Here is a 57,671-nt window from a genome sequence, read left to right as displayed (position 1 = left end):
TCCGCTGAAGCTTTTCGAAGCGGTACACCAGAGTATTTCTGTGTACATAAAGCTGTCTGGAGGTTTCTGAGAGATTCAGGTTGTTTTCAAAGAAGGTACGGATAGTGATGAGTGTTTCTTCGTCAATAGAATCCAGTGTTTCCTTATGAAATATCTCATCAATAAACATTTCGCAGATGGAAACAGGAAGCTGGTAGATCAGCCGGCCGATTCCCAGCTGATTATAGCCAAAGACATTTTTTTCTGCATAGAAAATCTTACCTACTTCCAGGGCAGTATGAGCCTCCTTGTAGGTATCAGGCAGTCTGGAAATATCCTCTGCAATATTGCTGTAAGCAACCCAGGCAGAGGTCATAGCTTCTGTATTCAGCATATCCACAAGCATACAGGCAATAGAGTCCAGATCGTCATAGTTTTCTGTAGATTGGAGTTCACGGACAATGATAATTCCGGAATCATCAATGGCTGTAATAAAATCCCTGGTTCTGGCAGAAAAAATATTCCGAATGGTTGCCAGTGCATTTTCGTCTTTACTTTGCTTGGTTTCCACAAGAAAAACTGCACGACGGACAGATGTGGCAATATGAAGTTTTTTAGCACGATTAAAAGCATCCATCTCGGAATAGGTACCTAAAAGGAGGTTCTGCATAAAGGTGTTCTTGTCATTTTTTTCAGCGTAGGCAGTAAAGAGACTGTGAATCTGGCATACAGCCAGTTCTCCGATGGTAGAAGTAGCTTCTCCTTTGCCCCAGACAATAAGCAGATAGGAGTCGGTCTGGATTTCTGTGAGTTTATAGAGACAGCAGCTGGTATTGGAAACGCAGAGGGCGTTGCTCTGGCGAAATTCATCCAGTTTCTTTTGGGCAGGCAGTTTTTTGTCGCAGGTGGAGACAAAGACATTATTTTCTGAATCTATCAGGCAGAAATCCAGCTGGCTGATATTTTTCCAGTCAGTGAGACATTTCTGCAAAATCTGTTGTATTTTCATTGAACTGGTCCTTTCTCATATTATGAGGTACATTATAACACAAAAACCCGAGGATTTCTCCTCGGGTTTTTAAAAAGATTCCTAAAATTAGTTGCAGATTGTAAGTTCTGTTTCTTTGTCGAAGAAATGAGCTTTCTCCATATCAAATGCGAATTTGATCGGGTCACCGGTTTTTGCTGTTGTACGAGGATCAACTCGTGCTGTAACCTGAGTTCCGTCAACATCAAAGTATAAGAATACTTCAGCACCCAGAAGCTCGTAAACCTTAACTACAGAGCTCATTGGAGCACTTGGAGAAGCTTCGATAAACATCTGAGAATCATGAATATCTTCTGGACGGATACCAAGAACAACTGTCTTGCCTACATAACCGTTATCTTTAAGAATTTTAGCTTTTCCAGTAGGAACAAGCAACTCATGCTCGCCAACTTTAGCAATGATATTTCCGCCTTTTTCAGAGATTGCTGCGTCAAGGAAGTTCATCTGCGGTGATCCCATGAATCCTGCAACGAATAAGTTGCCTGGTTTCTGATACAGGTTCTGAGGTGTATCTACCTGCTGAACAACACCGTCTTTCATAACAACGATTCTGGTACCAAGAGTCATAGCCTCTGTCTGGTCATGTGTTACATAGATGATTGTAGCACCCAGTCTCTGGTGGATCTTGGAAATTTCGATACGCATCTGTACACGAAGTTTAGCATCCAGGTTGGAAAGAGGCTCATCCATAAGGAATACCTTAGGATTACGTACGATAGCACGTCCCATAGCAACACGCTGTCTCTGACCACCGGAAAGAGCCTTCGGTTTACGATCAAGAAGTTTTTCAAGGTCAAGGATTCTTGCAGCTTCACGAACTGCTTTGTCGATCTGGTCTTTCGGAACTTTACGAAGTTTAAGTCCGAATGCCATGTTATCATATACTGTCATATGAGGATACAGAGCGTAGTTCTGGAATACCATTGCGATATCACGGTCTTTAGGCTCTACATCGTTCATAACTTTGTCACCGATCTTTAATGTACCGCCGGAAATTTCTTCCAGACCAGCAACCATACGAAGTGTAGTAGATTTACCACATCCTGAAGGTCCTACGAAAATGATGAATTCTTTATCTTCGATCTCCAGATTGAAATCTTTAACTGCCTGGAAACCATTTGGGTAAGTTTTGTTAATGTGCTGTAATGATAAGCTTGCCATAATTATTCTTCCTCCAAAATTATCTTATATTATTTTTGCTGATTGATTACTCGCTTTTTTCATCTGTAGACAGTATAACGAAAAGGAGGGGGGATGGCTAGGGAAGAATCGTACAAAGATTTGTTGGGTTTCTTGTCAATCTGACGAAAAGCTGGAATGGACATCCGGGGATTACGTCAAACTGTCAAAAGACATGAGAAAAACGCAGGACAAAATGACGAAATTCTGTCTGCGTTTCTCAAAATTGGAGTTAAAATATGAAGGATCTGGTGAGAGAACACGAATATTGTGCTAAAGTTACAGGGTACCCAGAGAAAGCAAATCCTCAGGAAGCATTTTTTGCAAATTCTGTGTTGACCAGTTCTGCATACGATGTACGTTCTTTCAGTTCACCTGCGTCTTCCAGGATATCCTGCAGAAGCTCAAATCCTTCCTGTCCAAACACCAGATTTTCTTTCCAGGTGTCCTGATCGTAATAGCGTTTTACAATGGCTGTGATGGTATCCAGATCTGTTTCCGGGAACTGAGGCTCGATGATTTCTGCGATTTCCTCAGGAGTGTGGTTCTGGACAAAATCCATACCTTTTTGCAGAGCATTGGTAAATTTCTGCATGATATCAGGATTCTTTTTCATATAGCTGGTTTTGGCACTATAGGAGGTGTATGGCACATAGCCGGAGTCAACACCCAGGGATGCCACAACATATCCGGCACCCTGCTTTTCAAGAGCAGTAGCAGAGGGTTCAAACTCCACAGTAAAGTCTGCTGAATTATTTCCTGTAAAAGCAGCCGCAGTGGAGCCAAAGTCAATACTCTGGTCAATAGACAGATCTTTCTGAGGGTCAAGTCCATTCTGCTTCAGAATATACTCAAATACCATTTCCGGCATGCCACCCTTGCGGCCTCCAAGAACTTTTTTGTTTTTCAGATTTTCCCATTTAAAATCCGGCATTTCTTCTCTTGCCACAAGGAAATTTCCGGCCCGCTGGGTAAGCTGTGCAAAGTTTACAACAGGATCGGTAGCTCCTTCCTGATAGGCATAAATAGATGCTTCTGCGCCCATAAATCCGATATCTGCCTCACCGGATATGACTGCGGTCATAGTTTTATCGGCTCCAAAACCAGTTACAAGGGTCAGATCAAGCCCCTCATCTTTAAAATACCCTTTTTCAATTGCTACATACTGCGGAGCATAGAAAATAGAATGTGCCACTTCATTTAAGGTAACCTTTGTAAGCGTCTTATCATCCGGACTGTCCTTTTTCTTTGCAAATACTGTTACCGGCAGAGCTGTCACAGCAAGTATAACCGCAGTTGTCAGCGCGATCCATTTTTTATTTTTCATACAGATACTCCTTTACAAACTTATGCTGTTAAGATATGCAGGAGGCAGAGGAACCGTTCATATATATCAGTCAAATAGATGTTTTACATTTTTATATAAAAAACATCAAACTTTGTTGACAAGCCCCAAGACATTTGATAAACTTTGTCAAGTAACTTAATATTCCATGAGGGAGTAGTTAGCGCGAAAGTGTGGTTTGTCAACATTCTGATTATATTAGAGAGTATAATCTGGCAAATCTTAAATAATGAGACTCATGTATATCGATTAACAGCTTATGTATGATACACTGGCTGGTAATTGATATACATGAGTCTTTTTTATACCACAGAAAATTGCTATGTAATGTTTCTATAGTATAAAGGCTTTCCGGGCAGAATAGCAGGATTCTTTTACGGCTGTTGGGTATACTCGTAATGGCGGATATTTCGGCTGACAATACTGTTATGGAGAATAAAAGGAGAAAACATATGGAAAAATTCATTAACAACGCCCCATTTGCCCTTGTGCTTGTATTTCTTGTAATAGGTTTTGTGCTTCTTATTAAAGGTGCAGACTTTTTCGTAGAGGGAAGTTCAAGTGTAGCAAAGAGACTGCATGTTCCGTCTATCATTATCGGACTTACCATTGTTGCAATGGGAACATCACTTCCGGAGACTGCAGTCAGTGTATCAGCTTCACTTACTGGCAATAATGAGCTTGCAGTAAGTAATGTAGTCGGCTCCAATATATTCAACCTGATGGTTGTTATTGGTGTATGTGCAATGATCGCCACAGTAAATGTTGCAAAAGAAACAATAAAGAGAGATATTCCATTTTCTCTTATCTGTGCAGGACTTTTATTGTTTTTGGGAATTGCAGGATTTGGCGATAAAGCAGGCATGATACTTGGACATCTTGACGGTGTAATATTCCTTGGCGCCTTTGCAGGCTATATTTCTTATATGATCAAGGTTGCATTAAAGGCAAGTAAGGAAGGCAGGAAGGTTGAGATTGAAGGCGCTTCAGAGGAGGAAATCAGGCTGATTTCCGTGCCGCTCAGTATTCTGTTTATTATTGGCGGTGCGGCTGCAATCGCAGTTGGCGGAGATATTACTGTAGATGCGGCATCAAGGATAGCAAGTGACCTTGGAATGAGCCAGACACTTATCGGGCTTACGATTGTTTCAATAGGAACATCACTTCCGGAGCTTGTGACTTCAATAGTTGCAGCCAGAAAGAACGAAGTTGATATGGCGCTTGGCAATGCAATCGGTTCCAATGTATTTAATATACTTATGGTACTTGGCATTGCATCAGCAATTAGTCCCGTCAGCCTGATCACTGAGAATATTATTGATCTGTGTGTACTTATTGTATTTACAGTCTGTGTATGGATATTTGCAGGAACCAAAAAGAAAATTGGAAAAATCGAAGGATTTGCTATGGTTGCACTTTATGCGATATATGCGGTTTACATTGTAATAAGATAAAGGAGATATCAGAAAATGATATTGTTTTTTAAGATATTTTTTACTGAATTTATAGCAGAGATGGGAGATAAAACCCAGCTTATGCTTATTGCTCTTACTTCTAAACACAAGTTAAAAGATATTATACTGGGAACTGCAGCAGCAATCCTTGTACTTAATGGAATGGCCGTTCTTGCAGGTGGGCTGGTCAGTGAATTTATTCCTGGCTGGCTTATTAAAACAGCAGCAGCACTTGCATTTCTTTATTTTGCTGCATCAACAATTGCAGGAGATGAGGATGATGAAGAGGAAGAGGGTGGCAAATCAAAGATTAAGTTTGCCCCTCTTGCAGTTTTCTGTACATTTTTCCTGGCAGAACTTGGAGACAAGACACAGCTGACTGCTATTACATTTGGTGTAAATGAAGGTATGGAGGCAGCCTTTGTTGTATGGATCGCATGTTCGCTGGGACTTTTTGCAGCGGACATTCTTGGAATGTTAGTCGGTTATCTTTTAAAGAGCAAAACTCCGGATGGACTGCTTAATACAATTGCATTTATCATATTCTTTGTTTTCGGTGTATATACACTTTACCAGGCACTTAAGCTTATCAGTGCAGATGTCTGTCCAATCCCGGTATGGCAGGTGCTTATGGTTGTGACTATTGTTTTTGTTGCTTTATGTGGCTGCTTTTTTGTGAAAAAAAAGAAAAAAATCAAATAAATTTGTCATGCATAGAAATATGTGTTAAAATAATCACCGAAACTGGTTCGAAACCCTCCCAGTATAAAAAACTAGGCAAAGTAAAAAATATTGCGGTCGCTTATGAGTTATCATAAGCGGACTGTTTGCTGATGCTTTTGTTTATTGAGGGATAAACAAAAGTATTTTTTTTGCTTTGACAGAAAGGAATTAAATGAAAAAAAGAAAAGTAATTATTGATTGTGATCCGGGGATTGATGACAGTCTTGCGATTATGCTTGCACTGAAATCACCGGAGATCGAAGTGATCGGAATCACCATTGTGTGTGGAAATTCACCGGTGGAGATGGGCTTTGGAAATGCAAAGAAAATCCTGAAGCAGATGAATCGTCTGGACGTTCCCGTGTACATTGGGGAAAGCAATCCCTTAAGGCGGGATTACGTGAATGCTCTGGATACTCACGGAGAAGACGGGCTTGGCGAAAGCTTTCTGCCGGAAGTAACCGGTTATCAGCAGCAGATCAGTGCTGTGGATTTTCTTGCTGATGTATTGAAAAAAGAGAAAGTATCCATAATCGAACTGGCACCTATGACCAATCTTGCCAGACTGATCCAGAAGGATAAAGAAGCATTTTCCTGTATTGAGGAGATTGTTTCCATGGGCGGCAGCTTTAAAAGTCATGGAAACTGTTCACCTGTTGCAGAATACAATTACTGGTGTGACCCGGACGGCGCTTCCCTGGTGTATGAGACACTCCATCAGAATGGTCAGAAAATCCATATGGTGGGACTGGATGTGACGAGAAAGATTGTACTCACGCCTGATCTGCTGGAGTATATGTGCCGTCTGAACAAGGAAACAGGGGAATTTGTAAAGAAGATTACGAAATTCTATTATGATTTCCACTGGGAATGGGAGCATATCATTGGCTGCGTGATCAATGATCCCCTGGCAGTGGCATATTTTATCAATCCGGAACTTTGTAAAGGCTTTGATTCCTATGTACAGATTGAAACAGAGGGGATTTCTCTTGGACAGTCTGTTGTGGATTCTATGAATTTCTACCGGAAAGCATCAAATGCAAGGGTGCTGACTGAGGTAGATGTGTATGGATTCTTTCAGATGTTTCTTTCAAGGATTCTTGATCAGGAACCGGGAAAACTGGATATTTTACAAGATTTAATACGAGGAGATTTAAAATGAAAACTGAAAAAATAAGTGTACAGAAGATCTGTATGATCGCTTTTGCTATCTGCATTAATTTTGTGGGAGGACAGATTGCTTTATTTCTGAAACTTCCTATTTATCTGGACAGTATTGGAACTGTATTTGTGGCTGCTGTTCTGGGACCCTTTTATGGAATGCTTCCTAATCTGCTCAGCGGCCTGCTGATGGGAATGACTGTAGATATTTATTCCCTGTATTATGCACCGGTAGGAATTCTTCTTGGTTTTGTGACAGGTCTGGTGTACAGAAAATTCCAGCCGAAAAAGTGGCAGATATTTCCGGCTGCTCTTGTGATCACACTTCCATCTACCATAATCAGTTCCTGTATTACGGCGTTTTTATTTGGAGGAATCACTTCTTCCGGATCCACCGTTCTTGTACAGCTTCTGGCAAAAACACCTCTTGGAATGGTAGGAAGCTGCTTTGTGGTTCAGTTTATCACAGATTATATTGACAGGGTTCTGTGTATTGCAGTAGCAGCAGTTCTTATTACAGCGCTGCGTAAAAGTATGAAGGAGAATTTTGCCTGATGAAAGTTCTGATCACAGGCACAGCATCCGGGATCGGGAAAGGCTGTGCAGAATTTTTCCTGAAAGAAAATCATGAAGTCTATGGATTTGATAAAAATATATCCTCGATCCAACATCCGAAATATACTCATTTCTGTCTGGATATCAGAGACAAAAGCTCTTATCCGGAAATCGGACCGGTAGATATTCTGATCAATAATGCAGGGGTTCAGAATGACGATGATATTGATGTAAATCTGAAAGGGACGATTTCTGTTACAGAACATTACGGCATTCATCCTAATATTTATTCTGTTATTATGATCGGATCAGCAAGCGGGCATACAGGTTCTGAATTTCCGGAGTATGCAGCAAGTAAAGGAGGAGTCCTTGCCTATACGAAAAATGTGGCCATGAGGATAGCTCCGTATCAGGCTACATGCAACAGTCTGGATTTCGGTGGGGTAATGACTGAACTGAACCGGCCGGTGATGGAGGATGAAAAGCTCTGGGATCAGATCATGGAGCTTACACCTCTGAAACGATGGATGTCTGTGGAAGAGGCAGCAGAGTGGATTTACTTTATGGCGGTAAAAAACCGTTTCTGTACAGGCCAGAACATTCTCATTGACGGTCTGGAGGCCGGAAACTGTAATTTTATCTGGCCATAGAGTGGGTCTGAAAAATTATCTAAAAAATCATTCCTGCAATCTGCTGTTATTTTGTGCCTGAATATGATAAAATGAAAAAATAATGATAAAGAAATTTCAAAGATAGAGAAAGTATTTAACTGGAGGCGCAAAAATTATGGATATCAAAGAACAGATTCATGGATTAACAGAGGAGATGCTTACCAATCTGGGAAGGCTGGTTGCCATTGATTCTCAGCTTGGCACTCCCGCAGAGGGGAAACCTTTTGGAGAAGGACCTGCCAAAGCATTAGAGGAAGGTCTTAAGATTGCACAGGAGCTTGGATTTAAGACAGTCAATCTGGACAATTACTGTGGTTACGCAGAGATGGGCGAGGGTGATGAGATTGTTGGTATTGCCGGACATCTGGATATCGTACCTGTAGGCGGGGACTGGAGTTATGATCCTTTTAAATTGACACGCGAGGGTGATTATGTTTACGGTCGTGGAACAACAGATGATAAGGGACCTGTTCTGGAAGCTCTTTATGCAATGAAGCTTCTCCGCGATTCAGGTGTGAAGCTGAACAAGAGAGTACGTCTCATTATGGGATGTAACGAGGAAACAGGTTCCAAATGTATGGAACATTATAATGAAGTGGCAGAAGAATTATCCTGTGGCTTTACCCCGGATGCCAGTTTTCCGTGTATTCATGGCGAAAAGGGACTTCTGCAGATGATGGCTTATTCCAAGAACACGAAAATCATCTCTGCAGATGGTGGTTTTGTCTTTAACGCAGTATGTGATTCCTCCACAATAGTTGTTCCTGCCGAAGAGGGACTGAAGGAGAGACTGGAAGCTGTACTTGCAGAGACAAAGCTTCAGGAATATAAGTTAACAGAGGAAAATGGACAGATCAGTATTTATGCAAAGGGAGTTCCGGCACATGCCAGCACTCCGACTCTTGGCGTCAATGCAATAGGTGTTACTTTTGAATGTCTCGAGAAAGCAGGATTTAAGGACGATTTTGTGGAATTCTATAATACACATATCGGCACATCCTGCGATGGTGAAGGCATTGGACTGAAATTTGCAGATGAGTATGGCGAACTTACTCTTTGCAACGGTATGATCAAAACAGAGAATGATGTGATCTCCTGTACAATTGATATCAGAGTACCTGTAACACTGAAATCAGATGAAGTCCGCAGGATGTGTGAGAACAGACTTGAGGATGAGAATGGACGTATAGAGATTCTGGGAATTGGTGATGCCTTATTCTTCCCAAGAGAATCCCCACTGGTAAATGCTTTATACAAAGCTTATACAGATGTAACAGGCGATACAGAGAACAAGCCGATGGTGATCGGCGGTGGAACTTATGCAAAATCTCTTAAGAATATCATTGCATTTGGACCTGAGAAACCTGGAATCGATTATCGTATCCATAGTGCAGATGAATTTATCCTCGTATCCGGCATGGAAGAGGCAGTTCTGGTTTATATGGAAGCAATCAAGAATCTTCTGGCAATCTGATGAAAAATGATAGAGCAGTTATTAAATGGAGAGCAGAACATGAAGTCAGCAGTATTTTTCCCTGGTATCGGGTATCATTGTGACAAGCCGCTTTTATATTATTCACGAAAGCTGGCGCAGGAATGTGGCTATGAAGAAACAATTGCATTAAGCTATACTTATGATGGCGGAAATATCCGGGGAAATGAAGAAAAAATGCAGCAGGCATTCGAAAGCCTTTATGAACAGGCAGAGAAAAGTCTTTCTGCCATTGACTTTGACAAATATGATGAAATATTATTTGTCGCAAAAAGTGTAGGCACGATCATAGCATCCGCATATGCAGAGAAACACAGCATCAGATGTCGGCAGATACTATATACACCATTGAAATACACATATAATTTTGTTCATAGAGATGCCATTGCCTTTATCGGAACTTCAGATCCATGGAGTATTGTTTCTGAAGTACAGGCTCTTTCACAAAAACAGCAGGTGCCAATGTATACTTATGAAAATGCAAACCATTCACTGGAAACAACAGATACACTGGAAAATCTGAAAATTCTCCAGGATGTTATGGGGAAAACTAAAGGATTTTTGAAGCGGAAATAAGAAAAAGCATATAATCATATTGAGTAGATGCGTGCAGAGAAGTGTCAAGAAACTATTTCTTGACACTTCTTTTTGCTCCATGCTATACTCGATTACACAAACTGTTCTGTGTGAAAGTGGTTTCCATAATGTCTCTTTGAAGGTGGTGATATTAATATGAATTTTAAAGATCAGATACAGCAGATTTTTGGAACAACAGATATTCATGAACTGAAGCAGATATCCAGAGATGCCGACAATTACAGATGCTTGAATGCTGATATGAATAACAGCAGTATTTCTGAAAAGAAGAAAAATACCGGAAGAAAAAATTCGTTTACAGAAGAACAGCTGGCACATATTTTGGCATTGCAGAACCGAGGAGAAAAAATTACAGATATTGCCAGACAGTACCATGTTTCCCGCCAGACGATTTACAGTCAGATAAAGCGAGCCTATAATTTTTCTGATGATCCGGATGTGAAAATGCGCATGAATTTTATGAATCATGATGATCTGTGTACAACGATAGATATTGATTTCAGGCATGAAAAAATCAAGATTAAAAACTACACAGATCAGATTATTTTCCGGGCATTTGGAGTTGTAACTGATCCGGATTGGGCTGATTTTGAATATTTTCTGGAAGAACGCTGTTTTCCCAGAACACGCGATCACAGGAAAGATATTCTGAGAGAGATGGGGCTTCCATTTTATGATCCATTGTTAATTGTTGAAAAAACACAGGGTCGCATGTCAGATGATCATCAATGGATTATGATTCTGAAAAAGGAGGGTTGATCAAAAATGGAAATTCGCAATTTTGATGCATATTCTCCCTTGCATAAGAGCGGTCATACTTCCAAGGGAGATCAGCTTAAATGGAAAATTGATGACAGGTGGTATAAGGCTGATTATATGGGATATGAAGGTTTATCTGAAGTTCTTGTATCTGACCTTTTGCAGAAGAGTACTTGTCCTTTTCCTTTTGTTGAGTATGAATCAGCTGTAATTGAGTATAATGGGAAAATATTTCAGGGCTGTTCCAGTTTGGATTTTCTGAAAGCAGATCAGATTCTGATTCCGCTGGAAAAATTGTATCGTCGATATACAGGTGAAAGTCTGGCAGTAAAGCTCTCAGATTTTGCAGATGTTTCGGAACGCATTCAGTACCTGGTAACTCAGGTGGAAGAAATTACAAAAATAGATAATTTTGGAGCGTATCTGACGGCAATGCTGGAAATAGATGCATTTTTCATGAATGAGGACAGACATACCAACAATATTGCGGTCATTTATAATGAAAAGACACAGAAATATGAACTGAGTCCTTTTTTCGATCAGGGACTTTGTATGTTTGCCGACATAAATCAGGATTATCCTATTGATCAGTCATTGGAATATTGTCTGGAAAAAATTGAGGCGAAGCCATTTAGCTCTGATTTCGATATACAGTTGGATGCAGCAGAAGAACTGTATGGCATTCAGATTGGTTTCCAATTTACCTTTAGAGATATTCAGATATACTTACAGAAGAATTCGGAAAATTATCCCAGGGAAGTAATAAGACGTGTGGAGCAGCTGTTAAGAGGGCAGATGCGTAAATATGGGTATCTGATGAAAAAATGATATTACAGAGAGTGTATGAAGTTACAGGCAGGTAAAGGATAAAAAAGTCACTTACCTGCCTTTTCTGGTAAATTTTTGTAACAGCTGTGAGTCGGAGACTGTCAAATCAGTCAATGATACTATACTGCATCATTTCATAATGTAATCTGCATCCTTCCGTAATCTCAAAGGGCAGAAGTGCCCGTGCAACGAGCTTCAGTTCTTCTTCAGGCAGATCTGTTCTGCGAAGATGTGCATAGTCACCATCAATAGATTCTACAATATAATCACAAACTAACATAAAAATCCTCCATTTTACATTTTGCGTAACGCAATGATCATATCTATAGAATACCACAGAGAAAACGGGTATCACAAGTGCCTTCAGATTATATAGACATAAAAAGAGGGCAGTGTTATAATTTTTCCTAAAGAAAATGCATATGGGAGGTATCACAATGTCTAAAGTTGTAAAACTTTCATCCGTAATGGAACGGGAAGAAAAATTAAAGAAAATCTATGAAGGTCTGGAAGAGATAAAAGATCAGCTGACAGCACTGATTGATGAGTATGAAGAAGAGGAGACACATACAGGAAAAGCAGATGAACTGATCGAAGCCCTGGATGCTCTTGAGGATGCTTCGGAAACCATAGAGGATGTGCTGGAAAATTAATGAAGGAGAAAGCATATTTTCACCTGCCCGGGCTGTTTGAGTTTTATGAGCTGTACCGGATGTTCCTGCCTTTATTCCGGGAACACAGGGAATATTTTTACGACTGGTGTGAAATTGGCTCCATATATGGTGCTCCGGCAGACTGTATCTGGGGTGGAGGCAGGGCTGGCTTCGGAGAGAATGACCCGGAGGAGGTTCTTGAACTGATGCAGGAATATGGGATTTCTGCCCGACTGACTTTCAGCAATTCCCTGCTTCTCCAGGAGCACCTTTCAGACAGAAAATGCAATGCACTGTGCCGGTTGTTTGAGAGAAACAGAGAACCGCGAAACGGCGTGATCATTTATTCAGAACTGCTTTTGAAATATCTTAAGGAGCAGTATCCGGGACTCTATTTTGTTTCCTCCACTACCAAGGTTCTGACAGATTTTACACAGTTTGAAGAAGAAATCCGGAGAAAAGATTTCCGTTATGTTGTGCCGGATTTCCGGCTAAACAAGGCTTTTGATAAGTTAAATACATTGTCTCAGGCTGAGAAGGACAAGGTAGAATTTCTCTGCAATGAATGCTGTTGGGCTGGCTGCAGGGACAGAAAAGCCTGCTATGAAACGGTCAGCCGTAAAAATCTGGGCGAAAACTGCCCGGAGCATCACTGCAAGGCACCGGACGGGTCGAGGGGCTATCTTTTTTCAAAGGCTATGGAGAATCCGGGATTTATTAGAATCAATGATATCCGGGATATCTATCTGCCAATGGGATTTTCAAATTTTAAAATAGAAGGAAGAGGACTCGGAAGTGCTCTGATACTGGAATTTCTGCTCTATTACATGACCAGACCGGAATACCAGATACATGTCAGAGAAAAAATCTATCTGGACAGTATGCTGGATCTATTTTGAGAGAATTATACCACCGCATTGTGTTAATATATGACAATGCGGTGGTTTTTCTGTCCGAAAAAGTATGTAGATACCTGAACTCGGTTGCCGCAGCAGTGAAGTTTTCAAAATTATCCCGGAAACAGTTGACATAGCATACAGGTTTCTATATTATATAGATAACCGATATATAGATAATCTATACAATAGGAGGCGAATACTATGGCTATTGAAAAATCACTGGTTTCCGGGAGTATGACAATGCTTATACTGAAATTGCTGTCAGAAAAGGACATGTATGGATATGAGATGATCGATACCCTGCGGCAGAAATCTCAGAACGTGTTTGAACTGAAAGCAGGAACTCTGTATCCGTTACTGCACAGTCTGGAGGATAAGGGATTTCTGACAGTATACGAACAGGAGGCAACTGGAAAGACCAGAAAGTATTACAGCCTGACCAGACAGGGAAGGGGATTTCTGGAAAAGAAAGTAGAAGAATGGAAAGAGTATTCTGCAGCAGTGAGCAATGTGCTTGTAATGGAGGTGTGATCTATGGACGAATATCTGAAAACATTACTGGAACAGATTCGCTGTAAGAAAGCGCGGCCCTATGTAAAACAGGAATTTCAGGATCATATAGAAGATCAGATCGAGGCAAATATGCAGGCAGGCATGGATCGTGAACAGGCAGAGAGGGAAGCTGTCCGGGATATGGGAGATCCTGTGGAAACAGGAATCTCTCTTGACAGTGTCCACAGGCCTCAGGTTGCATGGAAACTTCTGGGGATAATCGTTCTTATCAGCATTGCAGGCGTTTTGATACATGCAGGGATTGCCGGAAAAATCAGTGAGAACGCTGCGGCCGGTTCGGACAGATATGTGTTCCATGTTGTGATCGGACTTGCAGTTATGATGATTTTATATCTTCTGGATTACACTGTACTGGCAAGATTTTCGAAAATAATTGCTGTCATTTTACTGTTTGCCTGTCTGGTTACATTGTTGGGTGGCTATCAGTTAAATGGGGCAAGATACTTCATTGTACTGCCGGGAGGAAGAGGAATATCCATGCAGACTCTGATGCTGTTTTATGTTCCCATATATGGAGCAATTTTGTATAAATATCATGGATGGGGATATAAGGGCTTGATGAGAGCAATCATATGGATGATTGCACCTGTTATATTGGTCTGTGCCATGCCTGCGCTTATGACGGCTTGTATGATGCTGGTATCTATGCTGGTTATGCTGACAATCGCAATTCAAAAGAACTGGTTCACTGTGAGAAAAAAGAGGACCATGTGCGGAATCTGGGCTGGTTTTCTGGCTATGCCTGTGGCAACTTTTGGGCTCAGGTATCTGAGAAGCAGCCTGACAGAATATCAGATCGTACGTTTACAGGCTGTTTTTTCAGGTGGTGGAGAAGAGGATTATTTTACCGGAATGCTACATTCATTCTGGCAGCAAAATAAATGGATAGGGAAAAGTGAATCAGATGTAATGGGAAATCTGGGTATATTTCCACAATCAGTAACATTTCTTCCCTTTTTATCAGCAGGAGGAAGCTGCATTATAGTTTCCTATGGACTGATGGGGATTGTACTGAGTACATACAGATATAAAAATATCTATCCACGGCATCTGAAAATAGGTTTCAAATTCGATAAAACTAAAGCAAGAAAAGCTCTGTATGTCTCAAAAATGTCCATGTGTATATTGACAGGAGGCACTGTTGTTGTTATGTGCGTTGCCATATATTGGGATTTGTGTAAGAGTTATATGAATATTCCGTTTAAAATTATAACCATTGTACTGATATTGCTTCTGGTTGGAAATATGAGAAAGATTGTGCAGCACAATGAAATGAACAGATAGAAAATGTAAAAAAATGTATTAAGAAAAATACCGCCATATTGATTGTGATAAGTCAATATGGCGGTATCTTTATCCGTTAACTATTTGGAGTAATTGACTGACGGTATAATTTCCGGAATACTTCATCTGCATTTTTGTCTTTCAGATAAATCGGTTAGGTACTCCCGTATTCGTTAAGTATAGTCCTCATTCGTGCCTTGAAAATGTCTTCGGCTGTTCTTTTGTCTTTTATCATTTGTAAGGATTTACGTTTGTCCTCCTTTATATGCTCATTTTACCAGAATATACTTCATTTCTCCAGTCGAAATTGTGAAAAGACAGGTTGACTTTTCGACAGTATATTGTTTACTCTGAAAAAAGAAAATTATTTTTATTAAAACTGCAACTTTACCATTCAAAATCCGTCTTATCTTATGAAGACAAAATAAAAGAAACGTGAGGTGAAAAAAGTGGAAGATACAGTAATTATCAATCTGTATTTTGACAGATCGGAAAAAGCCATACAGGCGACCGAAGAAAAGTATAGCAGGTACTGCTTCAGTATTGCCTGGAATGTTCTGTATGATAAGGAAGACTCCGATGAATGCGTCAATGATACATGGCTAGCCACATGGAACTCCATACCACCCAGAAAACCGGCAATTCTATCTGTTTTTCTTGGAAAAATAACCCGAAACCTGGCAATTGACTGTTTTCGCAGGAAAAAAGCTGCAAAACGGTCAACAGAGCACATATTAGAATTATGCAAAGAACTGGAAGAGATAGAGGATGTAACAGCATATTCTTTGAATGATGAAATTCAGAGAAAAGAGATTCTGGAAATTCTTGAAAAATTTCTGGAATCCCTGAAAAAAGGTGACTGTGACATTTTTATACGACGCTACTGGTATATGGACAGCATCAGCGAAATTTCAGCCCGTCATGGAATTTCAGAAAGCAGAATCAAATCCAGCCTCTATCGAAGCAGAAAAAAACTATGGGAAAGGGTGAAGCATTTATATGGAAAAAGGATTTAAAACATTAGAACTGATCGGTGATCTGGATGATAAATACATATATGAAGCTTCTAAACCATGGAAAAAACAGCACCGCTTTTCACGGATGCAGAGAAAGTGGAAAATAGCAGCAGCCGGAATCATACTGCTTATCACTGCAGGATGTACACTGAAGTATCAGGAAGATGTAAAAGCAGCATTACAGAGAGTGACCTCCTGGATCGGACAGGCACTGGGAATTGAGAACGGTGACACCGATTCTTATACAAATGTTGTAGGAAAAAGCATCTCAAGAGATGGAATCACCATAACATTGAATGAGATTGTAATGGACAGCAAAAATCTATGGATTGCATATTCCGACAGTGAAGACTTAAACGACAAGAATCACACCGGAAAAGAACAAACGAAAAAAGACCTGACCTCTCAGGACACAGACTCAGATACACAGAATACAATAGAGGACAAAATCTTATTTACAGAAGTACGAATTAATGGTCAGGAAATCCATCAGGGTCTGGGGCAAAGAACAGTCAATAACAATGCTTTGTCAGAAAATCCAATAACAGTAGAAGACTTTACAATTGGAGAAGAAATCAACACAGAGGGAACTGTAAACATAGAGTTCAAAGTATGGTCGATCGCAATGTCTGATGCCGAAACATGGGAAAACATCCAGAAAATACAGGCCAATACACAACCTTATACATTTAAACTCACAACATCAAAAGAAGAGCTGGAGAAAAACACCGTAGATATAAATCTGGATCAGAACATTAAATTCGATTCCAACATTCTCAACCTTACAGAATTCAGATGGAATCCATTCGAAAGTACAATTTACGGAACATATGATGGAACAGTGTATATTGACAGTGACTATTATCTGATTGGAACAGACGATCAGGGAAACAAAATCTGCTATCAGGAGACAGGAAGAAATGGCGAAGAAACTGCATTCCAACAAACCATAGACCCTGAATTCACCGTCTACAAAGAAATCTCTCCGGAAGCAAAATTAATCACATTACAATTATATGAAGTAAAAAACGATACAGCCCACCAGGTATTCGAAGAAAAAACAGATAAAGATTCCTCAGATGATGTCTACGAAGAATCTGCAGGCTATGTATATAATGAGGGAGAAAGCCCCACAGATGACGCAATACTAATAGGAGACAAGTTTACAGTACAGATAAGATGAAAATGAAGAAGACATATTATTTAAACAAAGATGTTCTGCCGACAATCCCGGTACCACATGATTGTATAATTAAAAAAATCCGTATAGAGCACAAATGGCTAATATTTACCTTTGACAATGATACATCCTATTATGATTCTGTCAGAAAACTTAGCCCAAACATCAGGAATTTGATTTTGAAATATCATCTAAGTAATCCAGAAGACTTTTCTGTATATAAGTGTAGTAAAACTTTAAAACGAATCTTAAATAAAGAATGCTATATACGCCAGAATACCAGGAAAATTACAAAATTACCCCGCAAACGTCTGGAATATTTGTACCATAATGTAGGATACTGTTCGATTATAACTAAGTTGCATTCAGATGCTCCTGTTATGATAGATGCAGGGGTTGATTATCTGGTATATGAGTGGATAGAATAGTATGACTAATGAAGTAAAATATATATCTTTGTAGACGTTACATCTTCGAAACGTTATACTATTTCCATAAACTAATCGAGGTGATCCCAAAATGAAAAACAAAATCCTGGTAATCGAAGATGACAGAGCAATTTCCGAATTATTATGTATGAACCTAACCATAGCTGGATACGAAACAGTAGCCGCCTACGACGGAATAGAAGCCCAGCGCCTATTGCTATGGAATGAAGATGCAGACCTTGCAGTTGTCGATATTATGCTTCCCGGCAAAGATGGCTTTGCTCTGATGGAAGATTTCCGCGCAAAGAATCTCCCGGTGATCTACCTTACTGCAAAAGATGACGTAGCATCCAAAGTAAAAGGCCTGAAACTCGGTGCAGAAGATTATATGGTAAAGCCTTTCGAAATGTTGGAACTTCTTGTACGGATTGAAAAAATCCTTGAAAGAACCGGCCGTGCAAAGAGAATTCTCACAATCAAAAATATTCAGGCAGATCTCCAGAGCCATCAGATTCTGAAAGATGGGATTCCCGTAAACCTGAAACCACTGGAATACGATCTCTTTATCCTGCTCTTACAGAACAAAAACATCGCACTTGGAAGAGAAGAACTATTAAAACGTGTCTGGGGCGAAGAATATCTGGGAGAGAGCAGAACTGTAGACGTGCATATCGGCCAGCTCCGCAAGAAACTGGAGTTGTACGATGAAATAAAAACAATCCCAAAACTTGGCTATCGACTGGAGGACTAACCGCTATGAAGTTGTGGAAACGGACAGTAGCACTTATGCTGATAACACTTTTGTGCTCTCTGATACCGGTCGGTGTCCTGAGCCTGTATGTCACAGGAAAAAGAAGCCTGAATAATGCTGCTGAAACCTATGGACGACAGCTTGCAAATGGAAAAAATCTCCTGGAACAATTCTGGGACAACAGTAAATATGAGCAGATGTCAGAAACAGGAAAAAAATCTTATCTGGAATTCCAGTTTCTGAGATGCTGCGGTGAGAAAATGCTCCTCATTAATTCCGAAAGTAAAGAAGCCGTAGTAAACCGCACAGATTATGAGATTGTCAGCATGGATAATCTCGGTTTAAACAACAAAACGGATTCCTATGAGTACAAAATCCAGAAACTGAATCACAAATACTTACTTTTACAGCATACGCTGCTTACAAATCCAGAGGGTTACGAAATACTTTCAGTCCGTGATGTTACTTCTATGTTTACGGAACTGAGACAGACGGCAGCCTGGTTCCTGGGAATCTATCTGGCAGTATTTTGCATTGCTGGTCTGTTTATCTATCTAATGATGAAGCGGACCGTACAGCAAATGGAAAAACTGCAGGAAGTAGCCGGAAAACAGGAAATGCTTATGGGAGCACTTGCCCACGAAATGAAAACACCACTTACTTCTATTATCGGATATTCAGACACCCTGCGTCATGTAAAATTAAACGATGAACAAAAAGACCGCGCCCTGGAACATATAAGCCGCGAGGGAAAAAGACTTGAAAAACTTTCCGGAAAAATGCTCCAGATGCTGGGACTCCATCAGAATGATTCAATAAAAATGGAGTTACACACGATAGGAGAACTGCTAGAACATGTAGTTCAGCTGGAGGCAGAACCAGCAGCGCAGAGACAGATACAATTACAGACAGAGTACGAAGATTTTTTCCTGAAAATGGATGATGAATTAATGGAAAGTCTTCTTGTAAATCTGATAGATAACGCTCTCCGTGCTACAGAAGCAGGAGGTCGTATTACCGTAAAAGCATATAAAGAATCGGGTAGGAAAATTCTGGAAGTTGCAGACAACGGTCGGGGAATCCCACAGGAAGAACTGGGAAAAATTACGGAAGCTTTTTACATGGTAGACAAATCCAGAAGCCGCCAGGAGGGCGGAGCAGGACTTGGACTTGCGTTATGTGTAAAAATCGCAGAAGTTCATGGAGGCAGACTGGACATCACAAGCCAGCTTGGAACAGGAACGAAAGTAAGAGTAATATTTGATAAAAAAAGATAAGGATTTAACCTGATCAAACAAATATTCTGCTTCAATTATGAATAACTGACCGATCCAGACGTATTCACTCGTTATTACATGGACAATATTAAACAGATGAAATTTACAACTTGTTTACATCTTGATGAATACATTAGAAGTACAGTATGGTACTCTTTTCTTATAAGAAGAGGGTACCTTTTTTAACTAAACTGCGAAGCAGATGATTTTATCCGCTTGACTGAATCAGGAATGTAAAGAATGCGGATAATTTTATCTGACTGACCAAATTAAGCAGCAAAGAAAATATTTTATCTGCTCAGCTACATATGCGAAAGGAGGAGAAAGAAATGAAGAAAATAAAAATATTTGTGGGAGCTCTTTTATGTATGAATCTTTTAACAATATCAGGATGTGACAAGGTCGTTCATTCTGCCGTTGTAGAAGAAAAGGATAAGACTGTTGTAAAGACAGAGGAAAACAAAGAGAAAGAAACAGTTCAGAAAACAGTCGCTGAACAGGTTCAGGCTCCGGAAACCTATCAGACAACCATTCAGTCGGATTTAAGATCCTCAGAGCGAACAGATCAGGAAAATCCTATGAAATTTACCTTGACAGCCGATGCACCGGTGGAAGTGCCGGATGTGGATGCCATATGTCTGAAAAATGTAAAAAAAGCGACAATTTCTGAAGAAGAGCCACAGAAAGTACTGGATACTTTTGCCAAAGGGCAATTGTTGAAACAAGACTATGATGGATTGGCAGAAACATATGAGGTGGATGGACTGACGTACCAGTATACAGGTACATTCCCCGATTTAGAAGCATTTAGTTTTTGGGAAAAATATGCTGCGTTTGATGATGTGAACGAAGAAAATATGTCTCAGGATGAGAAAAAACAAAGAGCAGAACGATTTCAGAATTATATAAAAGCAGGAAATCAGAATATGACTGATGACGGCGCAGAAAATTATGTAAAGGATATTGTTTCTGGAGAATGGCACCTGTTTGACAGTGCATCAAAAGAACTCACAGAAGAAAACTGCACTTTGGAAAAGACCTCTTTTTTCTTTGAAAGAATGGTCGATGGTGTACCTGTTAATTATATACGGAATTCTTATCTGCCATATGATGAATTATCCCGTCCCTGGATAGATGAAGACGATAATTTTCATGAAGCGCAGTGCGATGTGTGGGATAATGAATCGCTGACAATGATTTTCTGCAGCGGAACACTTCAGAGTTTCCAACACAGTGATCCAATTGAGGTATCAGATGCTTCAGATGAAGCATTGTTTCTTCTGCCATTTGATGAAGTCAAAGATATTTTTGAAAATACGATTACCATGCAGATTATGACAGAACAGGAATACCATCTGCCGGCAGTAGATGGCATAAGTTTCTGTCGTTATCCATCTGTTGATGCACAGAGTGTTGAGATGACAATAACTAAAGTTCAACTGGGATATATGCGTGTGCGGGAGGGTAACAGCAGTACAGAGGGAAGTCTGATTCCGGTATGGGATTTCTATGGAACCTGGAATTCCCAGGAACCGGCCTATGCAGATGGCGGTGATGAAATGGTTATAGACAGCGTTACTATGGATCGCATCGGTGTACCACTTCTCACAATTGATGCACGAGATGGCAGTGTCGTACAAAGAGTACAGAATGGACCATCATCAGGTACATTTCCTGGTGGTGTTGGAGAGTGCGAATAAAACGAATAAATAAGAAATGACATCTCCTTATGGCATGAGATAAAAAATATCGCCACATTGCCTTATAATGGGACAATGTGGCGTACACTTTATCAGTTAGTTGTTTATAGCAATTCCATAGAATGATTAGAATATAGAATATTTTCTGGTTTTGCTATAATTTTGTTTATATTTTCAAAAATCCTGTTCATGTACAACCAAAACAAGTCAAAAGTATAATAAGGGAAACCACTGAAATCAGGTTTCCGTAATGGACATTTCTGTGATGGCAGAAATGTCTTTTACATATAACGGCAGATTTTAAAGTAGTTAGCGTAAAAGTTCATAACGTAATGAATGTAGGATACAAATTTTTTCATTTGGTTTTCCTCCTTTTCTTTATCTTACAGGCACATTATAGTATAGGAAAGAGAAGATTACCTGCCAAATGAAAGGAAAAAGTAGACAAAACTTGCAGGAGATTAAATAGTATGTTTCCGGTATATGAAGAAAAAAAGGAAAATCTGCATTTGAGGTTAATGGCATCTGGACATGCTTCTCCTCATCTGCACAATTCAATTGAGTTTATTTATGTGACAGAAGGTACGCTGGAACTGGGAATGGGGCAGGAATTATTTCATATGGAGACAGGGGATTTTGCAGTTATATTTCCGGATGTGATTCATCATTACCAGGTCTTTTCAGATGGAGTGAATAAGGCATGTTATCTTTGGGCACAGCCATCTCTTGGAGAACAGTTTGCTGCTACAATGCAGAATTTTTGTCCGGTGAATCCGGTGATAAAGAAGAAAGAAGTATCACCGGACATTGTAAATGCGATTCACTGTCTGAGGGAAAACAAGAAACAGAAAAAGAGAGATGCAGTCGTTGAGCAGGCGTATGTACAGATTTTACTGGCCAGAAGTATTCCCTGTTTTAGTTTAACAGAGAAAGAGAATGTGGAGAGCAATGACATCATTTATCAGACGGTATCCTACATTGCCAAGCATTATAAGGAAGATATTTCTCTGGAAACAATGGCCAGAAATCTGGGAATCAGCAAATACGCACTGTCCAGAGTATTTTCGGGAACTTTTCATCGTAATTTTAAGCAGTATTTGAATGAGCAAAGATTAAACTATGTCTGTGTACACCTGGAATGTACGGATAAAAGCATTACAGATATTTGTCTGGATGCAGGATTTGAAAGCCAGAGAACCTTTAACAGGGTTTTCCGTGAAAGATATAAAGTAACTCCGAGAGAGTACAGGAATCTTTACAGGGAACAATATAGAGTTCAGCCTCAGGATAGTAATATGTGAAATATAAAGGTAAATCACAGGGGATAAAATATCCGATTACCTCATATCAGAGAAATATATGCAATATGCACAAAAATCACAGTATAAAACTGTCTATATTTATTATTGCGCAAATATTGCGTAAAGAGAAAGTTAAAAACTCTTTAATTTTGTGCATATTTTGTCTCATTCGGTTTATATAGTTTCGATTTCTTTTATTTTATAATAATCACCGAACAAAGGCGAAAACCGCCTGAACGGAGAAATCGGTATAAACTATGAGAGGAAGTAGAAAATGGAAGAAAAAAAGTACTTAAAATGGTATAACAAAGTCGGATATGGCTCGGGTGATGTGGCAGGTAATGTTGTTTATGCATTCTTATCCTCCTTTGTAATGCTGTATTTGACCAATACGGTTGGATTGAATGCAGGTATCGTCGGAACCCTGATCGCATTGTCAAAGTTATTTGATGGTGTAACAGATATTTTCTTTGGTTCCATGATTGATAAGACGCACACAAGAATGGGAAAGGCAAAACCATGGATGCTTTATGGCTATATCGGATGCGCCGTAACCCTGATCGGTATCTTTGCAATCCCGGAAAGTCTTGGAAAAACAGCACAGTATGCATGGTTCTTTATTGCATATTCCTTACTGAACGCAGTTTTCTATACAGCAAACAACATCGCATATTCAGCGCTGACAGCACTGATCACAAAGAACAGCAAAGAACGTGTGGAAATGGGATCTTACCGTTTCATCTTTGCATTCTCTACCAGTCTTCTGATCCAGTCTGTTACAATTAAATTTGTAGAGATCATGGGTGGCGGAGCAGCAGGATGGAGAACTGTAGCCATCATTTACGCGATCATCGGTCTGGTCGTTAATACAATTTCCGCATTATCTGTTAAAGAACTTCCGGAAGAAGAATTAAATGACGGTGTGGATAATTCCGCAGATGAGAAATACTCTCTTGTTGAAGCAGCAAAACTGCTGTTTGCAAATAAATATTACATTATGATCTGTGTTACTTATATTCTTCAGCAGATTTACTCAGCTATGCTGAATATGGGTATTTACTATATGATGTATGTTCTGTTAAATGAAAACTTATTCCCTGTATTCTCATGGGCGATCAACATTCCACTGATCATTGCTCTTCTGATCACACCATCACTGGTGGCAAAATGGCAGGGATTATATAAGTTAAATGTTACCGGCTATGCGATCGGAACTATTGGAAGAGGACTTGTAATCGTTGCCGCATATATGCACAGTGTTCCGCTTATGCTGGCGTTTACAGCAGTTGCAGCTTTTGGTATGGGACCATGGCAGGGAGACATGAATGCGGTAATTGCCAATTGTTCTGAATATACATACCTTACAAAAGGCAAACGTGTAGATGGAACGATGTATTCCTGCACATCTCTTGGCATCAAGCTTGGAGGCGGACTTGGAACAGCTATCACAGGATGGCTTCTGGCATTCAGTAAATTTGATCAGAATCTGACAACACAGCCAGCTTCCTGTATTAGCATGCTTCATATTATGTATCTCTGGGTACCGTTTGCTATCTGCATCATTATCACATTTATCATGTCAAGAATGAATGTAGAGAAAGCAAACAAAGAGCTGGTATCCGGAAGAAGATTAAACGGATAATAAATAAAAATTATATAAAGACTAAAAAGATGATTCCCCTCCGTTTTGATAAAAACAGAGGGGAATTATTAAATAGAGATAAATGGGAATTTTGTACTATAACAATGCCGGAAAATATTGTTATAAGAAAGTAATAAATGGGGTGAGCAAATGCCAAACAGGAGAAGAGAAGCCAAATTCAAATATTGTCAGATCCCGGATGGGGCGGATTTGCTGGCAGTGCTGGGAAGTGCAGGGATCAAAACATATGGTCTGGATGAGGTGAGAAGAACCGTTCTGCCAAATCATTTTCATAATTTACTGGAGATTGGAATCTGCAGAAGGGGAAGAGGAACGGTAGTATTTAATAATGACAGAAGATTTTATACAGAGAATTCAGTGATCATTATTCCTGCAAATTTTCCTCATAATATTATTAATGCGGAGGGAGAGAAAAGCTTCTGGGAATTCATTTATGTTGATACCATGGAATTTTTATTAAGCGCAAAATTCAGAAAAAGAGATGCTCAGCGTTTCCAGAACCGTATTGAAAGCGGCCCGATCAAAAGGCAGAAGGAAGAAGTCCCGCTGCTTGTGCGTGAACTTGACTGTCTTATGGATCAGATCAGAATACAGGATTATGGGTACAGAAATTGTGTAAAAGGACTTCTATTTACGGTGCTTATGGAAATCGTGAAAATTAATTCGGATGAATTTGTAAATGAGAAGCGTCAGGACACAATGGAATATGTAAATGATGATAAGTCCGGAAAGCTACAGCTTGCACTTTCATTTGTAGAGGAACATTTTGCGGAAGACATCAAGATATCTGATATTGCGGAAGCAACATTCATCAGTGAAAGCTATCTTAGAAGGTTATTTTCCGAAAAATATAATATGACTCCCGTTCAGTATGTAAATTATATCCGGATACAGGAAGCCTGTAAGCTGTTAAAAAATACAAAATTTAATATCAGTGAAGCGGCACAAAAAGTAGGATTCAATAATATGTCTACATTTATAACAAATTTCAGAAAAGTAAAAAACCAGACACCCGGACAGTGGATAAAAAATATGCATAAAAGCATAGAAGAAAATACATATAAACAGTAAATCGGAGAAAAAAGCAAAAGATGTGAGCAAAAACTGAAAATAGATTTGCACAAGAGAATGAAATATTTACTTATTGTAGCGAAAACAATAACTTTTTGAACAAGAAATTAGGCATAATTTATACAAGTTGAATCGGTTTAACAGAGAAAAATGTACATAATAACCAAAAAATAATGCGCAAAATATAGGAGGAATGAGAGTGAAGAAGCGAACAAAAATTATTGCTCTTCTTATGGCAACTATCGTAGGCAGCAGTCTTTTAGCTGGATGTGGAGCAGGAACGGATACAAAATCAGACAGTACTTCTGATACAGAGAAATCAGACAGTGCAGAGAAGACATCTTCAGATGGTGATGACCAGACTCTGACTGTATGGGCATGGGACCAGTCATTCAATATTTACGCAATGAAAGAGGCAGAGAAGATCTATCAGAAAGATCATCCGGATTTCAAGCTTAATATTGTAGAAACTCCATGGGATGACATGCAGACTCAGCTGGGAACAATTGTTGGCTCAGGAAATTATTCTCAGCTTCCTGATATCTGTCTGATGCAGGATTTTGCATTTCAGAAATATGTAACTACTTATCCGGATCTGTATCAGGATATTACAGATTCAGGAATTGATCTTTCACAGTTTGCCGAGAGTAAACTGGCAGCATCTACAATTGATGGAAAGAATTATGGAGTTCCATTTGATAATGGTGCTGAGGTTGCATGTTACAGAACAGATATTCTTGACCAGGCAGGTTATACACTGGATGATCTGACGGATATCGACTGGAACAAATTTATTGAAATCGGATCTGATGTTTATGAAAAAACAGGTTACTCCTTACTTTCTGTTCAGGCAGGAAGTTCAGACCTGATCTATCAGATGATGCAGTCAGCAGGATTTGGAACATGGAAAGACGACGGTACTCCTGATATTGCCGGAAACGAACATATTAAACAGTGCATTGAGATTTATCAGGAAATGGTCGAAGCTCATGTCCTTGCAGTTGTAAACAGCTGGGATGAATATGTAGCAACCTTTACAAGTGGAAAGACAGCAGGCGTTATCAATGGATGCTGGATCCTTGCATCTATCCAGACAGCAGAAGACCAGTCCGGAAACTGGGGACTGACAGATATGCCGGCAATTCCGGATGCGGAAACTGCTACCAACTATTCAAATCAGGGTGGTTCCACATGGGCGATCACTACAAACTGCAAAAATACAGAACTTGCAGAAGATTTCCTTGCAAAAACATTTGCGGGAAGTGTAGAACTGTATGACACCATTCTTCCAAGCTCCGGAGCACTTGCTACATGGCTCCCGGCAAGTGAGAGTGAAGTTTACAGTGAGCCGCAGGAATTCTTCGGCGGACAGGCAATTTACAAACAGATTTCCGACTTTGCTTCCAAGACACCAACTGTAGATCTGGGCGTATATTACACTGAGGCAAATCAGGCACTTGCTACAGCAGTGGCAAATGTATCCGGCGGATCAGACATTGATTCTGAACTGAAGACAGCACAGGATACAGTAGAATTTAATATGGGACAGTAATTCAGACAGAGAGATGCTCCTGTATAAAAAGTGCATGAGCATCTCTTTCCATATCATCTTTCCCATAACAATTTTTCTGATCATATAAGTGTGAAAGAATATCGTAATGAAAGCTGGTGTAAATCTATGAATAAAAAGAAAGGTCTCAGTATGAGACAGAAACAGAATGCAACCGGATGGTTATTCCTGGTTCCTGCGATCATACTGATCTGCGGATTCAGTATCTATCCGATGATCAGTGCCCTGATCACTTCTTTCAAAACAGGAACCGGTACAAACATGACATTTACCGGACTTACAAACTACATAAGATGTTTCAAAGATGATGTATTTATCCAGTCACTGAAGAACTGCTTTTTCTATCTGATCATTCAGGTTCCGGTCATGCTGATCCTGGCATTGGCTCTGGCATCTATCCTGAATAATCCGAAGATCAAAGCAAGAGGATTTTTCAGAACAGCAATTTTCCTCCCATGTGCAACTTCTCTGGTTGCATATGCGATCATTTTCCGTTCTTTATTTGCAACAGACGGATTTATTAACACCATTGCTGTAAAACTTGGAATTCTTGACAGCGCATATAATTTCCTGGCAAACCCATTAAGTGCAAAGATCGTTATCATTATTGCGCTGGTATGGAGATGGACAGGATATAATATGGTATTCTATCTGGCAGGACTTCAGAATATTGAATATTCTGTTTATGAAGCAGCCAAGATTGACGGCGCTTCTGCAATCCAGACTTTCTTTAAGATCACAGTACCTTTACTGAAACCTACAATCCTGATGACTGCCATCATGTCCACAAATGGTACACTGCAGTTATTCGATGAATCTATGAACCTGACACACGGCGGTCCTGGAAATGCTTCCATTACCATGTCTCATTATATTTATAATATGTCATTCAAGGGCGTACCGAATTTCGGATACACTTCAGCAATGTCATTTATTATCCTGATCATGGTGGCAATCCTGGCACTTGTACAGATGAAAGTAGGTGATGATCGTGAATAATAAAGTAAAAATGACTCTTATGTATATTTTCCTCGGAATCTGTACAGTAATTTCTGTATTCCCGTTATTATGGATGATCATTGCAGCAACAAACAAGAGCGTGGATGTTATCGCAGGTAAGCTTACTTTCGGTTCTTACCTGATGGAGAACTACAGAAATCTGATCAGTCAGCAGCCATTGTGGGGAAACTTCCTCAATTCCTGTAAATATACGATTCTTGTAACTGCTTTCTCCCTGATTGTAAGCTCTCTGGCAGGTTATGCTTTTGAGATTTACCGTGACAAGGCAAAAGAGAAAATGTATGCCATCGTATTGATGTCCATGATGATTCCGTTTGTTGCACTGATGGTACCGTTATTCAGAATGTATTCCCGTCTGGGACTCTTAAATACAGCAGTAGGCTTTATGCTTCCGTCTCTGGCAACACCGCTTCTGATCATGATGTTCAGAACTAATGCCAAAGCATTTCCGGTAGACATTATCGAAGCTGCACGTATTGACGGTCTTAGCGAATTTGGAATTTTCTTCCGCATGTATATCCCATCCATGAAATCCATTTTTGCGGCAGCTGGTGTAGTTACATTTATGAATGCATGGAATAACTACTTATGGGCGAAGGTAATCATGTCTGATAATACAACTCAGACAATGCCTATGCTGATCTCCAACCTGACATCAGGATATGTGACTGACTACGGTATGGTTATGCTGTCAGTTCTTATCACGACAATTCCGACAGCGATCGTATTCTTCTTACTGCAGAAGAACTTCGTAGAAGGTATTACAGGATCAGTAAAATAAGACAGACGAGAGGATGCACATACATGGATAATAAAGTAAATATCAGCCAGGTGGCCAAGGATGTAGGTGTATCAGTTTCGACAGTTTCGAGAGCTTTGTCCGGCAAAGGGCGGATCTCAGAATCTACAAGAGAGAAAATCAACAGCTATCTTTCAGAAAAGCAGCTAATTCCTAACACAAGGGAAAAACGTTATACAGACATTGTTACGAAGATGATATCTGTGGTGTTACCCGGAGAAGAAAACTTTGCCTCTATGCCATATTTTTTAAACATTTTGCTGAGTGTATATGATTATTTTTCCATCCGTGGCTACCAGGTAAATCTGATCAAGGTGACACCAACAGATATTTCCAATCTGACACATGCGGTGGAAGAACATGTCATGGATGGCGTGATCCTTACACGTATGGTGGAAAACAACGACGAGATTGTTTATCTGAAGCAGGCCGGTGTTCCATTTGTAGTAATCGGACCTTATGATGATCCATCTGTACTTCAGGTGGATACAGATAATGAAGCTGCATGCTGTGATATTACGAATGTACTGCTTCAGAAAGGTCTGGACAAAATGGCAGTTATGTGTGCGAAACAGGAACATTACATTAACAGAAAGAGATTTCAGGGAATATTGAAAGCCTACATGGAAAGTTACATGTTGCTTGACCGCAGATATGTTTTTTATGATACAGAATTCGAGAATATAGCGGAAATGGCGATAGAGAAGGTGCTGGCATCTGATGTAAACTGTATTCTGTGTATGGATGACAATATCTGTTTGGTGATCTTAAGAATTCTGCGCAAAAAGGGAATTCCGGTTCCTGAAAGAATAAAAGTGGCTTCTCTTCATAACAGTAATCTGCTGGATGAATGGTATCCACCTGTCAGCTGTGTTCACTTTGATGTGGATGAGCTTGGAAAAGAGGCAAGCAGGATTTTGTATGTATATCTTACAGAAAATAAGAGACTGCCGAAATCTATATTAGGCTATGAACTGCAAATGAAGGCTTCTACAAATTAGCCGGTAAAAATATAAACCGGATGTAAAAAAAGGCTTATTTGCCGGATAGAAAAAACGATGTCAGATCCCAAGAGGTGTTCATGATCTGACATCGTTTTTCCATATAAGTATATTTATGTTAAGGAGGTTTTTATGGAGTTTAAAACAGACATGCTGCTTCATGGCGGCGACTATAATCCGGAACAGTGGTTAAAGAGACCTGATATTCTTGAAAAAGATATAGAAATGCTTTCAGAATCAGGATGCAATGTGGTAAGCCTTGGGATTTTTTCCTGGGCAACACTGGAACCGGAAGAGGGAGTTTTTAACTTTGGATGGCTGCAGGAGATTATTGATAAGCTTTATAAAAGAGGAATTTACACAATTCTGGCAACTCCGTCAGGTGCGAGACCGAAATGGATGGCAGATAAATATCCTGAGGTTCTCCGTGTAGATGAAACACGACACAGAAATCTCTTCGGGTTCAGACATAATCACTGTTATACATCTCCTGTATACAGAGAAAAAGTACATATCATAAACAAAAAGCTGGCAGAAGAAGTGGCCGTACATCCGGGCGTAATTTTATGGCATATTTCTAATGAATACGGCGGAGAGTGCCATTGCCCGCTCTGCCAGGATGCATTCCGCAAATGGCTGAAAGAAAAATACCAGACGATCGAAAATCTGAATGATCAGTGGTGCACTACATTCTGGAGCCACAACTATAACAGCTTTGATCAGATTGAGAGTCCGTCAAGGATCGGAGAAACTCAGCTTCATGCATTAAATCTGGACTGGAAACGATTTGTTACCCATCAGACTGCGGATTTCCTCCATCATGAAATTCAGGCAGTGAGGGATGGTGGAAGCAATCTTCCTACAACAGCAAATCTCATGTATCATTATAAAGGGCTGGACTATTTTAAGATTGCAAAAGAAATTGATGTCGTTTCCTGGGATACTTACCCTACATGGCATAAAGAAGATGCGATCGACACAGCTGATGATAATGGATTGTATCATGATCTGATGCGGTCTCTGAAGGGAAAACCATTTATCCAGATGGAATCCTGCCCGGCAGCTACTAACTGGCAGGGTGTAAGTAAACTGAAGAAGCCGGGAGTTCTCTTTGCACAGTCTATGGAAGCAATCGCACATGGAAGTGAGGGGGCGCTTTATTTCCAGATCCGTCAGAGCCGTGGAGCTTCTGAGAAGTTCCATGGAGCAGTGATCGATCATTATGGCGGAAAAGATACAAGAGTATTTAAAGAGGTTTCTGAAACCGGAGAAGCCCTGAAAAAGATAAAAGAACTGGCCGGAACGATCGTAAACAGTAAAGCAGCGATCATCTATGACTGGGACAGCCAGTGGGCAATGGAAGACAGTCAGGGACCGAGAAACAAAGGACTTCACTATATGGAAGCGCTGAGAAAATTTTACAGAGGTTTCCGCAGACAGGGACTGAATGTAGATCTGATAGATATGACCTGTGATCTGGACAAATATAAGATACTGGCACTGCCTATGGTATATATGTTTAAAAAGGGATTTGCAGAGAAAGTCCGTGCTTTTGTGGAAAATGGCGGTTATCTGATCACAAGTTACTGGTCAGGAATCGTGGATGATACAGACAGATGTTATCTGGAGGGAACGCCTCACGGACTGATGGATGTACTGGGGATCAGAAGTACAGAGCTTGATGCTCTTTACGACTGGGAAGAAAACAGACTGATTCCTGTACAGAATAATGAACTTGGACTGGACAGAACCTATACCTGTAAATATCTGTGTGATCTTGTGGAACTTCGCGGCGCACGTTCACTGATGACTTATGGAGAGGACTTCTATAAAGGATATTCCTGCCTGACAGTCAATGAGTACGGAAAAGGAAAAGCATGGTATGTAGCTGCTGACGCTGAAAGAGATTTCTATGATGATTTCATTGGAAAAGTAGTTGCTGACAGTGGTATTTCCTGCGGAGTAAAAGGAGAAATCCCGGATACACTGGAAATTACAGTAAGAGAAAATGACGATGCAAAATATTATATTTATCAGAACTTCGGAACAGATGCAGTTGAGCTTCCATTGCCGGAGGGAGAGATAGAATGGGTTTACGGCAGCGGAGAAGAACGACTGAAAGTTTATGGACTTGCGGTTGCAAAGATAAAAATAGTTTAACTAAATAAACTGCGGAGCAGTTATTTGGTGTAGAGCCACGTAGCGAAGCGGATGATTTTATCCGCTTGACAATTGCAGCTAACAAAATGTTATATAAATAAATGAAAAAAGGTGACAGCTGAATGGATTTTCAGACGGTCACCTTTTCGGTTAAAAAGATCATTAGAAGTACTAATATAGTCAAATGGAGAAATATTCGTTTCACTGTCTGTTCATAACCAAATGACAGACATGAAATTCTATTTAGAATGAATTTCTTCATTGATCAACAGCTGCTTACGAAACTGTGAGGGAGAAACTCCAAACTGTTTTTTGAAAAAACGACTGAAATAAAGAGGATTCTCATATCCTACCAGATTGGAAATCTCTGAAATATTATAATTAGTTGTTTCCAGCAGAGATTTGGCATTGGTGGTTCGCAAAAGCTGGACATACTGAGCCGGCGTAGTATTTGTATATTGCTTGAAATTCTGGATAAACCAGCTGACGCTGATATTGTGGGAAGCAGCATAATCTTCAATACTCACAGGTTTATTATAATGTGTCCGAAAATATTCCACAGCCTGAGCCATGTCATCCATGATCATTGGATTCTTTTTTCTCGGTTTGGTAAGAAACTGGCGGTGAATCAGAATAAAAAGCTGACGCAGATAATTGACCAGTAATTCTTCATAGTCTTCCTGCTTAAGCTGCAGTTCCTGAATCATGTTTTGATATAGTTGTTTATATTCCATAGAAATACCAGAGCAGATTACATGCACATCATCTGCAATCCCGTATTTACGCAGGATATTCTTTACATTATTTCCTGTGAAATGAACCCAGTACACTTCCGGATGCTCCGCTCCATAATAATAGTAGCGCTGTTCTTCTTTCGGACGGTACAGTACCATGTTTCCGGCAGATACGACCTGCTCTTTTCCATTAAAATAGAAGTGAGCTTTACCGGAAGCAATGTATAAAAGCTGATAATCTACACGCCCGCGGGGACGGTGAGTGGGAAGTTTTTTTACTGTATAGAGACGGTAAGTACCGCAGCTTCCGACAAATAGAGAATGCTTTTTATCTTTAAAATCAACACGGGACTGATGCCAGTATGCGGAGTTTGTGTACATAGGAAAACCTCCTGTAAAATTCGAATCTGATATTTAAAATTATATCATTTTGTGCATGTTTTGTCGAATAGAGTTTATATGTTTTCCGGCTCCCAAATACTATAATAACAGTATTCACGGGGTGAATGGAAAACTTTGATCCGGGCGTGAAAATATAAGGGATTTCACGCAGAATATAATGAGAAAAAGTATTGGGAGGAAGCCACATGATTGTACCAAAATATTACGAAAACCTGAACGTGTTACATGAGAACACTATGCCATATCGTGCATATTATATGCCGGCATCAAAAGAGATGGGACCGCTGGTCCATGACAGAGAAAAATCAGACAGAATGCAACTTCTGAATGACGTATGGAAATTCAAATTCTACAAGAGCATTTACGACCTGCAGAATAAATTCTATGAAGATGGAGCTGACACAGACAATTTTGACCGGATTCCGGTACCAGGTATCTGGCAGAATTTCGGCTATGACAGTCATCAGTATACCAATGTCCGTTATCCAATTCCACTGGACCCGCCATATGTACCGCAGGAGAACCCATGCGGAGCGTATGTTTACGAATTCCAATATCATAAAGATGCAGATGCACCGGAAGCATTTCTGAATTTCGAGGGTGTAGATTCCTGCTTCTATGTGTGGATGAACGGCTTCTTTGTGGGTTACAGCCAGGTATCCCATGCGACAAGCGAGTTTGATGTAACTGCCTATATGCGTGAGGGAACAAACAAACTGGCAGTGTTGGTTCTGAAATGGTGTGATGGAACTTATCTGGAAGACCAGGACAAGTTCAGAATGACAGGAATCTTCCGTGACGTATATATTCTGAAAAGACCAGAATACGTTCTGTATGATTATTTCATCAAAACAGAACCACAGGAAAACAGCGCCAAAATTGAAATCCAGGCATCCTTTATGGGAGAAAAATGCATCGCAGATGACACAGAGATCCTGCTTCGCGATATGTCTGGAAATCTGGTAGACACAGAGAAATTCACTCCTGCAGAATGCAGTGACGGATATAATTACAAAGCAGAATTTGTCCTCAGTGATCCGCAGCTTTGGACACCTGAAAAACCATATCTGTATGAAATCGTATTTGTATCAGAGCAGGAAGTAATCACTGACCGCGTCGGTATCCGTGAGATTCACCGCAATGGAAGTGTAATCTATGTAAACGGCACAAAGATTAAATTCAATGGTGTAAACAGACATGACTCTGACCCGGTAACAGGTTCAGTGATCAACATTGACAAGATAAATAAAGACCTGACAATGATGAAACAGCATAACTTTAATGCAGTCCGCAGCAGCCATTATCCGAACTCTCCGTATTTCTATCAGTTATGTGATGAATATGGATTCTTTGTGATTGCAGAAGCAGACAATGAGAGTCATGGAACACAGACACAGTATCTGCAGAATTCAGAATGGGACAATGTAGTGGAGCACTGGAACAAACGAATTTCCAACAATCCGGATTTCATTCCGGCCACTCTGGATCGTACAAAACTTTGCGTATGCAGAGAGAAGAACCGTCCATCTATCGTGATCTGGTCAATGGGAAATGAATGCGGATACGGATGCACCTTTGAAGAAGCACTGAAGTGGACAAAGGATTATGACCCGACTCGTCTGACTACTTATGAGAGCGCCTTTTATAAGAGCACAGACAGAGAGTATGATTATTCCAATATTGATATTGTAGGCAGAATGTATCCTGCATTTGAAGAAATCGAAGACTATATGGAAAAAACTCCGGACAAACCTCTGTTACTGGTAGAATACTGCCACGCTATGGGAAATGGTCCTGGAGATTTAGAGGACTATTTTAAATATATTCAGAAATATGATTCTCTCTGTGGTGGATTTGTATGGGAGTGGTGCGATCACGCCATTTACAAAGGAGATGCAGAAAACGGAAAGCCAATCTACTTCTACGGCGGTGATCATGGAGAAGAAATCCATGACGGCAACTTCTGTATGGATGGTCTGGTATACCCGGACAGAACACCGCATACCGGACTGAAAGAGTACAAGAATGTATATCGTCCTGCAAGAGTCGTATCCTATGATCAGGGATCAGGAAAAACTGTACTTCACAACTATATGAATTACATAGACTTACAAGATTATCTGTATCTGACCTATGAAGTAAGCTGCGACGGAAAGAATGTACAGATAGGAGAAATACAGCTGAAAGAGAGTATACCTGCCGGAGAAGAGGGAAAAGTGATTATTCCAGCCCAGACACCAGATGCCGGAAAATGCTACCTTAAAATCAACTACCATCTGAAAGATGAAACAGCACTTCAGGAAAAAGACCAGGATCTGGGATTTGATGAAATCCTGTTGACAAACAAAGATGGAAGAAATCAGACTGTTGCAAACTTGTTTGCAGGTAAGATGCAGAGTAATGATGATTCTGAAAATGCTGGCGGTGCTGACGGAGATAGTGAAACAGGCAGAAACGCCACAGAAAATGAATCTATAGACAGAAGCACTACAGAAATCGAGGATACAGACAAATATCTGAAAATCACTGGCAAGAAGCAGGGCTATGTATATGTATTCAATAAACTGACCGGCCTGTTTGAGAAAATGTATGCAGGAAATAAGCAGCTTTTCACACAGCCAATGGAATTAAACATCTGGCGGGCACCGACAGACAATGACCGAAAGATTAAACTGGAATGGATGAATGCACACTACGACCAGAGCTATGCAAGAGCATACAAAACGACTTATGAATTGGCAGAGGGAACAGTCCTGATTCACAGTGTGATTGGCCTGATGGCACCTACCGTCCAGAAAATCCTTGAAGTAAAAGCAGATTGGCAGATCACTCCTGACGGAGCAGTGTCAGTAAAAATGCAGGTAGAAAGAGACCTGGAATTCCCAATGCTTCCAAGATTTGGGCTTCGCCTGTTCCTGGACAAAGAGTTCACAGACGTTACCTATTCCGGAATCGGACCTGCAGAGAGTTACGTTGATAAAAGACAGGCAGGATACCATGGAGTATTCCAGACAGCAGTTGAGGAAATGCATGAAGACTATCTTCGTCCACAGGAAAACGGAAGCCATACAGACTGTGATTATGTAAAACTTTCCAACAAAGATCAGAGCATCTACGCAGTCAGTGACCTGACATTCTCATTCAATGCATCTGTCTATACACAGGAAGAACTCACAAACAAAGCACACAGCTATGAACTTGAGAACTGCGGCAGCACAGTATTATGCCTGGACTATGCACAGAACGGTATCGGCTCTAACAGCTGCGGCCCGGAACTCTCAAAGAAATACCGCCTGGATCAGGAGAACTTTGAGTTTGATATGAAATTGGTTTTTCAGAAAAAATAAATCTATCAGATAAGACTGGAATATATACTGACTTTTATACCGCACATCAAAAGCTAAGTGGAAAACCTGACGATTGATGTGCGGTATTTTAACTGAAGACTTCGAAGCTATTTGGTTATGAGCAAGTATCGAAGCGGATGATTTTATCGCGTTTGATTGCGCGGATTAAGAAATATAGATTTATTAGATTTGAAAAAGTCAATATCTGTATCATGTAAATCAATACAAGAATCGTCTTTCAGACAGGTTTCGAATATAATTAGCCATGCAGCAGAAATAGAAGTATTTATCAGACATTCTGCCGCTTAAGAGAATTGTATTCACCAGGATTGCAGCCGAACTGCTTGCGGAATGCGTGAGCAAATCGGCTTGCATTACTGAAACCTGTCATGTCTGCGATCTGGATCATAGAGTACTGACTGCTCTGTACCAGTGACAGACTCTGGTTGACACGGTATTCTTCCAGATATCCGGTAACTGTCTTGCCAGTCATTTTCTTAAACAGACGGCAGCAGACCTCTCTGGACAGATGAACCTGATCAGCCAGTTCCTGCAGAGAAACTACAGACTCAAAATGTGTATTAAGATAATTCAACATTTGCTCCAATCGTTCCAGTTCAAGTTGGTTAGACGGAATGAATTTTGTGAATTCTTTCTGATGTTCACAAAGAATCAGACTGTACACTTCACAGAGAAGACCTTTGATCTTCAGTTCATAACAATAGGACTTCTGATCAAAGATTTCCTCAACTTCATTGAGTCTCTGTAACACGCTTTTAGTACATTCGTTTTCTTCATTCAGCAGAATACAGGGAACCGCAGAATTCTGCAGAAAAGGCCGAAAACAGTTGCGTTCCACATCACTTCCGAATTCGCCATATATGAAATCCGGACGTGCCAGGAAAGTGCTGTATCGCGCATGACTGTTATTGGGCGAATGGCAGCTGTGCGGTACATTTCGGTTCAGTACAAGAGCTTCCCCAGGTCTGACAGTATAGCTTTTCTGGTAAACCTGATAAATCGCTGCCCCTTCTCTGGGAACGCTGATCTCCAGGTCGTTATGCCAGTGAATAGGAACACTTTTCCCCTCAAAAGCCCAGAGGTCATCATGATTTACGGTCATGGGAAAGCCGGCAGTTCCATGTTCACAAAGTTCTCGGTTGGTGTCATCCACCAGAATTTTACGCATAGCCATTTTACAATTCTCCGATTCTGATTTAAAAGTAATAAATTTATTATAGCGTTAGACACATTAACGCGCAAGGAGGAGTAAACATGGCAAGATCAAAAGAGATGGATCTGACTACAGGCAATCCGTTCCGGTCACTGCTGAAATTTGCGATTCCTGTAATTCTGGGAAATCTGTTTCAGCTTTTTTATACACTGGCGGACTCTGTGATCGTAGGAAAAATGCTGGGAGCAGACTCCCTGGCAGCAGTAGGTTCCACCAGTATTATTATTTATTTTGTATTCTGTTTTATCAATGGATTCACAGGTGGATTTGGTATCTGTCTGGGACAGAAATGCGGGGCAAAGGATGAAAAAGGAATGCGCAAGAGCGTTGCGGTTTCCACACTTCTGAGTATTGCGTTTACAGTAGTGCTGACACTGATCTGCTGTCTGCTTTCTCATCAGATTCTGCGCTGGATGCAGATTCCTGCTGATATTTCCGGTGAAGCATATGACTATATGTTTGTAGTTTTGCTTGGCACAGGTGCTACCGTTTTTTATAATATGATCTCAAATATGCTCCGCGCATTGGGAGACAGTAAAACACCATTGTATTTCCTGGTATTTTCATCTGTATTAAATATTTTTCTTGATATTCTGTTTATTGTACCGTTTCATATGGGGGTGGCTGGTGCTGCATGGGCGACTATTCTGTCACAGTTCCTTTCCGCAGTGCTGAGTCTGGTTGTAGGACTGAAGAATTTTCCGATTCTGCATCTGCACAGAGAAGATTTTACAGATTTAAAAGACACGGCAGTCCTGCACCTGAAGACCGGATTTCCTATGGGATTCCAGATGTCTGTCATGTGTATCGGACAGCTTGCCATGCAGGCAGTGGTAAACTCACTGGGTACTGCAGCAGTTGCAGGATATACCGCAGCATCGAAAGCAGATCAGCTTTCTGTACTGGTAAACAATGCAATGATGACCGCAATTTCCAACTATGTGGCTCAGAATTTTGGTGCAGGCAGATGGGACCGTATCCGTCAGGGTGTGCGTGCCTGTCTGATTCAGACAGAAGCATTTAACCTGATCATGTGTATTGGAATTCTGCTGCTGAGACATCCGATCGTAAGAATGTTTCTCTCAGATCCCACAAAAGAAATCTATCACTATTCAGATATGTATCTGACGATCGTAGCTCCCTTTTACTTTGTGCTTGGACTGCTGGCAGTATACCGTACATCCATCCAGAGCATGCAGAATGGCAAAGCACCTTTTGCTGCATGTATGATTGAACTGGTTATGCGAATCGCTGCAACAGTAGGTCTTTCCGGAATTATCGGATATACATCTGTATGTATTGCCAGTCCAATGGCGTGGATCGGAGCCTGTGCACTTCTGATTCCGGTTTATTATAAGATGATGAAAACATCGAAGACACCAGAAAAATAGAAATGTGTCAGAGGTTTCCCTGACTTAAACGGCTGTTATGATATTTGCCAGAGTTTGTAACATCTTCTCCGAACCATGCAGGCGGAGTATACTTGAGTGCCTGCTCTTCAGAAGAAAATTCCACTTCCGCGAGGAAAAGTCCTTCATATGGTGTATCAAATACATCCAGTTCGATAGTAAGCCCATTTTTTTCCGGGATAAGATAGCGGGTTTTGGAGATGAGGATTCCGTCAGCTTTTGGACGCATGTGTTCATAGGATTCTTTTGTAAGTGGAAGGTTGTACTCTTCACGGGTCATGAGACCTTTGGACTTGTAGGTGAGATAGTAATTATTATCCTCTTTGCGGATCCGGACTACCGGTGCGGTGGATAAATAGCCTTGTTCTAGCCTGTGATGTGGATAAGAGTCAAGATTTTTGGGCAGATTTTCCTTGGATATTAAAAATTTACGTTCGATTTCCATGAGAAATGTTCCTCCTTAAATATGAAATGGCGGTACAGTTTTATGATTATGATAACACCTATGATGAGTATGAGACAAGAAAAATATGTGTGATATTGAGAAAATAGAACTTATGTGTTACTATATAAAAAACATTTTAACAAAATGCGTATATACACGTAATGGAGGCCGCATTATGACAATTGATAAGAAGTTGGAAGGAACAAAACTGGAAATTACTTTGGAGGGAAGACTGGATACCATCACAGCCCCCACATTAGAGGGAGAGTTAAAACAATTTCTGGATGGGATTACAGAGTTAGTCTTTGATTTTGGAAAGCTGGAATACATATCTTCAGCAGGACTGCGTGTTCTTCTTGCAGCTCAGAAGATTATGAACAAGCAGGGAAGCATGATCATAAAAAATGTAAATGATGTGATAAATGATGTATTTGAAGTGACTGGCTTTTCAGATATCCTGACGATAGAATAGAATAAAAATATGGCTTTGTGGAATAGCTTCGCAAAGCCATATTTTTATTATAAAGAATGAATATAACCAACAACTTTATGAATATTATGTTGGAATATTTGAAAAATGGAGATATAATATTTGTAAGTGCGTAGCTGTAAATATTTCTCACGATCATAGCTGGAGATTATGCACTGATATTCAGAGGAGACCGTATGAAATCAGATACAAAAAAATATTATAAAATACCACAGAAAATGCTGGAAAGCTTCCTTGCGCGTGGTTATCAGGAACTTAGAGTGGAGGATCAGAGCCTGTTTGATCCGTATTATGACAGTATGAATGAACACTGGTCAGCCAACACCAGCTTTTTGAATTTGATCGGATGGAGGGATTCCTATCCCACCTATTTTAAAATAGCAGAAGGGCTTTTAATCAATATTACATATTTGAATACAGAAGGGTATCCGGTAGCTGTTCCGTTTGTAGGAAACTATACGGAGGAAAAGATAAAGAAAGCTATGCAGATCCTGAAGGAAGATTTTGCGGAATTTGATGCACAGCTGATCATTATGGATGTGGTTCCATGGATGCTTCCTTATTATGAAGCCAGCGGCATTCAGTTTGAAATAGAGGATAACCGTGATTATATGGATTATACCTTTACGCCTGAGCAGTTTCTGGCAGGTATGGATACGCAGGATGACCGTTACCGTTATAATTATTTCAAACGCAGATTTGCATATGAGACAGAAGAGATAACCCCTTTCCATCGGGAGGAGATCCGGGGATTTATGGAAAGGGAATGGTGTGGGGAGAAAACTTGTGAGGAGTGCCACTGTGGCTGCCTGCTCCGGGTGATCGACAATCTGGTTCCTGTTTTTGACAAAATCAGGATCAATGGAATCCTTGTACGGGTAGAGGAAAAAATGGCAGGACTTTGTATTGTGAGCTGTCGTAACGGACTTGGAGTATATCAGTATAAAAATGCAGTTAACCGGATCAAGGGAATTAATGAGTATTTGCTGAGGGAAAGCTTTGAACGATATCTGCAGTCTGCAGATACGATCAATTACACAGAAGATATGGGAGTTGAAAATCTGCGTTATTATAAAGAGCATATGGCACCTGCCCATACCCTGTTATCAAAACTTACATTAACAGAAAGAGGTTAAGGTGCATGGAACATAAGAGAAAAAAACAGTGGATTCTAATAATTGTGCTGCTTTTGACAGTATGTTCTGTGCTTGCAGTGTATGCAGGCAGGGAATGGATGTTTACCAATCCTTTTAAACTTTATACATTTTCAGCAGTGTCCTATGCATCCGGAGATGGGGATGGATGTACTTATGTGACTGATGATTCCAACAGGAAAATATTGAAAATATCTGCTGACGGAAGGCTTTTATGGCAGACATGTGCCTCTGATAAAAGTTTTCTGAGTGCCGAGCGGGTTGTGGCAGACGGAGACGGAAATGTATATCTTCATGATGTCCGTATTGAGCAGGGCGTTCAGATTGCCAGGGAAGGAATCGTCAAACTGTCATCAAAGGGAAAATATATATCAACGGTTGCTTCTGTAGAAGCAGAGAAAGGCAGTATAAGGCGCAACATTGTGGGAATGGTACCCACAGAGCATGGTGTGATCTACATGCAAAAGGAAGATGACAGTATTCTGGTCAGCAATACAGAGCAGGGAAGCTCAAAGGCTTTTTCTGTTGCTGATGCGCAGGACAGGATTTTGTGCTGTGCTTATGACAGAGACAGTGATAGCCTGTTTTATGTGACTTATGATGGTAAAATTTATAAATATACAGACAGCGGACAGGATGAACTGCTCTATGACAGTGATACAGTTGACGGAAGTATTCCGCAGGAAATCAGTTACTCAGATGGAGTGCTTTATTCAGCCGATATAGGCCTCAGGGATATTATACGGATATTCTGTGATGTCGAAAATACCGGAAGTACAGACAGACTTACTGTGGAAGAGCCTTTGAAGGAAAGAGAGATCGCATATCATGTGAGTGCACCGGGAATCTTGGTTTCTTCCACCAATTATTCTGTTATATTGTGGAACGGAGAGGATTATGAACAGTTCTGGGACGTTCCGTTATCAGGAAAACTGCAGGTATGGAACTGCCTGTTGTGGGCTGCCTGTGCAGTGATTGTCGCTGCTGCTTTGCTTTTTGCGGTGACTTTGTTAAAGATACTGGTAAAAAAATTCAGCTTTTATGCAAAGATTACCATGGCAGTCATAGGGATTATTGTGGGAGTTGCGGTTCTGTTTATTGGCACCTTGTTTCCGCAGTTTCAAAGTCTGCTGGTCGATGAAACCTATACAAGAGAGAAATTTGCCGCATCAGCAGTAACAAACAGACTTCCTGCAGATGCATTTCAGAGGCTGGAAAAGCCTTCTGATTTTATGAATGAGGATTACAGACAGGTCCGGCAGGTGGTACGGGATGTATTTTTTTCAGATTCTGACAGTTCACAGGATTTGTACTGTGTGCTTTATAAAGTAAAAGACGGAACTGTTACCCTGGTTTATACCCTGGAGGATATTTGTGTGGCTTATCCTTATGACTGGGAATATGAAGGCACAGATCTTCAGCAGGTTATGGAGCAGGGGGCTACAAAAACCTATGCTACAAATTCAAGCTCCGGAAGCTTTGTATTTATCCATAGTCCCATCCGGGATAAAAGCGGAGATATTATTGGGATTATAGAAGTCGGAACAGATATGAACAGTCTGACAGAGAAAAGCAGAGAGATCCAGGTGTCTCTGATCATCAATCTGATCGCAATTATGGTAGTATTTTTCATGCTTACCTTTGAGGTGATTTATTTTATAAAGGGAAGGCAGGAACTGAAAAGACGAAAACAGGAGGAAAACAATAGCAGACTTCCTGTGGAAATTTTCAGATTTATTGTATTTCTTGTTTTCTTTTTTACAAATCTGACCTGTGCGATTCTTCCCATCTATGCAATGAAGATTTCTGAGAAGATGTCAGTACAGGGATTATCACCGGCCATGCTTGCAGCAGTTCCTATATCTGCAGAGGTGTTATCCGGCGCCATTTTCTCAGCATTTGGAGGAAAGGTAATACATAAGCTTGGGGCAAAGAGATCTGTTTTTGTAAGTTCTATACTACTTACAGCAGGACTTGGATTGCGAGTGGTTCCCAATATATGGCTGCTTACGTTAAGCTCCCTGCTTCTTGGAGCAGGCTGGGGAGTATTGCTTTTACTTGTCAATCTTATGATCGTGGAGCTTCCTGATGAGGAGAAGAACAGAGCCTATGCCTATTACAGTGTATCCTCCCTGAGCGGTGCAAACTGTGCAGTTGTGTTTGGTGGCTTCCTTCTGCAATGGATGTCCTATACAGCGTTGTTTGCTGTCACTGCAGTACTCAGTGTGTTGCTGTTTCTGGTAGCAAATAAGTATATGAGTAAATATACTTCAGATAACGAAGAGAAAAACTGCGAAACAGAAGACACGCATATGAATATTGTTCAGTTTATCTTTCGTCCAAGGATTATTAGTTTTTTCCTGCTGATGATGATTCCGCTTCTGATCTGTGGATATTTCCTGAATTATATGTTCCCTATTGTTGGTTCTGAATGGGGACTTTCGGAAACCTATATTGGATATACCTATCTTTTAAACGGAATTTTTGTACTGATCCTGGGAACTCCTCTCACGGAATTCTTTTCCAACAGAGGATGGAAGCATTTGGGGCTTGCAGCAGCTGCGTTTATTTATGCAGCAGCTTTTCTGGAGGTGGCAATGCTTCAGAATATACCATCTCTTCTGATCGCACTGGCATTGATCGGAGTTGCAGACAGCTTTGGGATTCCATTACTTACCAGTTATTTTACAGATCTGAAGGATGTAGAACGATTTGGATATGACAGAGGACTTGGGGTTTACAGCCTGTTTGAGAACGGTGCACAGTCTCTGGGTTCCTTTGTGTTTGGCTATGTGCTGGTCCTTGGTGTAGGCAGAGGTCTTATCTTTGTGCTGATCCTTGTGAATGTGCTTTCAGCAGCTTTCCTGATCAGCACCACATTTGCAGCACACAGAGACAAAAAAGGAGGTCAAAGAGCATGGAAAAAAGACGAAAGCTGAATGTTGAACTGATTAAATTTCTCATCGGTTCTATGTTGGTGGTTGGGGTTTTAATGCTTCTTGGAAGTTCTCTTGTGAATAACAGACAGTATAGAAAACTCTATAATGACAAAGCGCTTGAAATCGCGAAGACGGTATCAGATCAGGTAAATGGGGATTTTATCGAAGAACTGTGTAAAGAGATAGATACAGAGGAATTTGAACAGATCCAGGAAAAAGCAGTAGCAGCTGATGATGAACAGCCGATCATAGACTGGCTTAAAGCGAAAGGCATGTATCAGAATTATGAGAGGATAAATGAATATCTTCATTCTATACAGGCAGATATGAATATTGAATATCTGTATATTCAGATGATCCAGGATCATTCCAGTGTGTATCTGTTTGATCCTTCGTCAGGCTATCTGACTCTTGGCTATAAGGAAGAGCTTTCGGAAAGATTTGATAAACTGAAAGGAAACGAACGCCTGGAGCCTACTGTGAGCAGAACAGAATTTGGATGGCTGTCATCTGCCGGAGAGCCGGTACTTTCATCTGACGGAGAAAAATGTGCAGTTGCCTTTGTAGATATTGACATGACAGAGATTGTCAGAAATACCATTCGTTTTACTGTACTGATGGTATGTCTTTGCATTCTGATCATCCTGGCTGCCGGTATGGGCATATCCAGAAAAATCAAAAAGAGAATATCCAGGCCTATTGAACTGCTTACGGAAGCAACACACAAATTTGGCAATGGCGAGGAAGGGTATGATGAGAACAACATCGTAGATCTTGATATTCATACCAGAGATGAGATAGAAGAACTTTATCACGCAACCCAATCCATGCAGAAAAGCATTATTAATTATATGGATAACCTTACCCGGGTGACTGCTGAGAAAGAGCGTATTGGAGCAGAGTTGAATGTGGCAACACAGATCCAGGCTTCTATGCTTCCCTGTATATTCCCTGCATTTCCTGACAGAGACGAGATGGATATTTATGCGACCATGACACCGGCAAAGGAAGTTGGCGGAGATTTTTATGATTTCTTTATGATTGATGACAGACATATGGCAATTGTTATGGCTGATGTTTCCGGCAAGGGAGTTCCGGCAGCCCTTTTCATGGTTATCGGCAAAACCCTGATCAAGGATCATACACAGCCAGGCAGAGACCTGGGAGAGGTCTTTACAGAGGTCAATAATATTCTGTGTGAATCCAATGAAAACGGAATGTTTATTACAGCCTTTGAGGGTGTGCTGGATCTTGTGACCGGTGAATTCAGGTATGTAAACGCCGGACATGAAATGCCATTTGTTTACCGCAGGGAAACCAATACCTATGAAGCCTACAAAATACGTGCTGGTTTCGTCCTTGCAGGGATAGAGGACATCGTATATAAGGAACAAAAGCTTCAGCTGAATATCGGAGACAAAATATTCCAGTATACAGATGGAGTGACAGAGGCAACGGATAAGGACAGAAAGCTGTACGGAATGGACAGACTGGATCATGTTCTGAACCAGCAGTGCTTAAGCAGTAATCCGGAAGAAACCCTGAAGCTTGTAAAGGCGGATATTGACGCTTTTGTAGGAGACAATGACCAGTTTGATGATATTACAATGCTGTGTCTTGAGTATACAAAGAAAATGGGGGACTAGCCAATGAAGGAAATAACTGTTGATGTTGTTGCCGCAAACATAGATAAGGTAACAGAATTTGCAGATGATATTCTGGACAGCTATGGTTGTCCTGTAAAAGTCAGAATGCAGATAGATATCGCGATTGATGAGATTCTCAGCAATATTGCATATTATGCCTATGGTGAGCAGGGAGGAAAGGTGACTGTAGGATTTCAGATCCAGGATAATCCGAAAATGGTCTGTGTAACATTTTCAGATAAGGGAATTCCCTATAATCCACTGGAAAAAGAAGATCCTGATATCAGTCTGACCGCAGAAAAACGGGAAATTGGCGGTCTTGGCATTTATATGGTTAAAAAAAGTATGGATGAAATGTCTTATTGCTATTCTGATGGGAAGAATATACTTGTTATAAAAAAGAATTTATAGTATATGCTTGATAAAATGATGAACAGGAGGAAATGATTATGAGCAAAAAGGTTTATATTTTTCTGGCAGATGGTTTTGAGGATATTGAGGGGCTTACAGTTGTGGATCTGCTGCGTCGTGCAGGAGTAGATATTCGTACGGTTTCTATAAAAAACACAAAAGAGGTGCAGACTGCCCATGGTATTTGTCTTCTGACAGATGAGGTATTCGGAGAAGTGGATTTTTCAGATGCAGATATGCTGGTGCTTCCGGGAGGTATGCCGGGGACAAAGTATTTGGCAGGCTATAAGCCACTTACAGAACTGCTTACAGAGTTTTACGATGATGGCAGGAAAATTGCGGCAATCTGTGCCGCTCCCAGCGTTTTCTCAGGGCTTGGTTTCCTAAAAGGCAGAAGGGCAACTGCTTATCCTTCATTTATGGATGTGATTGAGAGAGACGGAGCAATGACCAGTACAGATAGTGTAGTGGTTGACGGGAATGTTACTACAAGCCGTGGACTGGGGACTGCCGTGGACTTTGCACTTTCTATTATCACTCAGCTGGAGGGAAAAGAAAAAGCACAGGAAATTGCAGAATCTGTAGTATACAGAGCATAGAAGATATACCGGAAAAAGAAAAAAGATGGATAAAACCGCGATTTTTATGTAAAAAACACTAGCACTTTTTATTTTTTTGTGATATACTGCTACAATGACTGTAAATATATAGATGAGTATAAGGAGTTCTCCCGCTTCTGCAATAGTGGGAGCGGAACCTGAACTTAAATATATAGAAAATAGAGCTGCCAGGCAGCGAATAGTGTCAAAAATTAAAATGATATAACCTGAAAATTAAGGAGGAACATGTAACATGAGTTTACAGGTGGAGAAAATGGAGAAAAACATGGCGAAACTTACCATTGAAGTTTCCGCTGAAGATGTAGAAAAGGCTATGCAGAGCGCATATCAGAAAGCCAAAGGAAGAATTTCTATCCCAGGCTTCCGTAAAGGTAAAGCTCCGAGAAAGATGATTGAGCAGATGTATGGAAAGGGAGTTTTCCTGGAAGATGCTGTCAACGCTCTGATTCCTGAGCATTACAGCAAAGCTTTAGGAGAATGCGAACTTGAAATCGTTTCTCAGCCAAAAATCGATCTGGTACAGACAGAGCCTGGTAAGGCACTGATCTTCACCGCAGAAGTAGCTGTTAAGCCAGAAGTAACTTTAGGTGAGTACAAAGGTGTAGAAGTACCGAAGTCTGAAATTGAAGTAACAGACGAGGAAGTAGAGGCAGAAGTTAAAAAGGAACAGGAGAAAAACTCCAGAACTATCAATGTTGAAGATCGTGCAGCTCAGTTAAACGATATTGTGACAATTGATTTCGAAGGTTCTGTAGACGGAGTACCTTTTGATGGCGGACAGGCTACAGAATATCCTCTGACACTTGGATCCAACACATTCATCCCTGGATTCGAAGATCAGCTGGTTGGCGCTAAAGTTGGCGATGACGTAGATGTAAAAGTTACATTCCCTGAAGAATATCAGGCAAAAGAACTTGCAGGAAAAGAAGCAATCTTCAAATGTGCAGTTAAGAAAATCGAAGCAAAAGAACTTCCTGAGCTTGATGATGATTTTGCAAAAGACGTTTCTGAGTTTGATACACTTGCTGAGTACAAAGAGCATGTTAAGACAAACCTGGTAGAAAAGAAAGAAAACGAAGCAAAACATGCAAAAGAAGATGCAGCAGTTGATAAGATCATCGAGAATGCACAGATGGATATTCCTGAAGCAATGCTTGAGACACAGTGCCGTCAGATGCTTGATGATTTCAGCAGAAGAATGCAGTCTCAGGGTCTTTCCATGGATCAGTACTTCCAGTTCACAGGCATGACAGCTGAGAAAATGATGGAAGATATGAAACCACAGGCATTAAAGAGAATCCAGACAAGACTGGTTCTGGAAAAAGTTGCAGAAGTTGAGAACATTCAGCCTACAGAGGAAGAAGTAAATGAAGAGATTTCCAAGATGGCTGAAGCTTATAAAATGGAAGCAGACAAGTTAAAAGAATTACTGGGAGAGCGCGAGCTTGAGCAGATGAAGAAAGATATGGCTGTACAGAAAGCAGTTACTCTGGTAGCGGACGCTGCAAAGGAAGTTTAATTCAGCCAAAATGGAGGCGTTTATATGAGTTTAGTACCTTATGTCATTGAGCAGACAAGCAGGGGCGAGAGAAGCTACGACATTTATTCAAGGCTTCTGAAAGACAGAATCATTTTTCTTGGCGAAGAAGTAAATGATGTGAGTGCAGGACTGATCGTATCACAGCTTCTTTTCCTGGAAGCAGAGGATCCCGGAAAGGACATCCAACTTTACATCAACAGCCCGGGTGGTTCCGTAACAGCAGGTATGGCTATCTATGATACCATGCAGTATATCAAATGTGATGTTTCCACTATTTGTCTGGGAATGGCTGCCAGCATGGGAGCTTTTCTCCTGGCAGGGGGTGCAAAGGGTAAGAGATTTGCTCTTCCGCATTCTACGATCATGATTCATCAGCCGTCAGGCGGTGCACAGGGTCAGGCAACAGAGATCCAGATCGTAGCAGATCATATCGCACAGACCAAGAGAACTTTAAATGAATTATTGGCTGCAAATACCGGTCAGCCGATAGAAGTTGTTGAGCGTGATACAGACCGGGACAACTATATGACTGCCGAAGAGGCTAAGGCATATGGACTGATTGATGGTGTAGTCATGCATAAATAATGCGAAAGATAAGACTCCTGTGAATCGTCACAGGAGTCTTTTTAGAGTTATTGTATAGAAAGGATAATAAAATCCATGGCGGAAAAGATAAGAGAAGGAAAAATAAGATGCTCTTTTTGCCAGAAAACGGAAGATCAGGTGAGAAAGCTGATCGCAGGTCCGGACGGCAAGACGTTTATCTGTGATGAGTGTATCGGTATCTGTTCAGAAATCATGGAAGAGGAACTGAATTATGAGGATGAGGCTCTGGAGGCAGGGATTAATCTGCTGAAGCCGGAGGAAATCCATGCAATTCTGGATGACTATGTAATTGGACAGGACGAGGCTAAGAAAGCACTTTCTGTAGCTGTATACAATCATTATAAAAGAATTACTGCTGCAGCTTCCTCTGATGTGGAGCTTCAAAAAAGTAATATTCTGATGCTGGGACCTACCGGATCAGGAAAAACACTTCTGGCACAGACTCTGGCAAGACTGTTAAATGTACCTTTTGCTATTGCAGATGCCACAACTCTTACTGAGGCTGGTTATGTGGGTGAAGATGTGGAAAATATTCTGCTGAAGATCATTCAGGCTGCAGATTATGATATCGAACGTGCACAGTATGGAATTATTTATATTGATGAGATCGATAAGATTACCAGAAAATCTGAGAATGCATCTATTACCAGAGATGTTTCAGGTGAGGGCGTACAGCAGGCACTTCTGAAGATACTGGAAGGAACAGTTGCCAGTGTACCGCCTCAGGGTGGACGTAAGCATCCTCATCAGGAGTTTATCCAGATTGATACTACAAATATTCTGTTTATCTGTGGCGGTGCCTTTGACGGAATTGAAAAAATTATTGAATCCAGACAGGATACCAAATCTATTGGATTTGGTGCAGATGTTTCTGTCAAGGAAGAGAGAAATGTAGGAGAAATCCTGAAGGATGTTATGCCTGAAGACTTTATCAAATTCGGACTGATTCCGGAATTTATCGGACGTGTTCCGGTGGTAGTTACACTGGATGCACTGGATGAAAAAGCACTGATCAGCATTTTGAAGGAGCCGAAGAATTCTCTGACGAAACAGTACCATAAGTTGTTTGAACTGGATGGTGTGGAACTGGATTTCCAGGATGATGCGCTGGAACTGGTGGCAAAGAAATCTCTGGAACGAAAGACAGGTGCCAGAGGACTTCGGGCTATCATGGAAGGATCTCTGATGGATCTGATGTACAAGATTCCTTCTGATGATACAATCCGCAAATGTACAATTACAAAAGACGTAGTAGAAGGTACCGGTGAACCGGAAATCGTCTACGGGGAAGCTCCTGCACCGGCCAAGAAGACCAATAGCAGAAGAACAGCCCGTACACGCCAGAAGGGTAAACCGGAGACAGCCTGATGGAAGGGACTAGATAATAAATGACGAATCAAAATGCGATATTGCCAGCTATTGCCTTACGGGGAACTACAATTCTTCCGGGAATGATTGTTCATTTTGATGTGAGCAGAGAACGTTCAAAGAAAGCAATTGAGGCGGCAATGCTTCATGATCAGAAAATATTTCTGGTGACACAGATAGATCCGGAAGTAGAAAATCCGGATGTGTCAGGAGTTTACCGGGTAGGTACGATTGGCTATATCAAGCAGGTAGTGAAGCTTCCCCAGGATATTCTGAGAGTTCTGGTGGAGGGCACAGGCAGGGCAGTTCTGGAGGATTTTCAGCAGGATTTCCCTTATCTCACAGGTGTGATATCACCTGTGAAAGAGGAGGAGACCTTGTTACCGGATACAGTGACAGAGGCAATGTACCGAAGTCTGAAAGAACTGTTTCACAGATACTGCATGGAAAATGGAAAAATCAGCAAAGAGCTGATTTCGCAGATCCTGAATATTGAAAGCCTGGAAGAACTGATCGAACAGATTGCTGTGAATATTCCTTTATCCTATCAGAACAAACAGAAGATTCTGGAAGCCTTGACTCTGGAAGAGCGCTATGAGGTTCTGGGAGGAATTCTGGGCAGTGAGATTGAGGTCATGCAGATCGGCAGAGATCTTCAGAAAAAGGTGAAAGCCAGAATTGATAAAAATCAGAGAGAATATATTCTGAGAGAACAGCTGAAACTGATCCGTGAGGAACTGGGAGAGGATAATTCTGCAGATGTTGCAGATGAATTCAAAAAGAAGCTTCAGGAGCTTTCTGCCAGTGATGAAGTGAAGGAAAAGATCAGCAAAGAAATTGAACGTTTCAAAACTACAAATAACAATGTGTCCGAGAATTCGGTGCTCAGGGGATATATTGAGACTTTGCTGTCCCTTCCCTGGGACAACAGATCCGAAGATTCTGAGGATCTGAAGGAAGCATGGGAAATACTGGAGAGAGAGCATTATGGTTTAAAGGATGTAAAGGAACGTATTATGGAGTTCCTTTCTGTCCGTAAACTGACACATAAGGGTAAAAGTCCTATCCTTTGTCTGGTAGGGCCTCCTGGAACAGGTAAGACATCGGTTGCCAAATCTGTGGCTGAGGCTTTGCATAAAAAATATGTACGGATCTGCCTGGGCGGTGTTCGGGACGAGGCAGAAATCCGTGGCCACAGAAAAACTTATGTGGGAGCAATGCCGGGAAGAATCACAGTCGCTTTGCAGCAGGCCGGGGTAAATAATCCGCTTATGTTGCTGGATGAGATTGATAAGACCAGCAGTGATTATAAGGGGGACACTTCTTCTGCCCTTCTTGAGGTTCTGGATCCGGAGCAGAACAGCAGGTTTGTGGATCATTATGTAGAACTTCCACAGGATTTATCTGAGGTGTTGTTTATTGCTACTGCCAATGATGTACAGGAAATTCCCAGACCATTGCTTGACCGTATGGAACTGATTGAAATTTCAGGTTATACAGAGAACGAAAAAGAGCATATTGCCAAAGAACATCTCATTCCGAAACAGATGGAAGAGAATGGGATCTCCAAAGGTGAGCTGACGATTCAGTCGGCAGCATTGAAGAAAATTATTAATAATTATACAAAAGAAGCCGGTGTACGAAACCTGGAAAGGATGATTGGACGGATCTGCCGGAAAACTGCCCGTGCCATTATGGAAGAGGGCAAAAAGAAGGTGACAGTTACAGCTAAAAATCTGTCGGATTTCCTTGGCAAGGAGCATTTTAATTATCTCATGGCAAACAGGAAAGATGAAATTGGTATTGCAAGAGGGCTGGCATGGACACAGGTAGGAGGAGATACTCTCCAGATTGAGGTCAATGTAATGCCCGGTAAGGGTGAACTGCTGCTTACAGGACAGCTGGGAGATGTGATGAAAGAGTCTGCCCAGGCAGGAATCACCTATATCCGTTCCGTTGCAGAGGGCTATAAGGTAAAACCGGAGTTTTTCCAGGAAAATGATATACATGTACATATTCCGGAAGGGGCAGTCCCAAAGGATGGTCCATCTGCAGGTATTACTATGGCAACAGCCATTCTTTCAGCAATTATAAGAGAGCCTGTCCGTGCAGATCTTGCCATGACTGGTGAGATTACACTGAGAGGACGTGTTCTTCCTATTGGTGGGCTGAAGGAGAAGCTTCTGGCTGCCAAGTATGCAAAAATAAAAGAGGTTCTTGTGCCGGCAGAGAATAAGCCGGATGTACAGGAGCTGGATAAGGAAATTACAGACGGGCTTACGATCACTTTTGTAAGTTCCATGAAGGAAGTATTAAACAGAGCGTTGGTATAAGGCCAGGGAAGGTCTGCTTTACGCTGAAACCATAAATCAGTAAAAACAGAGGAAAATAATGGTTATTAAGAATGTATCTTTAGATATTGTATGTGGTATTACAAGTAAGCTTCCGGATACCGGAAGACCGGAGGTGGCTTTTGCAGGTAAGTCAAATGTGGGGAAATCTTCCCTGATCAATGGACTGATGAACCGTAAATCTCTTGCCCGCACCAGTGCACAGCCTGGAAAAACGCAGACCATTAATTTTTACAATATCAATGAGGAAATGTATCTGGTAGACCTTCCTGGTTACGGATACGCAAAGGTGTCCCAGTCCGAGAAGGAAAAATGGGGCAAAATGATTGAGAGATATCTTCATACCTCAAAAAATCTTAAGGCAGTTTTTCTGTTGGTGGATATCCGCCATGATCCTTCTGCCAATGATAAAATGATGTATGACTGGATTCTGCACAATGGTTATCAGCCCATTATCATAGCTACAAAGCTGGATAAGCTGAAACGAAGCCAGGTGCAGAAAAATATAAAAGCAATCAGAGAAGGACTGAAGCTTGGCAAAGATGGAATCATTCTTCTTTTTTCAGCAGAGACAAAACAGGGAAGAGAGGAAATCTGGGCTTTGATCGACGAGTTGACCGGGCTGGTTCCGGCGGCTACTGAAGAGGTTGAAAACTGATTGACAGACTGACAAGAAAAGCAGCAGGTATGAAAAAGATACCTGAAATATTAAGAGGAAAAAATATTATGGGAATTATCAAGGCATTCAAGCTGGGATTTGACTATCTCAAGTATGATGAAGACGGCAATGTGCAGGATACACAGCGTGCTGTCAATGATGTAAACCTGGACATTGAAGCCGGACAATTCGTGGCTGTACTGGGGCATAACGGCTCCGGAAAATCTACTCTGGCAAAGCATCTCAATGCACTTCTGATTCCAACAGAGGGTACTTTGTGGGTAGATGGAATTGACACGTCTAAGGAGCCGGAATTATGGAAAATCCGACAGAAAGCAGGGATGGTTTTTCAGAACCCTGATAACCAGATCATCGGTACAGTGGTGGAAGAGGATGTAGGTTTTGGCCCTGAAAATATGGGAGTTCCTACTGAAAAAATATGGGAACGTGTAGATGAAAGCCTGAAGAAAACAGGTATGACATCCTATCGTTACCATTCCCCTAACAAGCTTTCGGGAGGGCAGAAGCAGAGAGTTGCCATTGCAGGCGTTATGGCAATGCGTCCAAAATGCATTATCCTGGATGAACCAACAGCAATGCTGGATCCTAACGGACGAAAGGAAGTTCTGGAGGCGGTCAGTGACCTTAACAGACAGGAAGGAGTGACAGTCATTCTGATCACCCATTATATGGAAGAAGTTGTTCATGCGGACAAGGTATATGTTATGGACAATGGAGAAGTGGTGATGCAGGGAACACCCAGAGAAATTTTTTCACAGGTGGAAACCCTGAAAGAATACAGACTGGATGTGCCCCAGGTAACACTTCTGGCACATGAACTTCATAAAGCCGGAGTGGATGTTCCGGAGGGAATACTGACTACAGAGGAGCTGGTGAATGCCTTATGTCAATAGAATTAAAAAATGTAACTTATACCTACAGTCCGGGAACTGCCTATGAGATCCATGCGCTGAAAGACATCAATCTTTCTATTCCGGACGGACAGTTTATCGGAATTATCGGACATACAGGAAGTGGAAAATCTACACTGATCCAGCATTTCAATGCTCTGATCCGTCCGACTTCCGGTACCATCACTTACAATGGAGAGGATATCTGGGGAGAGAAATATGACCGGCGTACCCTGCGAAGCGAGGTAGGACTGGTATTCCAGTATCCGGAGCATCAGCTTTTCGAGAATGATGTACTTTCTGATGTCTGCTTTGGTCCCATGAATCAGGGATTATCCAGGGAAGAGGCAGAAGTAGAAGCAAAGAAAGCACTGCAGCACGTAGGCTTTAAGGAGAAAAATTTCAGTAAATCCCCTTTTGAGCTTTCCGGCGGACAGAAGAAAAGAGTTGCTATTGCCGGTGTATTGGCAATGAATCCGAAAATTCTGATCCTGGATGAGCCAACTGCAGGCCTGGATCCAAAAGGTCGGGATAACATCCTTGACCAGATCGCAGAGCTTCCTAAAGTAAGAGGGATTACCATTATCCTTGTATCTCACAGTATGGAGGATATTGCAAAATACGCAGAGAGACTGATTGTAGTCAATGACGGAGAAATTGCATATGACGATGCTCCCAAAGCAGTATTTGCCCATTACAGAGAGCTGGAAGCCATGGGACTTGCGGCACCGCAGATCACTTATATCATGCATGCACTGAAGGAAAAGGGGCTGGATGTGGATGTGACTGCTACTACAGTGGATGAGGCGAAAGAGAACATCCTGGCAGTACTGAGAAAATGTAATTCCGGGAAACTAGTTCAGTCAGACAGGACTTTATCTGACAACGGACAGAAAAAAACGGAAAGAAAAACTTTGGTCAGTGAAATGGAAACAGATCTGACAGAAGATAAAAAGGGAGGGCAGGAGATATGATCCGAGATATTACAATAGGACAGTATTATCCTGCAGATTCCGTTCTGCACAAAATGGACCCCAGAGCAAAGCTGGTAGGTACGCTGGTGTTCATCCTTTCTGTCTTTGTGTTCCATACATTTCCGGGATATGCGGTAGCTACTGTATTTCTGGCAGCAATGATCATTCTTTCTAAAGTACCTTTGAAATTTATGTTCAAGGGACTGAAGGCGATCGTAATGCTCCTTATGATCACAGTGGTATTTAATATCTTCCTGACACCCGGAAAGGTTCTCTGGCAGTGGGGAATCCTGCATGTGACAGAGGAGGGCCTGAAGCTGGCTGGCAGAATGGCCATCCGCCTGACCTATCTGGTAATCGGTTCTTCTCTTATGACGCTGACTACCACACCCAATCAGCTTACAGATGGCTTGGAACGACTTCTCAGACCGTTGAATAAGCTTCATGTGCCAATCCACGAGATTGCCATGATGATGTCTATTGCGCTGCGTTTTATTCCAATCCTTCTGGAGGAAACAGATAAGATTATGAAAGCGCAGATTGCCCGTGGTGCAGACTTTGAGAATGGAAATATAATTCAGAGAGCCAAAAATATGGTACCTCTTCTGGTGCCGCTGTTTATCTCTGCTTTCCGCAGAGCCAATGATCTGGCAATGGCCATGGAAGCAAGATGCTACCATGGCGGTGACAATAGAACTCAGATGAAGCCATTGCATTATGAGTCCAGAGACTACATTTCCTATGTGGTGATGTGGACTTATCTGGGAATCGCCATTGTTTTCCGAATTGTGGGAATCTGAGAAAGTACTGATATAATTTATAAGGATATTTTATATGCTGTAATTCGGTAAAAAGGATTACAGCATATTGTTTATTTTATATATAGCAAAAGTTTTCAATTTATGGAGGAAAACAGATGAAAAGAATTGGTCTTGTAGTTGCATATGACGGAACCAACTACTGCGGCTGGCAGACACAGCCAAACGGGATTACCGTACAGGGGGTTTTAAATGATACGCTGTCAGAGCTTCTTGGTGAGAAAATAGAAACCATCGGTGCCAGCCGTACAGATGCAGGTGTTCATGCTATGGGAAACGTGGCAGTATTTGATACTGATACACGGATTCCCGGGGAAAAGATTTCCTATGCATTAAACCAACGTCTTCCGGAGGATATTCGTATTCAGCTCTCTGAAGAGGTAGAACCGGATTTCCATCCCCGTTACTGTGACAGTGAGAAAACCTATGAATACCGCATTCTGAACCGCAAATTTCCGGTTCCCACAGAGCGCTTATACACCTATTTTTATCACTATAAACTGGATGTAGATAAAATGAAAGCTGCAACCTCATATCTGATCGGACAGCATGATTTTGCATCCTTCTGTGGGGCAAAAGCGCAGGTGAAAACAACGATCCGCACAGTAACCGGAATTGATGTGTGGCGTGACGGAGATCTTGTAACCATCCGGGTAACAGGAACCGGATTTCTTTACAACATGGTCCGTATTATCTCCGGAACTCTGATCGAAGTAGGAAACGGACAGTATCCACCTGAGAGAGTAAAAACAATCCTGGAAGCCTGCAACCGGGAAATGGCAGGACCGACAGCTCCGGCCCAGGGACTGACACTGATGGGAATTGAATTTTTTGACTGAAAAATAAAAATGAGAGAGTAACGAAAAAAATTGAAAAAACGACACAAAACCTATTGACAGAACAGAACCCTTATAATATAATAACCAAATGTGACGTAGTGCGAGATGCTTAAGCCAAATAGCCCAGGCGAAAGTATTTATCAGCGGTTTCGGACATTTCCGCATTTTTAGCACCGGCGTTTCCAATAACTTATATTCGCGGGAAATTCCGCGGTTAATTAAACTATCGTTGATAAATAACAGGAGGTAAAACCATGCAGACTTATATGGCTAATCCAGATAAAATCGAAAGAAAATGGTATGTAGTTGACGCTGATGGATGTACTCTTGGCCGTCTGGCTTCTGGAGTAGCAAGCGTTTTAAGAGGAAAAAATAAACCACAGTTTACACCACATGTAGATACAGGTGATTATGTAATCATCGTAAACGCTGACAAGATCAAAGTTACAGGTAAGAAATTAGATCAGAAAATCTATTACAACCACTCCGATTATGTTGGTGGAATGAGAGAAACCACATTAAAAGAAATGTTAGCAAAGAAACCTGAAAGAGTTATCGAGCTCGCAGTTAAAGGTATGCTTCCAAAAGGACCTTTAGGAAGAAGCATGTACACAAAGCTCTTCGTATATGCAGGACCG

General features: G+C 41.0%; 51 protein-coding genes and 1 riboswitch (2 of these 52 cut by a window edge). Of the genes, 44 read left to right on the top strand and 7 right to left on the bottom strand.

All coding sequences use genetic code 11. The annotated features are described in order from the left end of the window. The 3 genes from ACTNC6_RS08415 to ACTNC6_RS08405 all read right to left on the bottom strand — a co-directional run. A protein-coding gene (locus tag ACTNC6_RS08415) for a PucR family transcriptional regulator (protein ID WP_441043844.1) crosses the window boundary here: on the bottom strand, window positions 1-988 show its 5' portion. It extends 101 nt beyond the left edge of the window; the window shows 988 of its 1,089 coding nt (coding positions 1-988); its start codon is at window positions 986-988; its stop codon lies beyond the left edge, outside the window. Between the two features lie 87 nt (window positions 989-1,075). Then, the gene (locus ACTNC6_RS08410) at window positions 1,076-2,188 is read right to left on the bottom strand and encodes an ABC transporter ATP-binding protein (protein ID WP_441033967.1); all 1,113 of its coding nucleotides are present in this window, start codon (window positions 2,186-2,188) and stop codon (window positions 1,076-1,078) included. Between the two features lie 325 nt (window positions 2,189-2,513). Continuing rightward, window positions 2,514-3,533 (bottom strand): ABC transporter substrate-binding protein, encoded by a 1,020-nt coding sequence (locus ACTNC6_RS08405; RefSeq protein WP_441033965.1) that lies wholly within the window; start codon window positions 3,531-3,533, stop codon window positions 2,514-2,516. 470 nt (window positions 3,534-4,003) lie between these two features. Here ACTNC6_RS08405 and ACTNC6_RS08400 point away from each other — a divergent pair, with 470 nt between their 5' ends. The 9 genes from ACTNC6_RS08400 to ACTNC6_RS08360 all read left to right on the top strand — a co-directional run bounded on the left by ACTNC6_RS08400 (window position 4,004) and on the right by ACTNC6_RS08360 (window position 11,791). Next, window positions 4,004-5,005, top strand: coding sequence for a calcium/sodium antiporter (locus ACTNC6_RS08400; RefSeq protein ID WP_026076889.1), 1,002 nt, complete (start codon window positions 4,004-4,006; stop codon window positions 5,003-5,005). Window positions 5,006-5,020: 15 nt separating this feature from the next. Then, window positions 5,021-5,707 (top strand): TMEM165/GDT1 family protein, encoded by a 687-nt coding sequence (locus ACTNC6_RS08395; protein WP_441043843.1) that lies wholly within the window; start codon window positions 5,021-5,023, stop codon window positions 5,705-5,707. A gap of 36 nt (window positions 5,708-5,743) precedes the next feature. Next, window positions 5,744-5,788, top strand: a riboswitch (PreQ1 riboswitch). Between the two features lie 112 nt (window positions 5,789-5,900). Further along, on the top strand, window positions 5,901-6,890 hold the full coding sequence (locus ACTNC6_RS08390; RefSeq protein ID WP_441043842.1) for a nucleoside hydrolase: 990 nt from the start codon (window positions 5,901-5,903) through the stop codon (window positions 6,888-6,890). After that, complete coding sequence (locus ACTNC6_RS08385) at window positions 6,887-7,444, top strand: ECF transporter S component (protein ID WP_008706068.1); 558 nt, start codon at window positions 6,887-6,889, stop codon at window positions 7,442-7,444. The genes ACTNC6_RS08390 and ACTNC6_RS08385 overlap by 4 nt, the downstream gene beginning before the upstream one ends. After that, entirely contained in the window at window positions 7,444-8,094 is a 651-nt protein-coding gene (locus ACTNC6_RS08380) for an SDR family NAD(P)-dependent oxidoreductase (protein ID WP_441043841.1), read from the top strand. The genes ACTNC6_RS08385 and ACTNC6_RS08380 overlap by 1 nt, the downstream gene beginning before the upstream one ends. Before the next feature lie 136 nt (window positions 8,095-8,230). Then, window positions 8,231-9,589 carry a M20 family metallopeptidase gene (locus ACTNC6_RS08375; protein ID WP_441043840.1) on the top strand — a complete coding sequence of 453 codons (1,359 nt, stop codon included), beginning with the start codon at window positions 8,231-8,233 and terminating at the stop codon, window positions 9,587-9,589. 39 nt (window positions 9,590-9,628) lie between these two features. Continuing rightward, the gene (locus ACTNC6_RS08370) at window positions 9,629-10,183 is read left to right on the top strand and encodes an alpha/beta hydrolase (protein ID WP_441043838.1); all 555 of its coding nucleotides are present in this window, start codon (window positions 9,629-9,631) and stop codon (window positions 10,181-10,183) included. 156 nt (window positions 10,184-10,339) lie between these two features. Continuing rightward, window positions 10,340-10,963 carry a helix-turn-helix domain-containing protein gene (locus ACTNC6_RS08365; RefSeq protein WP_441043837.1) on the top strand — a complete coding sequence of 208 codons (624 nt, stop codon included), beginning with the start codon at window positions 10,340-10,342 and terminating at the stop codon, window positions 10,961-10,963. 6 nt (window positions 10,964-10,969) lie between these two features. Beyond that, window positions 10,970-11,791 carry a hypothetical protein gene (locus ACTNC6_RS08360; protein WP_441043836.1) on the top strand — a complete coding sequence of 274 codons (822 nt, stop codon included), beginning with the start codon at window positions 10,970-10,972 and terminating at the stop codon, window positions 11,789-11,791. A gap of 106 nt (window positions 11,792-11,897) precedes the next feature. Here the strand turns inward: ACTNC6_RS08360 and ACTNC6_RS08355 are convergent, their stop codons facing one another. Continuing rightward, the gene (locus tag ACTNC6_RS08355; RefSeq protein ID WP_019160770.1) at window positions 11,898-12,071 is read right to left on the bottom strand and encodes a hypothetical protein; all 174 of its coding nucleotides are present in this window, start codon (window positions 12,069-12,071) and stop codon (window positions 11,898-11,900) included. Between the two features lie 157 nt (window positions 12,072-12,228). Here ACTNC6_RS08355 and ACTNC6_RS08350 point away from each other — a divergent pair, with 157 nt between their 5' ends. The 17 genes from ACTNC6_RS08350 (at window position 12,229) to ACTNC6_RS08270 (ending at window position 32,137) form a co-directional block, all read left to right on the top strand. Next, complete coding sequence (locus tag ACTNC6_RS08350) at window positions 12,229-12,444, top strand: hypothetical protein (RefSeq protein WP_441043835.1); 216 nt, start codon at window positions 12,229-12,231, stop codon at window positions 12,442-12,444. Then, window positions 12,444-13,343: a hypothetical protein gene (locus ACTNC6_RS08345; RefSeq protein ID WP_441043834.1), complete on the top strand. Its 900-nt coding sequence runs from the start codon at window positions 12,444-12,446 to the stop codon at window positions 13,341-13,343. The genes ACTNC6_RS08350 and ACTNC6_RS08345 overlap by 1 nt, the downstream gene beginning before the upstream one ends. Before the next feature lie 201 nt (window positions 13,344-13,544). Beyond that, a complete protein-coding gene (locus ACTNC6_RS08340) occupies window positions 13,545-13,874 on the top strand; it encodes a PadR family transcriptional regulator (protein WP_441043833.1) in 330 nt (109 codons plus the stop codon). 3 nt (window positions 13,875-13,877) lie between these two features. Further along, the gene (locus tag ACTNC6_RS08335; protein WP_441043832.1) at window positions 13,878-15,200 is read left to right on the top strand and encodes a permease prefix domain 1-containing protein; all 1,323 of its coding nucleotides are present in this window, start codon (window positions 13,878-13,880) and stop codon (window positions 15,198-15,200) included. A 449-nt stretch (window positions 15,201-15,649) separates the two neighbouring features. Further along, window positions 15,650-16,216 (top strand): RNA polymerase sigma factor, encoded by a 567-nt coding sequence (locus ACTNC6_RS08330; protein WP_055058379.1) that lies wholly within the window; start codon window positions 15,650-15,652, stop codon window positions 16,214-16,216. Further along, complete coding sequence (locus ACTNC6_RS08325; RefSeq protein ID WP_441043831.1) at window positions 16,200-17,399, top strand: DUF4179 domain-containing protein; 1,200 nt, start codon at window positions 16,200-16,202, stop codon at window positions 17,397-17,399. The genes ACTNC6_RS08330 and ACTNC6_RS08325 overlap by 17 nt, the downstream gene beginning before the upstream one ends. A 516-nt stretch (window positions 17,400-17,915) precedes the next feature. Further along, window positions 17,916-18,575 carry a response regulator transcription factor gene (locus ACTNC6_RS08320; protein ID WP_025581106.1) on the top strand — a complete coding sequence of 220 codons (660 nt, stop codon included), beginning with the start codon at window positions 17,916-17,918 and terminating at the stop codon, window positions 18,573-18,575. A 5-nt stretch (window positions 18,576-18,580) separates the two neighbouring features. Next, window positions 18,581-19,852 carry a sensor histidine kinase gene (locus tag ACTNC6_RS08315; protein WP_441043830.1) on the top strand — a complete coding sequence of 424 codons (1,272 nt, stop codon included), beginning with the start codon at window positions 18,581-18,583 and terminating at the stop codon, window positions 19,850-19,852. Between the two features lie 329 nt (window positions 19,853-20,181). Continuing rightward, window positions 20,182-21,552 carry a DUF6034 family protein gene (locus ACTNC6_RS08310; RefSeq protein ID WP_441033940.1) on the top strand — a complete coding sequence of 457 codons (1,371 nt, stop codon included), beginning with the start codon at window positions 20,182-20,184 and terminating at the stop codon, window positions 21,550-21,552. A 470-nt stretch (window positions 21,553-22,022) separates the two neighbouring features. Continuing rightward, window positions 22,023-22,853 carry an AraC family transcriptional regulator gene (locus tag ACTNC6_RS08305; RefSeq protein WP_300333604.1) on the top strand — a complete coding sequence of 277 codons (831 nt, stop codon included), beginning with the start codon at window positions 22,023-22,025 and terminating at the stop codon, window positions 22,851-22,853. Between the two features lie 274 nt (window positions 22,854-23,127). Then, the gene (locus ACTNC6_RS08300) at window positions 23,128-24,495 is read left to right on the top strand and encodes an MFS transporter (protein WP_300335373.1); all 1,368 of its coding nucleotides are present in this window, start codon (window positions 23,128-23,130) and stop codon (window positions 24,493-24,495) included. A gap of 150 nt (window positions 24,496-24,645) precedes the next feature. Next, window positions 24,646-25,587, top strand: a complete 942-nt coding sequence (locus ACTNC6_RS08295; protein ID WP_441043829.1) for an AraC family transcriptional regulator — start codon at window positions 24,646-24,648, stop codon at window positions 25,585-25,587. Between the two features lie 199 nt (window positions 25,588-25,786). Continuing rightward, complete coding sequence (locus ACTNC6_RS08290; RefSeq protein ID WP_441043828.1) at window positions 25,787-27,139, top strand: ABC transporter substrate-binding protein; 1,353 nt, start codon at window positions 25,787-25,789, stop codon at window positions 27,137-27,139. A 126-nt stretch (window positions 27,140-27,265) separates the two neighbouring features. Further along, window positions 27,266-28,156, top strand: a complete 891-nt coding sequence (locus tag ACTNC6_RS08285; protein WP_216459197.1) for a carbohydrate ABC transporter permease — start codon at window positions 27,266-27,268, stop codon at window positions 28,154-28,156. Next, a complete protein-coding gene (locus tag ACTNC6_RS08280; protein WP_330687408.1) occupies window positions 28,149-28,958 on the top strand; it encodes a carbohydrate ABC transporter permease in 810 nt (269 codons plus the stop codon). The genes ACTNC6_RS08285 and ACTNC6_RS08280 overlap by 8 nt, the downstream gene beginning before the upstream one ends. Before the next feature lie 23 nt (window positions 28,959-28,981). Next, the gene (locus ACTNC6_RS08275; protein WP_300335379.1) at window positions 28,982-29,977 is read left to right on the top strand and encodes a LacI family DNA-binding transcriptional regulator; all 996 of its coding nucleotides are present in this window, start codon (window positions 28,982-28,984) and stop codon (window positions 29,975-29,977) included. Window positions 29,978-30,109: 132 nt separating this feature from the next. After that, on the top strand, window positions 30,110-32,137 hold the full coding sequence (locus ACTNC6_RS08270; RefSeq protein ID WP_441043827.1) for a beta-galactosidase: 2,028 nt from the start codon (window positions 30,110-30,112) through the stop codon (window positions 32,135-32,137). Between the two features lie 239 nt (window positions 32,138-32,376). Here ACTNC6_RS08270 and ACTNC6_RS08265 read toward each other — a convergent pair whose 3' ends face one another. After that, window positions 32,377-33,252 (bottom strand): AraC family transcriptional regulator, encoded by an 876-nt coding sequence (locus ACTNC6_RS08265; RefSeq protein WP_441038440.1) that lies wholly within the window; start codon window positions 33,250-33,252, stop codon window positions 32,377-32,379. 206 nt (window positions 33,253-33,458) lie between these two features. Here ACTNC6_RS08265 and ACTNC6_RS08260 point away from each other — a divergent pair, with 206 nt between their 5' ends. Beyond that, window positions 33,459-36,620, top strand: a complete 3,162-nt coding sequence (locus ACTNC6_RS08260) for a glycoside hydrolase family 2 TIM barrel-domain containing protein (protein WP_291808957.1) — start codon at window positions 33,459-33,461, stop codon at window positions 36,618-36,620. A 289-nt stretch (window positions 36,621-36,909) separates the two neighbouring features. Here ACTNC6_RS08260 and ACTNC6_RS08255 read toward each other — a convergent pair whose 3' ends face one another. Then, window positions 36,910-37,815 carry an AraC family transcriptional regulator gene (locus ACTNC6_RS08255; protein WP_441033927.1) on the bottom strand — a complete coding sequence of 302 codons (906 nt, stop codon included), beginning with the start codon at window positions 37,813-37,815 and terminating at the stop codon, window positions 36,910-36,912. 80 nt (window positions 37,816-37,895) lie between these two features. Between ACTNC6_RS08255 and ACTNC6_RS08250 the strand changes: the two genes are divergently transcribed. Then, complete coding sequence (locus ACTNC6_RS08250) at window positions 37,896-39,245, top strand: MATE family efflux transporter (RefSeq protein WP_441043826.1); 1,350 nt, start codon at window positions 37,896-37,898, stop codon at window positions 39,243-39,245. Window positions 39,246-39,252: 7 nt separating this feature from the next. Here ACTNC6_RS08250 and ACTNC6_RS08245 read toward each other — a convergent pair whose 3' ends face one another. Next, complete coding sequence (locus tag ACTNC6_RS08245) at window positions 39,253-39,708, bottom strand: CYTH domain-containing protein (RefSeq protein ID WP_173742749.1); 456 nt, start codon at window positions 39,706-39,708, stop codon at window positions 39,253-39,255. Window positions 39,709-39,883: 175 nt separating this feature from the next. Here ACTNC6_RS08245 and ACTNC6_RS08240 point away from each other — a divergent pair, with 175 nt between their 5' ends. The 16 genes from ACTNC6_RS08240 to rplM all read left to right on the top strand — a co-directional run. Beyond that, window positions 39,884-40,180: an STAS domain-containing protein gene (locus ACTNC6_RS08240; RefSeq protein ID WP_441043825.1), complete on the top strand. Its 297-nt coding sequence runs from the start codon at window positions 39,884-39,886 to the stop codon at window positions 40,178-40,180. A gap of 194 nt (window positions 40,181-40,374) precedes the next feature. Beyond that, window positions 40,375-41,334, top strand: a complete 960-nt coding sequence (locus ACTNC6_RS08235) for a phosphatidylglycerol lysyltransferase domain-containing protein (protein WP_441043824.1) — start codon at window positions 40,375-40,377, stop codon at window positions 41,332-41,334. Between the two features lie 5 nt (window positions 41,335-41,339). Continuing rightward, window positions 41,340-44,291: an MFS transporter gene (locus ACTNC6_RS08230; RefSeq protein WP_441043823.1), complete on the top strand. Its 2,952-nt coding sequence runs from the start codon at window positions 41,340-41,342 to the stop codon at window positions 44,289-44,291. Continuing rightward, the gene (locus ACTNC6_RS08225) at window positions 44,270-45,937 is read left to right on the top strand and encodes a SpoIIE family protein phosphatase (protein ID WP_441033918.1); all 1,668 of its coding nucleotides are present in this window, start codon (window positions 44,270-44,272) and stop codon (window positions 45,935-45,937) included. Before ACTNC6_RS08230 ends, ACTNC6_RS08225 begins: the two co-directional genes overlap by 22 nt. 3 nt (window positions 45,938-45,940) lie before the next feature. Next, entirely contained in the window at window positions 45,941-46,348 is a 408-nt protein-coding gene (locus tag ACTNC6_RS08220) for an ATP-binding protein (protein ID WP_441043822.1), read from the top strand. A gap of 38 nt (window positions 46,349-46,386) precedes the next feature. Next, on the top strand, window positions 46,387-46,947 hold the full coding sequence (locus ACTNC6_RS08215) for a DJ-1 family glyoxalase III (protein WP_186994178.1): 561 nt from the start codon (window positions 46,387-46,389) through the stop codon (window positions 46,945-46,947). A 253-nt stretch (window positions 46,948-47,200) separates the two neighbouring features. Further along, entirely contained in the window at window positions 47,201-48,487 is a 1,287-nt protein-coding gene (tig, locus tag ACTNC6_RS08210; protein ID WP_441033915.1) for a trigger factor, read from the top strand. 24 nt (window positions 48,488-48,511) lie between these two features. Beyond that, on the top strand, window positions 48,512-49,093 hold the full coding sequence (gene clpP / locus ACTNC6_RS08205) for an ATP-dependent Clp endopeptidase proteolytic subunit ClpP (protein WP_008705991.1): 582 nt from the start codon (window positions 48,512-48,514) through the stop codon (window positions 49,091-49,093). 75 nt (window positions 49,094-49,168) lie between these two features. Beyond that, window positions 49,169-50,482, top strand: a complete 1,314-nt coding sequence (gene clpX / locus ACTNC6_RS08200; RefSeq protein WP_019160790.1) for an ATP-dependent Clp protease ATP-binding subunit ClpX — start codon at window positions 49,169-49,171, stop codon at window positions 50,480-50,482. A 20-nt stretch (window positions 50,483-50,502) separates the two neighbouring features. Next, entirely contained in the window at window positions 50,503-52,815 is a 2,313-nt protein-coding gene (lon, locus tag ACTNC6_RS08195) for an endopeptidase La (protein ID WP_441043821.1), read from the top strand. A gap of 58 nt (window positions 52,816-52,873) precedes the next feature. After that, window positions 52,874-53,491, top strand: a complete 618-nt coding sequence (yihA, locus tag ACTNC6_RS08190; RefSeq protein WP_441043820.1) for a ribosome biogenesis GTP-binding protein YihA/YsxC — start codon at window positions 52,874-52,876, stop codon at window positions 53,489-53,491. Between the two features lie 68 nt (window positions 53,492-53,559). Beyond that, window positions 53,560-54,405, top strand: a complete 846-nt coding sequence (locus ACTNC6_RS08185; protein WP_019160793.1) for an energy-coupling factor transporter ATPase — start codon at window positions 53,560-53,562, stop codon at window positions 54,403-54,405. Further along, complete coding sequence (locus tag ACTNC6_RS08180; RefSeq protein WP_441043819.1) at window positions 54,396-55,376, top strand: energy-coupling factor transporter ATPase; 981 nt, start codon at window positions 54,396-54,398, stop codon at window positions 55,374-55,376. The genes ACTNC6_RS08185 and ACTNC6_RS08180 overlap by 10 nt, the downstream gene beginning before the upstream one ends. Beyond that, window positions 55,373-56,176, top strand: a complete 804-nt coding sequence (locus tag ACTNC6_RS08175) for an energy-coupling factor transporter transmembrane component T family protein (RefSeq protein ID WP_441033906.1) — start codon at window positions 55,373-55,375, stop codon at window positions 56,174-56,176. The genes ACTNC6_RS08180 and ACTNC6_RS08175 overlap by 4 nt, the downstream gene beginning before the upstream one ends. Before the next feature lie 116 nt (window positions 56,177-56,292). Beyond that, a complete protein-coding gene (gene truA, locus ACTNC6_RS08170; RefSeq protein WP_173742738.1) occupies window positions 56,293-57,033 on the top strand; it encodes a tRNA pseudouridine(38-40) synthase TruA in 741 nt (246 codons plus the stop codon). A 254-nt stretch (window positions 57,034-57,287) separates the two neighbouring features. Then, window positions 57,288-57,671, top strand: partial view of a 50S ribosomal protein L13 gene (gene rplM, locus ACTNC6_RS08165; RefSeq protein ID WP_173742737.1) — the 5' portion only. The gene runs 45 nt beyond the window's last position; 384 of the gene's 429 nt are visible here — the first part of the coding sequence; it begins with the start codon at window positions 57,288-57,290; its stop codon lies beyond the right edge, outside the window.

Origin of the sequence: Blautia sp. HCP3S3_C4 (assembly GCF_052064095.1) — a bacterium.
Classification (GTDB): Bacteria; Bacillota; Clostridia; order Lachnospirales; family Lachnospiraceae; genus Blautia_A.
Note: the sequence above shows the minus strand (reverse complement) of the source record. Positions and strands in the feature narration are given on the sequence as shown.

Coding starts and splice junctions, on each gene's coding strand:
- ACTNC6_RS08320 (WP_025581106.1), top strand. CDS start 17,916: ATGAAAAACAAAATCCTGGTAATCGAAGATGACAGAGCAATTTCCGAA.
- ACTNC6_RS08360 (WP_441043836.1), top strand. CDS start 10,970: ATGGAAATTCGCAATTTTGATGCATATTCTCCCTTGCATAAGAGCGGT.
- ACTNC6_RS08235 (WP_441043824.1), top strand. CDS start 40,375: ATGAAATCAGATACAAAAAAATATTATAAAATACCACAGAAAATGCTG.
- ACTNC6_RS08250 (WP_441043826.1), top strand. CDS start 37,896: ATGGCAAGATCAAAAGAGATGGATCTGACTACAGGCAATCCGTTCCGG.
- ACTNC6_RS08315 (WP_441043830.1), top strand. CDS start 18,581: ATGAAGTTGTGGAAACGGACAGTAGCACTTATGCTGATAACACTTTTG.
- tig (WP_441033915.1), top strand. CDS start 47,201: ATGAGTTTACAGGTGGAGAAAATGGAGAAAAACATGGCGAAACTTACC.
- ACTNC6_RS08375 (WP_441043840.1), top strand. CDS start 8,231: ATGGATATCAAAGAACAGATTCATGGATTAACAGAGGAGATGCTTACC.
- ACTNC6_RS08310 (WP_441033940.1), top strand. CDS start 20,182: ATGAAGAAAATAAAAATATTTGTGGGAGCTCTTTTATGTATGAATCTT.
- ACTNC6_RS08245 (WP_173742749.1), bottom strand. CDS start 39,708: ATGGAAATCGAACGTAAATTTTTAATATCCAAGGAAAATCTGCCCAAA.
- ACTNC6_RS08215 (WP_186994178.1), top strand. CDS start 46,387: ATGAGCAAAAAGGTTTATATTTTTCTGGCAGATGGTTTTGAGGATATT.
- yihA (WP_441043820.1), top strand. CDS start 52,874: ATGGTTATTAAGAATGTATCTTTAGATATTGTATGTGGTATTACAAGT.
- ACTNC6_RS08270 (WP_441043827.1), top strand. CDS start 30,110: ATGGAGTTTAAAACAGACATGCTGCTTCATGGCGGCGACTATAATCCG.
- ACTNC6_RS08255 (WP_441033927.1), bottom strand. CDS start 37,815: ATGGCTATGCGTAAAATTCTGGTGGATGACACCAACCGAGAACTTTGT.
- ACTNC6_RS08175 (WP_441033906.1), top strand. CDS start 55,373: ATGATCCGAGATATTACAATAGGACAGTATTATCCTGCAGATTCCGTT.
- ACTNC6_RS08305 (WP_300333604.1), top strand. CDS start 22,023: ATGTTTCCGGTATATGAAGAAAAAAAGGAAAATCTGCATTTGAGGTTA.
- ACTNC6_RS08295 (WP_441043829.1), top strand. CDS start 24,646: ATGCCAAACAGGAGAAGAGAAGCCAAATTCAAATATTGTCAGATCCCG.
- ACTNC6_RS08180 (WP_441043819.1), top strand. CDS start 54,396: ATGTCAATAGAATTAAAAAATGTAACTTATACCTACAGTCCGGGAACT.
- ACTNC6_RS08260 (WP_291808957.1), top strand. CDS start 33,459: ATGATTGTACCAAAATATTACGAAAACCTGAACGTGTTACATGAGAAC.
- ACTNC6_RS08400 (WP_026076889.1), top strand. CDS start 4,004: ATGGAAAAATTCATTAACAACGCCCCATTTGCCCTTGTGCTTGTATTT.
- ACTNC6_RS08285 (WP_216459197.1), top strand. CDS start 27,266: ATGAATAAAAAGAAAGGTCTCAGTATGAGACAGAAACAGAATGCAACC.
- ACTNC6_RS08380 (WP_441043841.1), top strand. CDS start 7,444: ATGAAAGTTCTGATCACAGGCACAGCATCCGGGATCGGGAAAGGCTGT.
- ACTNC6_RS08325 (WP_441043831.1), top strand. CDS start 16,200: ATGGAAAAAGGATTTAAAACATTAGAACTGATCGGTGATCTGGATGAT.
- ACTNC6_RS08265 (WP_441038440.1), bottom strand. CDS start 33,252: ATGTACACAAACTCCGCATACTGGCATCAGTCCCGTGTTGATTTTAAA.
- ACTNC6_RS08390 (WP_441043842.1), top strand. CDS start 5,901: ATGAAAAAAAGAAAAGTAATTATTGATTGTGATCCGGGGATTGATGAC.
- ACTNC6_RS08225 (WP_441033918.1), top strand. CDS start 44,270: ATGGAAAAAAGACGAAAGCTGAATGTTGAACTGATTAAATTTCTCATC.
- ACTNC6_RS08405 (WP_441033965.1), bottom strand. CDS start 3,533: ATGAAAAATAAAAAATGGATCGCGCTGACAACTGCGGTTATACTTGCT.
- ACTNC6_RS08370 (WP_441043838.1), top strand. CDS start 9,629: ATGAAGTCAGCAGTATTTTTCCCTGGTATCGGGTATCATTGTGACAAG.
- ACTNC6_RS08365 (WP_441043837.1), top strand. CDS start 10,340: ATGAATTTTAAAGATCAGATACAGCAGATTTTTGGAACAACAGATATT.
- ACTNC6_RS08410 (WP_441033967.1), bottom strand. CDS start 2,188: ATGGCAAGCTTATCATTACAGCACATTAACAAAACTTACCCAAATGGT.
- ACTNC6_RS08240 (WP_441043825.1), top strand. CDS start 39,884: ATGACAATTGATAAGAAGTTGGAAGGAACAAAACTGGAAATTACTTTG.
- ACTNC6_RS08385 (WP_008706068.1), top strand. CDS start 6,887: ATGAAAACTGAAAAAATAAGTGTACAGAAGATCTGTATGATCGCTTTT.
- ACTNC6_RS08340 (WP_441043833.1), top strand. CDS start 13,545: ATGGCTATTGAAAAATCACTGGTTTCCGGGAGTATGACAATGCTTATA.
- ACTNC6_RS08350 (WP_441043835.1), top strand. CDS start 12,229: ATGTCTAAAGTTGTAAAACTTTCATCCGTAATGGAACGGGAAGAAAAA.
- clpP (WP_008705991.1), top strand. CDS start 48,512: ATGAGTTTAGTACCTTATGTCATTGAGCAGACAAGCAGGGGCGAGAGA.
- ACTNC6_RS08185 (WP_019160793.1), top strand. CDS start 53,560: ATGGGAATTATCAAGGCATTCAAGCTGGGATTTGACTATCTCAAGTAT.
- ACTNC6_RS08275 (WP_300335379.1), top strand. CDS start 28,982: ATGGATAATAAAGTAAATATCAGCCAGGTGGCCAAGGATGTAGGTGTA.
- clpX (WP_019160790.1), top strand. CDS start 49,169: ATGGCGGAAAAGATAAGAGAAGGAAAAATAAGATGCTCTTTTTGCCAG.
- ACTNC6_RS08220 (WP_441043822.1), top strand. CDS start 45,941: ATGAAGGAAATAACTGTTGATGTTGTTGCCGCAAACATAGATAAGGTA.
- ACTNC6_RS08355 (WP_019160770.1), bottom strand. CDS start 12,071: ATGTTAGTTTGTGATTATATTGTAGAATCTATTGATGGTGACTATGCA.
- lon (WP_441043821.1), top strand. CDS start 50,503: ATGACGAATCAAAATGCGATATTGCCAGCTATTGCCTTACGGGGAACT.
- ACTNC6_RS08300 (WP_300335373.1), top strand. CDS start 23,128: ATGGAAGAAAAAAAGTACTTAAAATGGTATAACAAAGTCGGATATGGC.
- ACTNC6_RS08335 (WP_441043832.1), top strand. CDS start 13,878: ATGGACGAATATCTGAAAACATTACTGGAACAGATTCGCTGTAAGAAA.
- ACTNC6_RS08345 (WP_441043834.1), top strand. CDS start 12,444: ATGAAGGAGAAAGCATATTTTCACCTGCCCGGGCTGTTTGAGTTTTAT.
- ACTNC6_RS08395 (WP_441043843.1), top strand. CDS start 5,021: ATGATATTGTTTTTTAAGATATTTTTTACTGAATTTATAGCAGAGATG.
- truA (WP_173742738.1), top strand. CDS start 56,293: ATGAAAAGAATTGGTCTTGTAGTTGCATATGACGGAACCAACTACTGC.
- ACTNC6_RS08230 (WP_441043823.1), top strand. CDS start 41,340: ATGGAACATAAGAGAAAAAAACAGTGGATTCTAATAATTGTGCTGCTT.